The following is a 55,774-nucleotide window of genomic DNA, read 5'->3' as shown; positions in this document are numbered from 1 at the left end:
GCTACACCCGCTACCACGCCATCCTGGGTGCCTCCGAAGATTGCGTGGCGGTTCACCCATCGGATATGGCGGTCGCCTTGGCGGCGCTCGATGCCACCGTCGTCGTCCTTGGCGTGGAGGGGGAGCGGATCATCCCTCTGTCGGAATTCCACCGGCTTCCCGGCGACGAGCCGGAGCGGGACACGATTTTGGAGCACGGCGAACTTATCACCGCGGTCGACTTGCCGCCGTCGGCGATGGCCCGCCGTTCGGCCTACCGGAAGGTGCGGGACCGGGCCTCGTACGCGTTCGCATTGGTTTCCGTCGCTGCTGCGATCGAAATTGACGACGACGGCTCACTGGCTGGCGCGCCCGTGATCCGGGATGTGCGGATCGCCTTGGGAGGTGTGGCGCACAAACCCTGGCGTGCGGCCCGCGCCGAAGAACTGTTGCGCGGCGGACCCGCCACGGAGGAAAATTTCCGGCGGGCGGCCGAGGCCGAGTTGGAAGCGGCCGATCCCCTGGCCGGCAATGAATTCAAGGTGCCAATGGCCCGCAACACTATTGTCGCCGTCCTGCGCGGACTGACTGCTGCGTGGGCCGAGGGTAATAGAACGGAACCGGAGGCAGGACGATGACCGGGATGCTTGCCTCGAAGGCCATCGGCCAGCCGCTGGAGCGCATCGACGGCGCGGCCAAGGTCGAAGGAACCGCTCCCTATGCCTATGAACAGCCGGTGGAGGACGCCACCTACCTGCATCCGCTCCAGTCCACGATCGCCCTGGGCCGAATCACCGGGATCGACACCGGTGCGGCCGAAGCGCTCGAGGGCGTCATCGCCGTACTTACGCATGAAAACGCACCCCGCCTCGCCAATACGGACGATGCCGAGCTGGCCGTCCTGCAGGGACCCGGCGTTGGCTTCCGTGGCCAGTTCGTCGGCGCCGTGATTGCCGAGACCCCCGAGACTGCCCGGCACGCGGCCTCGCTGGTGACGGTCAGCTACGACGAAGAGCAGCATGACGCACAGTTGACCGCCGACCACCCTGGGCTGTATGCGCCGGACGAGGTCAACGCCGGCAAAAAGACCGATACCAGCGACGGCGACGTTGACACGGCGATGGCGGCGGCCGCCGTCACCGTGGATCAGACCTACACCACGCCGGCCGAACACAACAATCCGATGGAGCCGCACACGACGGTGGCGCTCTGGGCCGGCCAAAACCTCACGCTCTACGACTCGACGCAGGGCGTGCACCCGGTGCGGCAGACAATCGCACCAATCTTCGGCCTGGACCCGGAAAACGTCCGTGTCATCGCTCCGCATGTCGGCGGCGGGTTCGGCTCCAAAGGCTTGCCGCACGCGAATGTGGTCCTCGCCGCCCTGGCGGCCCAGCGCAGCGGCGGCCGGCCGGTGAAGTTCGCGCTGAGCCGGCAGCAGATGTTCTCGCTGGCAGGCTACCGGACGCCAACCATTGGACGTGTGCGGTTGGGAGCGGACGACGGCGGCAGACTCACCGCAGTTGCCATGGACGTCGTCGGACAAACTTCGAAGATCAAAGAATTCGCCGAGCAGACCGGCGTACCGGCACGGATGATGTACGCCGCGCCGAACCGGCGGACCACGCACCGGCTGGCCCCGATGGATGTAGCTGTGCCCTCCTGGATGCGGGGGCCGGGGGAGACACCGGGGATGTTCGGACCCGAAGTGGCGATGGACGAACTGGCCATTGCCTGCGGTATCGATCCGATCGAACTGCGCGCCCGCAACGAGCCGGAGACTGATCCGGAAACCGGCAACCCGTACTCGAGCCGGAAGCTGTTGCAGTGCCTCGCCGAAGGTGCAGACCGGTTCGGCTGGAACCATCGCCAGGAGCCGGGCAAGCGCATGGACGGCCACTGGCGCACCGGGATCGGCGTGGCCGCCTCAACGTATCCTTTCCTGCTCCAGCCTGTCTCGCAGGCGCGGATCAGTTTCAGCGCTGACGGAACCTATGCCGTCCATATCGGTGCGGCCGATCTCGGCACCGGAACGTGGACCACGCTCACGCAGATCTCCGCAGACGCGTTGGACGTTCCGGCGCATCGGATCCGGCTGGAAATCGGCGACACCGCGCTGCCAATGGCTTCGGTGGCCGGCGGCTCCTCCGGAACGGCGAGCTGGGGCGCGGCCATCATCGCGGCGGCGAACGAGTTCCGCGAGCGGTACGGGGAGAAGCCCGTTCCGGGGGCAGAGGTACAGTCGAAGACGCCGGAAAATCCGGACACCGAGCGGTACGCGATGCATTCCTTCGGTGCCCAGTTCGCCGAGGTCCAGGTGCATGCAGACACTGGCGAGATCCGTGTCTCCCGGATGCTGGGGGTATTTTCCGCCGGACGGATCATCAACGCCCGCACGGCCCGGTCACAGTTCATTGGCGGCATGACCATGGGCATCGGCATGGCGCTGCACGAGCAAAGTGTGCTGGATCCGCGGTTCGGCCATATTGTCAACCACGACTTCGCCGAATACCACATTCCCACCAACGCCGACATTGCCGACGTCGACGCCGTCTGGCTCAATGAGGTGGACCCGCACGCCGGGCCGCTGGGAGCCCGGGGGGTTGGCGAGATCGGTATCGTCGGTGCCGCCGCCGCCGTCGCCAATGCCTCCTACAACGCCACTGGTATCCGGATCCGCGACCTGCCGCTCACCCCAGACAAATTCCTCCTGTGAGGCTCAGTCCAGGTAGTCCTGCAGCACCTGCGAGCGTGAAGGGTGGCGCAGCTTGGCCATGGTCTTCGTCTCGATCTGGCGGATCCGCTCGCGGGTGACACCGTAGGTCTGGCCAATGTCATCCAGGGTCGCAGCCTTGCCGTTGGTGAGGCCGTAGCGCATGGACAGCACACCTGCTTCGCGTTCGTCGAGGGTGTCCAGCACCGCATGCAGCTGTTCGCGCAGCAGGGTGAAGTTGGCCGCATCGGCCGGCACGACGGCGTCGGAGTCCTCAATCAGGTCACCGAAGCTGGAGTCGCCGTCTTCGCCCAGGGGAGTGTTCAACGAGATCGGTTCGCGGCCGTACTTCTGGATCTGGACGACCTTTTCCGGGGTCAGATCCAGCTCGTGGGCCAGCTCTTCGGGCTCCGGCTCGCGGCCCAGGTCCTGCAGCATCTGCCGCTGTACGCGGGCCAGCTTGTTGATCGCCTCGACCATGTGCACCGGGATGCGGATGGTGCGGGCCTGGTCGGCCATGGCGCGGCTGATCGCCTGGCGGATCCACCAGGTGGCGTAGGTGGAGAACTTGAAGCCCTTGGCGTAATCGAATTTCTCGACGGCACGGATCAGGCCCAGATTGCCTTCCTGGATCAGGTCCAGGAACGGCATGCCGCGGCCGGTGAACCGCTTGGCCAGGGACACGACGAGGCGCAGGTTTGCCTCAAGCAGGTGGTTCTTCGCGATCTCACCGTCGTGCACAATGAACTTCAGCTCGCGCTTGAGCTTGGCGTCCATACCCTCGTCATTGGCCAACTTGTGCGCGGCGAATAGACCGGCCTCGATCCGCTGGGCCAGATCAACCTCTTCGGCGGCGTTGAGCAGGCCGACCTTGCCGATCTGCTTCAGGTAATCCTTGACCGGATCCGCAGAGGCACCTGCGGACAGCACCTGCTGAACGGGAGTGTCGTCGTCGTCCGCGTCTGAATAGACGAAGCCGCCGCCCTGGCGGGCTTCCTCCTTCTCCTCAGCCTTGGCATCCTCCGCTGGCGTGGCGTCGGTGTCCGGCTTGGCGTCAGCATCGGCGCCAGGGTTGGTATCGGCGTCCGGCTTCGCGCCAGCGTCAGCTTTGCTTACGACGGCGGTGGCGCCCTTGGTTTTCGGCGCAACTTTGGCCGTGGCCTTGGTTTTAGAAGCAGTCTTAGCGCTGCCGCCGGTTTTGGGCGCAACCTTCGTGCCGCCGTCGGAATCCTTCTTGGACTTGGGCGTCTTCGACGGCGCCGGTGCAGTAGTCTCTGTATTAGGCCCGTCTATGGGTTGGCTGTCGGGCTCAGCCAGGCGTTGATTCTTGGTCTTGGCTAGTGGCAAGAGGGACCTTCCTTCGACATGTCCAAGGGTGCGGGCCGGCAGGGAAATACCTGTTCGGGCCTTTCCTCTGGACGATGCTGTGAATGTGCTGGGCAAAAACCCCATTTATAGTGGAACTGCCGGTGACCCTTAAATGTTCCATAAATCGGGCGTAATGGCACTTCCGTTATACAAACGTGGGATTTGACACCCTTCCGGGGCCGCTCAGTCCTTGCCCCGCTTGACCTTAACGTTGGTGAACTCGACCTCCACAGGCTCCGTGAAACGCTTGCCATTGACCTCGTCGTGGCGGTGGATCGTCGGTGGCTCGACCCTGACCCGAAGCGTGTAGGTCCCATCGGCGGGCACGGTCCAGTTCCGGCCGTAGTGGTACATCATGGGATGCCACATCAGGGGCTGCTCGTGGGTTCCGAGATTGTTGCCGTCCGGATCGATGAGCGTGGCGAAGACCTTCGCGACCGGAACGAAACGGCCGTCGGCGGCATCACAGACCACCACCTCCACGTGGCAGTTCTCTTCTTCCGGCTCGTGCCAGTGCAGATTGCCGGCGTCGAGCCATTCATACATGCCTTCGGCTTCTTCGACCGCGTAGCCGATCAGGTACTCGCCGGCCTCCTGCTGGCCGCCGTCGTTCGCCACGGTTCCGGTCATGTATTTCAGCGCGCGGCCGTAGGCATCGCCTTGTTCCTTGGCGAGTTCCAACTGCTTCTTGGTGGCCTCGCTGGTATTGGGGTCCATCGGTGGGCGTTCAGTCATGGTGTTCCTCCTATTAGGTCAACTACGGGCGGGTCAACCCACGTCCAGTACAGTCTTGGTCCACCCCTCCTCGCGGCGGTCGAAATTCTCGTAGGCCCCGATGGCGTCCGGAATTTCCTCGTGCTGGGTGATGAACTTCGTGGGATCGAAAACCCCGGAGGCCACTAGATCCAGCAGCGGCGGTGTCACTGCGCGGTGGTTGCAGTTCCCGGCGCGGATGGTCAGGTTTTTGTTGGTTGCCAAGCCGATCGGATAGGACGTCAGATCGGGGGAGTAGACACCAATGATGCCGATCCGGCCGTACTTGGCCACCGACTGGATGCTCCATTGAGCCGCCTGGGACGGTGCATCGCCGGGAACCCACAAATCGCCCTTTGGATCGGCGCCCGGAGCCACCTGCTCCACCTCGGCGCGGAACTGTTCGGACTGGCCCGCTGCCTGCTCAGCCGCCGGACCTCTGCTTGGCTTATCGGCATCAACTCCGACGGCGTCAATCACCGCATCGACGCCCATGCCTTGCGTCGCTTCATGGATGGCCTCGACCGGATCTTCCTTGTTGAAATTGATGACCTCAGCGTTTTGCTCCAATGCCTGGACCAGCCGGGTTTCGACGTCGTCAATGGCCCAGACGCGGCCAGCACCTTGGCGGAACGCGGAGGCGATAGCCAGCTGGCCGACTACCCCGGCACCATAGACGGCCACGGTGTCGCCGGTTTTCACTCCGGCCAGCTCGGCTCCGAACCAGGATGTTGGAAAAATGTCGGAGAGAAGAATCGCCTGATCGTCTGAGACATTCTCCGGAAGGGGGATCAATGTATGCGCTGCCCACGGAATACGCGCATACTCGGCCTGCAACCCGTTCACGGGGCCGGTTGGCGCAGGGCCGCCAAAGAAACATGTGCCGGCCTGCGGCCCGTTGGGATTGGCGACGTCGCACTGGGCGGTGTGCCCTTCGCGGCAGTACCGGCAGAAACCGCAGGACATAGTGGAGCACACGATGACCCGGTCGCCGGCGCTGAAACCACGCACGGCCGCACCCACTTCGGTCACGACGCCGACAGCCTCGTGTCCGAGGATCGTGCCCTCCTTCATGCCTGCCATAGTGCCGCGGATGAAGTGCAGATCGGTACCGCAGATAGCGCTGCGGGTGATCTGAACGATGGCATCGTTGGGGTCCCGAATCGTCGGATCATCGACATTGTCGAGCCGGATGTCGCCTTCGTCGTGCCAAACTACTGCTCGCATAAGTAGATCCCTTCGCGCGGTTCCCGCGTTGGTGTTTCCGAAAATCAGCGGATAACCCACAGACGGGTGGTAGCGGATGATGACTAACTTAAACAGTAGCCTTACTATTTTTTGTTGGCCAGCGGAAAGCTCCGACTGGGGAAAAGCCCGAACGGGCACAGGCGATGGAGATGATCCGTTTGGCCGATGCCCGTCGGTGCGAAGGTTCCTCTACCGAGGCTGGTTTACCCTGCGTTGACGGATCGCCTGCCGGGGCCAGCGGCGTCATTGGAGGCGAGCAGCCGTACTTTGGAGTTCCGGCGGCCGAAGAGTGCGTGGTCGAGAGACAGACGGCCGGGACCGGTCAGCGCAATGGCCAGTGCTGCGGAACCGAGTATGAGCACCAATTCGAAGCCGCCGTTGCTGACGAAGATGCCTGCCGGCAGGTGGACGATGAAGAAGGCACCTGTCATGTCGAGGGTCAGCAGGGCTCCGAATGGGCGGGCGAGGAGGCCCAGGATCAGTGCGATGCCGCCGACGAGTTCAAGCGTTGCGATGATTGGGGCCGTGATGTCGGGGGCGGGGGCGCCCATCTCCGCGAAGGACGCCTGAGTGCCGGCTATGGTGAATTCGTTGAATTTCTGCCAGCCGTGGGCGGCGAAGATGAAGCCTGCCGCGACGCGGAGGATGGTCAGGGCGGTGGTGGTCAGTGGAGACGTTTTCATAATCTACCCATTTTCGTGAGATGGATGTCGAACGAACATTGATCTGGAAGGTATGTTCCGGCCCCGGTTCTGTTGCTTATTGGTTTGAGTCGGCAGTGTTGAGTGTCGTGTCGGTTCAGTCGTGCCGACAGGCGGCCTTAAGCCGGCACCGGCACGGTGAGTCGGGCTTGTTTGAGGAGTCTGGACAGCACCCGGCTCGCCTCGCGCAGCAGTTCATCCCCAGGCGCCGCTCCCGCGACCAGGACCGGAGGAGCATCGATGGACGGGACTTTTGGAGCAGTGTGAGCGTGCAGGCAGAGCAGCGCCGAGACAAGTTCGGAGAGGCTGTCGTCGGAGTCGGCAGCGCCTTGGAGTAGATCGCGATGAATTTTCTGCAGTGATGGTCCGGGCGTGCAGCCAAGTTCTTCAATGAATAACTGCCGGCATTGCTCGTAGGCATGCAGTGCTTCGGCGTGCCGTCCTGCGTTTTCCAGAGCCTCGAGCAGGGCAGACCAAGCGTTTTCGTCGAGTTTGTCGGCGTCGATGGCGCGGTGGGCGAGCCGGATCGCGTCCTCGCTCTGACCGATTTGGTTTGCGGCATTCGCAGCGGCGACCATGGCCCATCCCAGCCGGGTGGTGTGGGTCTGGCGTTCGGCTTCGGCCCATTCGGCGGTGTATTCGTCGGCCAGAAGCGGTTCGGCGGCCATCGCCAGGGCCTCCAGCAGCGATGGATACGCTTCCGCGGCGGGTGCGTGCTGGGCCTTGTCGATGGCGGCGTTGAAGCGGTCCAAGTCCAGATCGATCAGGTTGCGGTCGATAATGTAGCCGGCCGCGACCGTCCGCAGCGGCCCGTTTTTGCTTAGGCCGGGTTGGATTCGTCGGCGCAGAATACTGATGTAGCTTTCCAGGGTAGGCAGCGCCTCCGGCGGTGCCGCGTCGCCCCAGACCAGGTCGACGAGCCGGTGCTTGGAAACCGGCGTACCCCGGTTCAGGATCAGTATTTCCAGGATCTGCCGCGGCTTGCGACCTCCAAAATCACGGGCCCGCAGCACCGCATCCCCTCGGCGTATCTGCAACTCGCCGAGCACCTTCACATGTATAAAGCCTTCAGCGGTTTGAGCTTTGCTCGCACTCATGATGGCCCCCCTATTCCCCGTTAAGAACTACAAGATATATAGTCTCCAAATTGGAATGTGATTCCCAGCCCTACTTGTGGGGGTAGGCGGCTACCTAACTTTGGGTGTGTCCATCACCCGTTTGCTGCGCATGTCAAGAGGTAGCTCAGGATTGGCTCAAAATTGATCCGATCTTGGCTCAAGTACTTGCCAGAACAAGGACGGCAACATATAAGCGCAGACTCCGGTCACATGTCACATGCAAGACCAAGCGGCGACGGCGATCGACAGCAGTCGCGCTTGCGTTGACAGTCCGATCTGGTTCAAACCGATGAAACTGTTTCGGTCAGGCGTACTTAGTCCGGTTCTGTGTCGAGGTGTGCGGGGTCTGCGAGCATGGGGTCGCAGTCGATGGTGTCGTCTGCGATGGGGCCTACTCTGAATTGCATCATCATGGAGTGGTCCTCGTGCGGGAGGTTGTGGCAGTGGACCATGTAGCGGCCTTTGTGGGGGCCGAATTTCATGAGGAGTCTGACTGTTTCGCCTTCACCGACGTAGACGACGTCTTTAGGTCCGCGTTCGTAGGGGAAGGAGGCTCTTCCGTCGCGGCTGAGGATTTTGAAGTCGATGAGGTGGATGTGCATTGGGTGGAACCAGCCACCGGATTTGTTTTCGAACTCCCAGATTTCCGTTGCCCCGAGTTTCGGGTTGGCGCTGACCATTTTGAAGTTGCTGGCGATGACGTCTTCCCAGGTGACGCCGTTAATGGTCCAGGGTTCGACTTCCCCGCCGCGCTGGACCCGGAAGTGGCGGGTCTTGACCGCGTCCTTCGGGTCCAGTTCCATCACCTCGCTGTGGGCCAGAGTGGTGGGGATCCGGTTCCATTTCGGGTCGGCCTTCATCTTCTTCATACTCGGCGGGGCGACGACGTCGAAGGCCATCACCTTGTTCGTGTGGTCGTAGTCGCGGTTATTGTCGTTGGACAGGTTCCGCAGCTCGACCCGGGTGCCGGGCCGATACTTGCTGAAGTCGATCAGTACCTCATAGCGTTCGGCCATCGCGTGGCGGAAATTGTTGACGGTCTGGGTCCGTGGCATCAGTCCGCCGTCGGTGGCGACCATATGCATCGGGTCCCCGGTGCTGAGCGCGAAGCGGTAGGAACGCGAGATCGAGGCGTTGAGCACCCGGAACCGGTAGACCCGGGGCTGGACCTTCATCACCGGCCAGGGCCGGCCGTTGACGAGGATCACATCGCCCCACAGTCCGGAATGGGACCGGTCGTCGTAGGCGAGGGACCCGTCGGCGGCGAACATCGCGTCGCTGACCACCAGCGGAACATCGAACGCGCCCTGGGGCAGCAGCTTGCGCTCCAGCGGGTCGTGCATGACGTAGACGCCGGCGAGGCCGGAGTAGACGTTCTGGGCGGTGTAATGGACCTGATGGTCGTGGTACCAGAGCGTGCGGGCCGGCTGGAAGTTCGGGTAGTGGTATTCCTTGCAGAATCCCGGCGGGGTCACGTCGTTGGCGTACCCGTCATATTGGGGCAGTGACGCCGAACCATGCAAATGCGTCGCCGAGGAGAGCAGGTGGCCCCACTGCGGGTGGTACTTGGGCAGCTTGTTGCGCATGTTGACCGTCGCCCGTGTTCCCCGCTCCAACTCGATCGTCGGGCCCGGGAAGATCCCCTCGTAGCCCAGGATCCGGGTCGTCTTCCCGGGCACGATCCGCGCCGTGCTCTGACGCATCGAAATTTCGTAGTGGTTCACCCGCTGCCCGTCCTCCCACGTCACGGACTTGGGCCGCAGCTTTGGTGGCCGCACGAACGCGGTTCTATAGGGCCGGGGCATCTGAGACTCATCAAGCTCACTGGCCGACTTCGCCGAAACCGTCGAGATCGGCACAGTCACCAAACCCGCGCCCACAGCCCCTAAAGCGCCCAACTGTAAAACATTCCGCCTCGATACAGACATGACCGATTAGCTCCTAAGTACAGAGACCGGTAATTGAGGAAGGCTCTTCTTTTCAAGAATCGCTATGCAAGACATATTTCGCCGATGACCTTATAAAAACCTATGGTGCCTCTTGGATGTATATTCCTCACCGGCTGGAAGCTGGTCGTTGTAGATTGAAGGCCCAGGACAGTGCCCTCGGAGCGAATTGTGCCTGCGCTCCCCGGACCAGAAAAAAGGATGGCCATGAGCGTTGAAGACAAGGTTCATGTCGTAGTAGGCGCCAGTGGCGGAACGGGCAGGGCGTTGGTGCGTGAGTTGCGCCGGCGCGGCCGGCGCGTGCGGGCAGTTAACCGGTCAACTCCGGTGGACCCGCCGGTCGACGGCGTGGAATTCGTTTCTGCGGACGCAACCGATGCGGCAGCAATGCGTCAGGTGTGCCAGGGCGCGGGTGTTGTGTACAACGCCGTGAATCCGCCTCTCACGCGTTGGCGTGCGGACTTCCCCGCCGCTGTTGACGGAATCCTGGCAGGGGCGGAGTCAGCGGGGGCGCGGATGGTCTTCGTCGATGACACCTGGATGTATGGACGGGTTGATGGCCCGATGGCGGAAAATCTTCCCTCCCGCCCCGCCAGCAACAAAGGCGTGCTCCGGGCCTGGTTGGCGGAACGGGTGTTGGCCTCTCATTCCAGGGGCCAGGTGGCCACGGTCATCGGCCGTGCTCCAGAGCTGTACGGCCCGGCCGTCGAGTCGCTGCTGGGCCGCAATCTCTTCGGCGCCGCTGTGAGGGACAAGCCGGGATTGTGGGCCGGGGCGTTGAATATGCCGTTGACGCCCATGTATATCGAGGACTTCGCCTACGGTCTGGTCGAGCTCGGCGAACGGCAGGAGGCTCTTGGCAAGGCATGGCATATCCCGACGCCTGAACCGATATCCGCCGCCGGTTTTATTGACCTGATTTCTGTCGCAATTGAGAGACCCTTCCGCGTGCATAACCTTGGCCCGGGCCTGGTGCGGGCCGCGGGAGTGTTTTCGCCGGTGGCACGTGAGGGGGCCGAGATGTTGTATCAATTCCGGCAGCCACACGTCATCGACTCCACAAAATACCGCAATGCATTTGGTCCCGGGAAAGTGACCGACTATGAGACAGGTATCCGGGAGACCCTCCGGTGGTACCGAACCAGGAAACCAGCCAAGGGGCTGATCCCGTCTGGAAAGTAGATAGTCGTTGACGCTCTGGGCGGCTACGCGCGGCATACCCGGTTGCGGCCGAGCGATTTCGCGCGGTACAACGCGGTATCCGCGGAGGCAATCAGCGTGTCCAGGTCCGCATTGACGGGATCGATTGACGCTATTCCGTAGCTGGCAGTGGGCAGCCGGATATCCCCCGGTACGTTCATATCTGCCAGCCGCCGGCTGATGTGCGACGCGACGTTCTCAGCTCCGGAAGGAGCGGCACCGGGGAGCAGGATGATGAATTCATCTCCGCCATAACGCCCGACATAATCGGTGGACCGGACTGAACCGGTGCATGCAGCGGCGAACGCACGGATGGCGGAGTCGCCGCCGCTGTGCCCATACTCGTCATTTATTAACTTGAAATGGTCCAGGTCAACGAGGACGAGCGAACCAACACTTCCTACGCGCTTCATATGCCGAAGTTCTTCGGTGGCGAGATCGAGGAAACCGCTGCGGTTGAGGACCCCTGTCAGGCCGTCATGTGTTGCACTTGCCCTAAGTTCCCTGGTGAGTTGCTCGTTGCTCAGCGAGGCCATGCTGAAGGACACGGCCACCAGCAGCACCAGTGTTATCAGGGTCGTTATGTCGGAGCCGAAGTAGGTACTGAAAACGTCACCATCGGGACCTACGGCCAGGAAAGCTATGCACCGCGCGATGTAATACACGGCAAGCAGCCCCGATGCCGCGGCCAACGGCCGGTGGACACGGGAATAGCCAGGTTCCAGGCGCCACAGTTCAAGAGACGCGAGGCCGATCCCCAGACACATCAGCGCGAGGAAAACAGCGCCGCCGGCCCAATCATTGATGGCGGGATTTTCGACGACGGACGCCACGAGAGTAAGCAGGGGAGCCACAGCGAAGACCCAGACAGGCGGCCTTGCTGCTCTTAAGGACCGCGCGCCCGCCCAGACCCCGACCGCACCGAGCACAAGCAGAACGTTTCCCAGCGGATTGGCCCACCGCTGATGAAAAGTGCCGTCCAAAAGATACGCGGCGGATCCGGTCAGAAACAGTCCCAGCGCAATGCACCACCAGGCGCTGTAGGCAGAACGGGTGCTGCGGAAAGTCACAAAGTAGAAGAGTACGACCAGGGTCAGCGCAGTTATGCTGAATGCCACTCGCAGAGTGGTGGTATCGAGCGTCATTCCGGGCTCCGCCTGTCCGCAGAGTCAATGAGACCAAGTCACAACGTTTCGTTGCATGCCGGCGCGTGTTCATGCATCCGCGGACTCCCCAGCAAGCCCACGCGCTTCCGGTGATCGTAACACCCCGACCCGACCATAGAGATATAGGGCACGGTCATGGATTGTCATGATCGGGAGGCGGCACGAGCCACCGTGCCAGGCTCACTGCTGGAAGTGCGTTACCGGCTCCTTCCTCTGCCCCACGGAGGCAACGATCTCGGCCGCAACTTCGCGCACCTTGATGTTCCGGTGCGAGGAGGCATTGCGCAGAATGTCGAAGGCGCTCTCCTGCGAGCACCGGCTTTGGCCCATAATGATCCCGACAGCCAGATCGATCGTCGTCCGCGATGCCATCGCGGCCTTGAGGTTCGCCTCAGTGTCGTTATGCTGTGCCAGCCGCAATGCCAGCCGCAACGCGTTGGAAGCCTGGACGGCGAAGGACTCGGCAGTATCAATCAGGTCGTCAAACTTGCCGGCCTCATCCGAGTAGAGGTTCAGTGCAGCACTTGCCCCACCCTCCAGCTGGAAGGGGACGGCGAGAATCGAACGCATCCCGCGGCCGGCCACGTTGCGGGTGAATTCCCGCCAGCGCTCATCGCTGTTCAGGTCAGGAATGTAGTTGGTGACGTGCTCGCGCGCGGCATTCAGGCACGGCCCGTCCGCGTATTCGTATTGCAGCTCATCCATGGCTTGCGCGCGTTCACTGCTGCTGGCCACCGTGGCGGCCTTCTTATGCCGGAGAAGCGTAATGCCGCACAAAACCTCGTCGTCAGCTCCGGAGAGTTTTGTCGCAGTGTAATGGGCCAGTTCATCCAGAAATTTCTCGACATCATCCGTGCCAAGAATCATGTTCTGCAAATGCTCGAGCGTCGAGTCCTCAGCTGTGCCGGTACTCGTAGTGCTCATGGGTGCCCCAATTCAGTCCACATCCTTTAGATACGCAGTGGGCACCGGTCATGGGCACGATTCCAGTAGGCGGACGGCGTGCGGTCCCAGCACCAACCGCTTACACAAGCGATAGATTGGGCCGCGTCTTGACCGTTGCTCCAATATTACAGAACCGGGGGCGGCGCGCCAACGAGGCCTTTGCGCCGGAGGTCAAGCTTCGAAATGGGCCCTGGGTTCGGGAGTCTTCCCGACTCCGGCCACCAACTGTCCGGCTACTTCACGCAGTTTAACGTTGCGGTTCGAGGACGCCTTTTTGAGGAATTCGATGGCCTCATCCTGACTGCACCGGTTTTGCCCCATTACGATGCCGACTGCCATGTCGATAACGGTCCGGGAATCCATGGCAGCTTTGAGATCCGCGGACCTTTCACTGTGCAGGGCAATCCGGATGGCCAGGCGCAGGGAGCGGGCTGCCTCATCGGCGAAGGCCGTGACTCTCGTGACGTCGTCGCCGTCGAACTTTCCGGGTGCATCAGAGTAGAGGTTGATCGCGGCCTTGGCTTCTCCTTCGAGATTGAAGGGCACGGCCAGTACCGAACGCATTCCGTGTTGCACGACGACGTCGGCGTAGCCGGGCCAGCGGGGCTCCTCAGCCAGGTCCGATATCAGTACCGGCTTCTGTTCCCGCGAAGCAGTCAAGCACGGGCCGTCGTCGTAGTTGTATTGGATTTCATCCATCCTGCGGGCGCTTTTGCTGCTGCTCGCGACGGTGCCTGCCTTCTTGTCCCGCAGCAGAGTGATTCCGCACAGGACTTCGCTGCCGTCGCTGAGTTCCTGCACCGCATGGCGGCATAGTTCATCCAGGAATTCTTCGACATCGGCCGAACTTAGAACCGCGTCCTGAAGGAAATTGTTGGTGTTTTGCTCGATAAGCTCGCTACCCATGGCAGCCCCCGTAATGTGTTATGCCGGAACCGCCATTCTACAGCCGGACTCAGGATAGCGACGCGGCGCCGTCTATTAGACCGAAGCGCCGGCGCTGGTCTGCCGGGACGAGGGCAAAGTATTCGGGCCTGGTGGACATGAAGGCCCGGACCACCGGGCAGTAGGGGAGGACGGCGAGGCGGCGGTGATGCATGTCGTCGAGGATCCCGCCCAGAAACGACGCGGCGAAATCACGGTTCTGGTAGGCAGCGGTCAGTTCCGTGAGAATGAAACACATCCGGCCGTCGGACATTTCGTATTGCAGGAAGCCGGCACGTACTCCATGGTCGTAGATGTCGAACCGTGACTCTGCGAAATTATGCTGCACCGTTGGGAGCGCGTCGCCGGTCATGCGGCCACCATCCGGGATAGGCCGCCGCCGGCTTCAATGGGGATGGAAGTCTTGCCGATGTCCCGACGGTCCAACACGTGCAATCGGTCTTCCAAAGAAATGACTCCTCAAGGCGGGCAGGAACGTATGGCCGACTGCTCAACCGTCCAAAACATTACCGGTTGCCTTGGCCAACAACAAGGGCAGGATATTCGCGCCGGAATACACCCTCCACCGACGCCTGATGGACGTAAAATTACATACAGGGGATTGGATTCTGTGAACTGAGGCAGCCGTGACAGCGCAACTTCCGCTGGCGGACGAGTTGGCCGCCGTCGCTGCACGTGCGTCGGGGTTTCTGCTCGACGAAGATACCGTCGCGGCCGCCCTGTGCCTGATTACCTCCACGGCGGCGGAATCCGTCCCCGGCGCGTCGGGCTCGGGCGTAACGCTGATTGACCCATCCGGCCGCCAATCAACTTCCGCAGCCTCGGACCCCGTCGTCGAACAGGTGGATCAGTTGCAGTATGACCTCGGGGAGGGGCCCTGCTTGACGGCATGGGCGACGACGTCGGTAATCCGGATGGACGACGCCGCGTCGGAGAGCAGATGGCCGCGATGGACGACGGCGGTGCAGACGCTGCCGCTGCGGTCGAGTGTGAGCGTCCCACTCAGCGTTGGGACGACTGCCCTCGGCGCCATGAAGATCTATTCGCCTGAGCCGGCGGCCTTCGATGAACGGAGCGAGCGCCTGCTCCAGTTGTTGGCGGCGCAGGCAGCCATTCTCGTGGCAAACGTGCAGGCCCGCCGGAGCGCGCAGCGGATTTCAGACAATCTTCGGGAGAACCTGCACAGCCGGGACATCATATCGACGGCGGCGGGTATCCTCCTCGAGCGCGACGGGCTGACCATCGAGGAGGCCGTGTCAGTGCTGATGGCCTCGGCGCGCAGGGAAGATACGGCGCTCGTGGAGGTTGCGGAGAACCTGGTGAAGTCGACGATCAATGCGGGGGAGTGACCATGGCCGCCGGCATGGACGAGAACGAGCAGCGCCGGCTCTTCAAGGAAGCAGTGGAGCGTGCCGGTCTGCAAATGGAAGAGCTGTGGATGCGCTACTTCAGCCTGGGCGGAGGCGCCGGTCAGTTCGAGGTGGAGGCCTACATCCATGGTGCGAATGCCCTGCCGGCGCTGCAGCGGGATCTATTGTCCCAGGCTTTGAACGAGTACCTTCGGGAGTCGTCCTCATCCGCCCGGGCGCCCTATAGCAGGCCGGTGAGCGAGCCGCTGCCGGACCATGGCCCGTTGGCGGCGCTGGTCCACCTGCTTAGCGGCATGCAGATCTCTCCGCCGGAGCGACTGCCCGCTGTTGCCGCGGCGGCGGGAAAGGACATGGGCGTCGATCTCACCATCTACCTTGCCGACGACGGCCAGCGTCACCTGGTGCCGCTGCTGGACGGTGCAGATGGCGGCGCGGGGAATGAGACTCCGAGCCGCGGGAACGGTGCCCGGCACGGCTCTGCAGACGGCGCGGGGCTGGAGGTGGACGGCTCCATGCCCGGCCGCGCTTTCCAGGAGCTCAAGGTCGTCGCGTCCCACGAGGATGGCAGGCTCTGGGTCCCGCTGGTCAACGGTTCGGAGCGGCTCGGCGTCGTCGAAGTGGCACTGGGCGACAATCAGGACACCGCAGGGCTGCACGACCCGGGGATGCGTGAACAAGTCCTATGGTTGTCCGGGTTAATCGCCCGGCTCGCGGCGGCATCCAACAGGTCCGGAGATGCCCTGCGTACGTTGGCCCATCAGACGCCGACGAGCACCGATGCCCAACTAATCCACCATCTGCTTCCCGCCCACAGTGCCGCCACGGACTGCCTGGTGGTCGCGGGGGCGCTGGACCCGGTGCCCGATGCCCGCGGCGGCATCTTTGACTACTCACTCTCGGAAACAACGGCGCACCTGGCTATTTTCGGCATGTACGACGACGGCAGCGGTTCGGCAGGTGCCGGCAGCCCGGCGATGCTCGCAGCCGTGGCCGTGTCCGCCTACCGCGCGGCACGCCGCAACGGCGACGACCTCGTCGACCAGGGCGCGGGAATCGACGAAGCGCTGGCCATCCGCTTCGGCCCAGGAAACCATGTCAGTGGCATCCTGGCCGAGGTTGATCTGACCAACGGCCGGCTGCTCTACCTGACCGCGGGCCATCCGCCGCCCGTCGTGGTGCCACAGGCGGGAGTCTCCCAAGTGCTGATGGGCGGACGCCGGTTGCCGTTCGGCCGGCCGGATTCAGTGGTTAAATCGCATGCGCCGGTTCCACCGCCCACCGGCCCCGACCTCGATTCCGTTCCGGCCACCGGCTTCAGCAGGGCGCCGGGCGAGCACCGGCTCCGCCCCTGGGACTGGCTGGCACTCTTCAGCGACGGTGTTACTGGTGCACGGGGCCCTGCGGGAACGGAATACGGATTGACGAGGTTCGTCAACGGACTGCGCGAACAGATGTCCCTCGGCAGCCATCCATCAGAGGCTGCCCGCGTAGTGCTCGCGGAAGTGGCACATCATCGTGGGGATACGACGGCCGGTGATGCCGTCGTCGTACTGGCCCGCTGGGCAGAAGCGGGACCTCCGGTCACACATTAGCGGCGCCTGTTACTTCGCGCCGGTTAACTGCGCCTGTTACTCCGCGCCGGCGACCGTACCCGCCGAAACGCCAGCCCTGCCTGTTTGTCGGAATCCCGTTCCCCGCTTTCCTGGCTCTCGCTCACCCGCTCGTGCCGTTCCTGCTCCCGGCGCCCGTACGTCGCCTGCATAATCGCCTGGTCGCTTTCGAAGCTGGAACCGAGAGCACCGGCGAACGTTCCCATTGAGCTGGCCAACCATGCGAGTTCGATGTAATCCAACAAAGTGATCGAGTGGCCCAGGGTGTCCTCGAAGTACGCGCCCGGGATAACGGTCAATGAGCCCAGGAACGTCACCACAAGCAGCAGTCCATACATACAGAGCACACCGACTATCAGGGTGAGGACGGTCGCCGCGTTGTAGACCCTCGCGTCCTTGTCGCGTCCGATATGCCTGCTTTCCTGCCACAGCCCGTTATAAACAATCAACCAGGTGATCATGGCCGCGACTGCGATCACACTGATCAGCAGCAGCCGCCCGGGGACCAGCGAGTCGGCCATAGTCCAAATGCTGGCATAGAAGATACCGAACGCCGCCGCGGCGGCGGCGGCGGCGATCGCACTGGACAGGCTGGGCAGCAACAGCCAGGGACGGTTAATCCGGACCATGCCGAACAGCAGGCGCATCGCGCCCCGGAATCCCTCCAGCGCCAGATAGGAGTCGGTTCCGCCCTCCTCGCTGTTGGTTGTCTCCTGCCTGATGGGCGATTGCATTCTGTCCGAAAGGCGCAAGGGGCGGTGCTTTTTGACCGCTTCCCGCTCCGGCTGCAGATCGTCGTCAAGCATCACCCGCACCACCCGCACAATGCCGTTCTTAACGTGGTGGCGGAGCCTGACGGGACCGAGCGCCGGCAGTGAAATAAGGGCGGAGTCGTAATCGATATTGACGTCGGAGAGCACTAGCTGTCCCTCCAGCCGACGGGTTAGTTCAGTCAGGCAGATGAGAAAATCGTAGCCTTCATCTTCCTTCAGCTTTTGACTGTTCCGCCAGATGACGATTTTGCCGTTTTCATCCAAAGGCATGGGCTGGCACTTGACCCGGACTTCCCAATTCACCTTGTCCGTGACGCCGCTGGCCAGAACGTCAGGCAATTCGTCCTTGAGCCGGTTGGCGATCTCGTTAGGCAGATCAGGATCGGTGACAATGCCGACAACCTTGGTCTCCATTCAGTCTTCGCCCGGGCTAGTCTTCGCCCGGAGTCCAGGACAGAGTAATCTCCACGCCGTCCTCGATCTCGCGGATCAATAGGTGCAGATCCTCGCCGTAGAGCTCCTCGTGTCCGCGGCCGGTGGTGTCCTCGGCCGCCTGGTCAACCAGGTCAGCCATAGCGCGTGCCATGGCCCTGCCCCAGTCTCCAGGATGTTTGCTGGAGGCCGTTTCCGATGCCTTGTACCTGCCCTCATTGATAGCCATAATTAAACAGTAGCCTTATGGATTTTTTCCGGCCAGTCCAGGAGCGGACCATGATCACTTATTCCCAAATTGAAGCCCTCATGGAGAACAAAGGCAGCATCGTCGACTCCACCGGCCACAAAATCGGCTACCTCGATGACGTCTACCTCGACGATAAAACCGGTATGCCGAAGTGGATCACCGTGGGCAGCGGCTCGTTTGGCACGCACGCCTCTTTTGTTCCGTTGCGCGGCGCGGAGATCATTGAGGACCAGGTCTGCGTTCAGTACTCGAAGGACGTCATCAAGCACACTCCGCGCTTCACGGTCCACGGCCATTTGCTCCCCGCCCAGGAGGATGAGCTGTATCGGCACTACGGCATTGAACCTGGTTCGCTCCGACCGGTCAAAGAGGGATCCGGAGGAGAGCCGGACGGGCCGGAGCAGCACAGATTCATCGAGGCCGACGACTAGCCGGATCCTGCACCGAGGGCTTAACGCAGCACTACACCGCGCCGCCCAAAGCACTGCCGGTTCCGGTGTCTTCGACGTTCCCGCGCCAGCCGCCCTATCCGGTCCCCTTCCAGCTGAACAGTGACCTTGGTGCTGTTTGCCTCCAGCGATTGCGTTGCAATCATTGCAATCACCCGGCGCAAGGTTTCCTCAACCGCCGTCGGCCAGAATTGTTGGTATATCGATTCGGGGGAACCGGCCGCGGAACGGCATCCAGAACCAAAGGTCTGCTGGTTGTACGTTCCCGGTTGAGACCAGCAGCGGGCGGCAGCTGGGGTGTGCGCCTGCCCGAATCAAAGGAATAAGTCTCGATGACTATTTCACCTCATGAGCACCTGTACGACAGCCAGGTCGACTTCAGCTCAAATCAAGCCCAGGAAGACAACCCCGTCACCGAATACTGGGAAGAACCGGATGTTTCCATCGAACTTGATGTGTTCCGCCGGGACCTGCGGTTCGACGACGGCCAAGAGCACGAGATCATGTGCTTCAATGACGACGCCGGTGATCGTGCGTTTCCCGGTCCGCTCATCCGGGTCCAGGAGGGCCAGATCTTCCATGGGACCACCCATCCCAGCAAGGGACCGCACACCACCCACTGGCATGGGCTCGAACCGGATCCGCGCAACGACGGCGTGGGACATACGTCGTTTGAAATCGAGGGCGAGTATACGTATCAGTGGCAACCGGAAGTCGGCTGGCCTGGGGACCCGAACCTTGGTGGAGCAGGAACCTACTTTTATCACTGTCACGTGAACACCACCCTGCACGTGCAGTTGGGCATGTTCGGACCGTTGATTGTCGATCCGGTGGTGCATCCCGTCTTCCCGATTAACGACGGCGTCACCCGGCGGATCTTTATCGATGGACCGGAGTACGACATCGATACGGAGACGCTCATCGCACCGTACTCGGTGGATCCACGTTGGCACGACTACAACCATGCAGAGGGGCTGTCCGGCGAGGACGTGGGCCTCAACAATTTCCAGCCGGAGTACTTCTACCTGCTCGGTGGGGAGCTTGCCCACCGTCCGGGGGGCGAGCATGTTTGGAGTCTGCAGAACATGCGCGCGAATGTGGCTGGGGCCGACCGCGCACCAACCTTGCTCCGGCTGCTCAACGCAAATTACTCGCCGACCACCATGCGGTTTACCGACAGTAGCGGGGCCCCGGTGAAGATGGCAGAACTGCTTTCCCATGACGGCCGGCCGTTCCGCGAGACATCGCGTCAGGGTCCCTGCCGGGCCTGTCATTTCACCGATTACCCATTGATGACCCACATCGTCGCGTCGGGGGCGGCCGAGCGTTATGACATGCTGCTGTATCCGCCGGAGGCCGGAACTTACTACCTGACCATGCAATTTGAAGACTGGATCGACGGCAGCGTTATCGGCGAGCGGATTGTGGAGATCATCGCGACGTAACGGTCTGGGTTGGCCATGATCTTGACGAATCTCGTAAACTGAAAAGCGAGGTCAAGCAACGGCCAACGGAAGTTCTGTGAAGACGGGAACCGTGAACCGTGGCTCGGCCCGGTTCGTGGTCCCGGGATGAGGTGCGACCATGACCACCATTGATTTCGAAACCAAGACCAGCAGCCCCGACCGAAGCGCTCCCCAGCCTTCCAGCCCGGCCGCTGCTTTCACTCCGGCCGACCGGACAATGAACCACAAGCTGGCCGCGGTACCAACCTGCAACAAGTGCAAGACCGACGAGTATCTTTACATCGAGGAATACACGCCGCCGGTAATCAACGACGACGGCGAGCTCGCCCGGCTCGGAGACACGAGTTACTTCTGCACCCGTTGCCTCCAGTACGGCGCCCACGCAGTTCCACCTCTGTGGACACCCGACAGCCGTTCCTGAGATTGCGCGAGCCCAGCTGACGCTCCTTTTCATATTCCGCCTACCAGGGCACCCGCTTGTAGGAGCGGTGGCCGCCACTCCGCTGTGGCACAAATGTGCACAGGCCGGTAATATGGCGCTATGGCGACTGTAGGCGTACGTGACCTAAGAAATCGGACAGCGGATCTGGTTGCAAGGGCTCATGCTGGAGAGGAAATCATCATCACCAACCATGGCGCACCGGCAGCCCGGCTTGAACCGGTCGTGCCGGGGCTGAAACCATTCATGACAAAGTCGGATCTGCTTTCGCTCCCGCTGGCGGACCCAGGTCTCAAGGACGATCTCGCTGTCCTGGCTGGCGATACCACCGAGGACCTTGGTCCCATTCGATGAAAGCGTTGCTTGATACCAGCGTGTTCATCGCATTGGAATCCGGTCGCAGAATCGAAGAATCTAAGCTCCCCGAGGAGATGTACTTCAGCGTCATTACCCTCGGGGAACTGCATGCCGGCGTCCTGGCAGCGAGCGACACAGAAATCCACGCGCGCCGCCTGGCGACCGTTGAGTTCATGGCAAGATTCGAAGTTCTGCCGGTGAATGCGGATGCCGCCAGACATTGGGCCCGCCTCCGCTTCAGGCTGTATGAGTCCGGCCGAAAAGTTAACGTCAATGATCTCTGGATCGCCGCTGTAGCTTTGGCTCATGGCATGCCCGTGGCCACGCAGGACAAGGACTATGAAGTACTCGAAGGACTGGATGGTCCGTTGGTGGTTCAACTCTAACCATGCCCGGGAAGCCTGGAGGGCAAAAAGCTGCCAGGAGTCAATGCCGAATGGCTTCTTCGATCAGCTCCCGGAACTCCTTCTCCGTGGACGGCTGAATCTTCTCTCCATCCAGGAAGAAGGTGGGCGTTCCGGTGACGCCGAGGCCCACGCCGTCGCTCTTATCCAGGGTGACTCGCGCGGCCGTCGCCGGGTCCTCAATGGCCTTGTCGTAGGCCTTCATATCCAGCCCGAGATCCTTGGCATAACCCCGGAACGTTTTTGCCTGCGACTCCTGACTGTGTGACCAGTCGTTCTGGGTCTCAAACATGCGGTGGTACATGGCTTTGAACTCGCCCTGCTGCGCTGCTGCTTCGACCGCCAGCGCCGCGTTCATCGAATTCGGGTGGCCCGGCATCGGGAAGTACCGGCTGACGAAGGTTACCTTGTCGCCGTAGTCTGCCTGCAACTCTTCGACCAGCGGGTAAGCGGCGGCGCAGGCTTCGCATTCAAAGTCGAGGAACTCGACCAGCACCGCCTTCTCATCCTCGGCCGTTGACAGCCGGTGACTGCCGTCCCGGACGACCTGCGCGTTGGCTGCGAGGTCATGTTTTTCAGTGCCGCTGGTGTTGGATACGTACGCGAACCCCACCAGCGCGAAAGCCGCAATGATAGCGATGGCGAGGGCAAACTTGTTCTGCACGCTCAACTTTTGTGTTCTCCTCGAGGCATGGGTGCTGTGGCGGGACATTGGCAGGGCGCCGTCGACCGACCACAGTTCATTCTCGCCCGTGCCGTGTGTGCTGCCAAAAGATGTGGCACATCGCACCCGGCCACAGGCATACTCTTTGCATCCGAGTGGCGCAGGTCAACCGGCGACCGGCTGATCGAGAGTCGGCCTCTTATTCAACAACCAGGGTGCCCATCATCGCTGGGTGAAGAGTACAGATGTAGGGGTACTCGCCCGGCTCCTCCGGGGCCGTGAAGGTGACGGTTTCACCGCCGTCGAACTTGACGTCAAATACTCCCTCTTCCTCGGAAGTCACCGTGTGAGGAGCCGCATCCTTATTGACTATGGTGATGGTCGCGCCGGGGCTGACAGACTCGGGACCATCAAACTTGAAGCCCTCAACGGTAATGACCACTTCCTCAGGGGAGTCCATGCCCTCGCTCATTGGCTCCTCAGATGGCGACGGCGACTCGGCCGCCATGGATTCGCTGGGTGATGACTGTGGTTCGGCCGCCATGCTTGAGGAAGATGTCTCCGGTGCGGTGACCTCCCCGGCGGTATCTTCGCCTGAGGAGCCGCATCCAGCGACTCCTACCAGGGCCGCAGTGATTATGACTGCCAGGGTGCTTTTTCTGATGTTCATGATTGTCCATTCATCGGGTATTGAAGGAAGGGTTTAGTTTGGGGGAGTGCTCATGGATTAAAGGGGAACCGCCGCCTCCGCCAGTGGCGGAGGCGGCGGTTCTGTCTAGCCCTGTGGATCACAAGGGGTCAGTGATCCTGCTCGGGGTTGGACCTTAGCGTCCGGCGACCATGCGGCGGCGAAGGGCGTAGGCTCCACCGGCTGCGGCCAGCAGGCCACCACCAAGAGCGATCATGCCCATCTCGTTTCCGCCGTTGCCACCGTTGGTCTCAGCTGCAGCGGTAACGCCGGTGTCAGCGCCACCTGCGGGCATCATCTCCAAGGAACCACACAGTGCCGGTGCCGTTGCTGCCAGCGGCAGTTCCGGAACCAGGTTGGACTTGGCGGTGGCGGCTTCCTCGCTCAGACCGGCAGGATCAATGCCGTGAACGACGATGACGCCGGTGCCTTCAGCCAGAGCGTCCTGGGTGGCATCGTTCAACTCAAAGGTTTCCGAGTAGGTAAACGATGAACCGGAAGGAGCAACGCTGATGTCGGTGGCTGCTGCCGGGCTCTTATCGGCATCGCCGAGGGACAGTGTCGTGCCGATTTCACCGTAGGAAGGCACACCTTCGACCGTATCTACGATTCCGTCGCCGTTGGCATCATCCTCGGCGATGGTCGGGCAGGTGCCCTGTGCAGCGATGTGGATGTGCTGCACGTGCGGGAACGGACCCTTGCCAAACGTCTCTGCCAGTCCGGAGGCCTCAATGTTGACCGTAGCGGTGGCGCCTTCGACGTTGACCCAGGCGCTGCCGCTGGCGCCGGTCTCGTTGATGTCCTGGAAGGTGGTCGAGTACGATCCCGCGGCATGGTCTGCCATTGCGGGCCCACCGGCCATGGCGGTCAGGCCCAGCGCGACGGCGGGGGCCAGCAGAAGTACTTTTTTCTTCAACATAGTCTTCTCCTTATGAGGTTCGTGGAGTCCACCTTTGGACCCGCATACAAGTCATTCGGTGTGGTCGTCGTCACGGATGGGTCTGAGGGGAGGGCTGGTATCTGAACTGGGCGGACCATCAAGTCCCGGACATGGGTGTGGCACCCGTCCCGGGCCGGGATGGGTGCCACACAGTTCCTTGAGGGGGCCGGTTAGAGCAGTCCGCCCAGCAAGCCCTCGTTGTCGGAGCTACCGTCCGTGGTGCTGTCGGCCGAGGTATCGGCGTCGACATTGCTGCCGGCGTCTGAATCGGCGTCGACATTGCTGTCCACATCAGGGTTGGCAGTCACGTCAGCGTCGTTTCCGCTGGCGATGCCGTTCAGGTTATCGGAGACGTCGGCGTCGATTCCGCTGAGCACGTTGTTGTTGCTCGCGACGTCACCGGTGTCGACCACATCGTTGAGAATGCTGCCTACCGAGAGGTTGCCGCTGTCCTCGACGCGGTTGTCGGAAACCTCGGTGGTGGCGCCTTCGAGGTTGGTATCGGTGGTATCGGCGCTGGCCATGCCTGCGCCTCCGACGAGCATCAGACCGCTGACGGCGGTGACGGCGAGGGACTTGGTAAACGTGTTCTGCATAATGTTGCCTCCATAATTTCCTGTTGGGGGTAGAGGACATTAGTGCTTCGGGACCGGCCCCGTTACCGGATTGGTATGGAATTGAGATTCTTTCGTGACCACCAGAATGCTTCGCAAAGCAAGTCAGGCGGGCAGCTCCAGCTCCCAGTCCTTAATATCCGCTACGGGCGCGAACAGCGCTCCGTCCAGCTCGTCAAAGTCCAGGTTGTTCCGGACGCGGTGTGGCCAGTTGCGATTAGCCAGCGCCGCCTTGCCCAGCGCGACGATATCAGCAGCGCCGTCGTCGACAAGGGAAGCAGCCGTTTCCGGATCATCCAGACTGCCGTTGGCGATGATGGTTACCTTTGAGTACTGCTTGGCGAGTGCGGCCAGGGAGTCTTCGCCGTCGTCGAATGCCGGAGCGGTGGCCCGCGGCTCGGTGGTGTGGATGAAGTCAATCCCAGCGTTTCCCAGGCTGGTGAAGATTTCCTTCGCCTCTTCCGAGCCGCCACTCCACCGGTGGTCATTGTCGCTGACCTTGGCCTGGGAAATGCGGATTCCCACCGTCATTTCCGGCCCAACCGCCTCACGAACGGCACGGCAGATCTCAGACGCGAACCGCACCCTGTTGGCAGGGGATCCGCCGTACTCGTCGGTCCTCTTATTGAAGTAATCGGTCAGGAACTGGTCCAGCAGGTATCCGTTCGCTCCGTGGATTTCGACGCCGTCGAAGCCTGCCTCTTTGGCGTGCAGCGCAGCCGTCACGAAGCCTTTGCGGACTTCATCCATCTGCTCGGTGGTGATCTCTGAAGGTGTGGGAAAGGGGCCCTCGCCACGATAGAACGCCAATTGCCCGCCCTTGGGCGCGACCGCGGACGGACCTATCGAGGATTCAACGAACCGGTTGCCCTGGCTCTGAGCCCCGGCATGCATCAGTTGCGCAAACATGCGTGCACCGGACGAGTGGACGGCGTCGACGACTTTGCTCCAGGAATCTGCTTGTTCCTTGGTGGCGATACCAGGCTGAAACAGGTAACCCTGACTGTAAGAGGTATCCGGGTAGATCCCCTCGGTGATGAGCAGTCCGAATCCTCCACGCGCATAAGCCTCGTAGTAGGAGGCCATCCTGTTGGTAGCATGACCATCCTCGGTAGCACTTACGCGAGTCATGGGAGCCAGCGCAATCCGATTGGACAGCTCGGTGGAACCGAGCCGGACGGACGACCAGAGTGAATCGAAATTGGGCAAGGAAAACTCCTTCGAGTAATAATTCGGGATGATTCATGGGCGTCAACGGTCGCTGTTGAGTGCCCATTCCCGGGTTTGCATGTCCCTGCAAAGTCGGTGAGGCGGTAGGAGAGCGCAACCCGGGCCACCCAGTGGTCAGCGCTCCAGGAGCGCGTTGATTTCGGCGGCGACGTCGTTAGGGTGGTCCTCCGGGGTGAAATGTTTCCCACCCCGTATGCGCGTTAATTCAGTCCCAAGATCAGCCGCCAGACGTTCGCCGTACTCTACCTTCTGGAAGCTGTCCGCTTCGCCCCAAATCACGCGTGCGGGCAGTCCCAGAGACGGCAACCGGTCCGCGATCCTGACGGTGTCCCGCACATCGAGGGCGGCGACCTGGCGCATCATGCTTCGCGCAGCGCCGTGGGCGACATAGGGGGCCCAATGCTCGCTGAGGGATTCGCGGGCCCGCTGCCTGCTGTCATGGCCCCGATGGATAAGTTGGACGAATGTCGGGTACAGCAGCACCTCGGGAAGGTGCCGCAGGACCGGGGCCAAGCGCTGCATCATCTTCACGCTCGGAATGGGCCAGGAGTCGTAGCAGACTGCATTGGTGAACATCAGGCCGGCAAAACGTTCCGGTGCCCGGGCAGCGGCTATTTGTGCCACTCCACCGCCGAGATCATGGCCCACCAGCACCGGTGGCTCCACAAGCTCGAGTGAATCCAGCCAACCCTGGAGGTAGTCCGCCTGCGCCGACAGGCTGATGTTCTCCTGTTGATGGACCGGGATGCTGGAGCCGTAGCCATGCATTTCCCAGGCGATGGAACGGCCGCGGATCAACGGCATGACGTGGCGCCACAACCGGGGCGAGGTGGGTATTCCGTGGATCAGGACAACCGGCCGGCCAGAGCCGTGATCAAGCCATCGGTTGGTGACCCCACCGACAGTCTTCTGCTGCATGTCCATAACGGCTCCTGATCCGTATCGCAGTGCTCATTGGACTGATTTTAGTTGTTGACGGCCCAGACGGCGGATTTTTCGAAGTCGACTCCGACCAGGTCGCCGATCGAAAGGTCCGGGGCACCCACCACCTCGGCAGATATGCGCACAGCAGGCTTGGCGGTGTTCCCATTATCGATGGTCAGGGTAACCAGGGTGTGGGCTCCCATTGACTTGATGGAGGTTATCGATCCATCAACCACGCCGGTGCCTGCGGGGACCAGATTGACGGTTTCCTGCCGGATTACCAGGAAGGCGGCGCCGTCGTCGACCGCGTCTTGGACCTTAATCCCGCCGAGCGCTGACCTGTGGATTCCGCCGGTGACTTCACCGGGGATTTCGTTGAGTCCTCCCAGGATCCTGCTGACCGCAAGGGAATCCGGCCGGTAATGGAGTTGGGGGACGGGACCGTGCTGCAGGATGCTCCCTGTGTCCAGGACCGCGATGGAGTCCGCGAGCACGGATGCCTCCCGCCGGTCGTGGGTGACCATCACAATGGTGGGTTCGAGTTGTTCACGGATGAGCGAAACCAGGTTGTACATATCCTCGCGCAGTCTTGAGTCAAGCGAGCTGAAAGGTTCATCCAGAAGCAGCAGTCGCGGCTGCCTGGCCAGCGCCCGGGCCAATGACACCCGCTGTTCCTGGCCACCGGACAACTGCCAAGTGTGGCGGTGCGCAAAATCCTCGAGCTGGACCAGTTCGAGGTACTCAAGTGCCTGACGGCGGGCGCGCCTTCTGGAAAAGCCAGCCATCCGGGCCGAAAATGCGACGTTGTCTACGACGTTCAGGTGCGGAAACAACAATGGATTCTGGAACACCAGTGCAATGCCACGACGGTCAGGAGGCGTGCCCGCCAGATCCTCCCCATCGACGAGTACCTGTCCGGTGGCGGGATCCTCCAAGCCTGCCGCCACCCTCAGGAGCGTCGATTTGCCGCTGCCCGAAGCACCCAGCAGGGCGGCACTCCTCGAGGCTTCGACCGTCAGGGAGATGTCTTTCAGCACCTCCTCTCTCCCATCCGAATAGCTGTGACTGATGGATTTCAGCTCAAGCCGTGAACTCATCGCATCCTCCCATGCCGCTGGGTGAGCAGCAGTGCGGTCAGCAGGGCAAGGGGCGGCAGCACCACGGTCAAGGAGAGGACGGCCGTGAGTTGTTCATTGCCGGTGGCCGATGCCGCAGATGCCAGGGTCATCGGAAGCGTCCTGAGCTGGCCCCCTCCGACGATCAGTGTGACGATGTAATCGCCCCAGCCGACGAGAAACGCCAGGAACGCCGCCCGGGATGTCGCGGCTGTGAGCAACGGAAGGCGGACGTGGCGGATCGATTGTGCTTTGGAAGCGCCCAACGACCGGGCGGCTTCCTCAAACCTGTCGTCGTATCCGGCCAGAGCGCTGCGGAACATGAACACTGTGTAGGGCAGTGCGGTCACCACGAGCAATAGCAGCACGCCTCCGGCCGCGGGCATGTGGGCCCGCAACAGCACCACATTCATGCCCATCACCAGGGCAAATGGCGGTATCGCCAAGGGGGTCAACAGGATACCTTCAACGACACGGCCGTACCGCCGGGGAAGACGCCGGATGGATACAGCTGCGAGAAAACCCAACGGTGTGGCGAGGATGGCCACCCCGGCACCGAGAAGGGCCGATGCGAACAGGGCCGGAAACAATCCGGAGGAGGCGGCCGCTGACCACCCTTCCCAACCGTACGTTTGCGGCAGGACGGCCGGAGCGCGCCACCGGCCGGCTACCGCCCACAGAGCGAGGGGGACCATCGGCAAGGCAAACCACAGGATCAGCAGCAATCCCATCAGCGTCCGTCCGGCGGCGCCGCCGGGCATGCTGGTCCGCATGGAGGAGGAAGGTCGTTGAAGCACCGGGATCATCGCAGTCCACGCATCCGCCGAAGCAGGACCAGCCCACCAATGATGGCCACGGCGCCGGCCAAAACCGACAACAGGGCGGTGGCCATCGCCTGGGGCCTGGAGTCCAGGTCGATGGATCCGAACAGACGCACGGCCCGGACCGGCAACGCTTCGGGGTCGATACGCCCGAGAAGCCAGGGAACCTCATAGGAGCCAAGGGTGTAAACGAAAACGATCAGCCCTGAAACGGCCAGGGCCGGCAGCGCCAACGGCAGCACCACATGCGTGATCCGCTGCAACGGTGCCGCGCCCAGAGTTGCAGCGGCGTCGCATAATCCGCCCACGGAACGGGCCAGACTGCCGACGATCACCAGGGCAACGAACGCTGATTCTTTCCACGCATATTCAAAGATGACAGCGCTCCAGAAGGGGCCGCCGACAAAGGTGGGGAAGCCGCCGTCGGGCATTCCCAGGATGCGGGCCAGGAAACCTGCGTCTGAAAGCAGCAGTCCGACGGCCCCGGCACCGATCAGATGTGGGATGGGGATAGTGGCAGCGCTGACCGCGACAACCAGACGTCCGGTCCGCGGCATGGCCAGAATGTAGGCGGCCGCGGCGAAGCCCACAATGCAGGCAAGCAGGGTGGAAGTGGCGGCGATATACAGCGATACCGCGGCGGAGCGTGCCAGCTCGGCTGCGTTGCTGGTCCATGGCTCAAGCGTGAATCTGGCAGGTCCGGCGAAAGGCATCAGTCCCACGCTTTGCAGCAGGGCGGCACCCAGACTTCCGGCGATAACGACGACGACGGGCACAACCGCCGGTGCGGCGAGTAAGAGATTGCGCCGGGTCGCGCTTGTTGCGCTCATCGTCCGGAGGCCACGTCCTGGCGCCAGGCCTGGTCAAGGGGCGTGACCCATTCGGCTGCGAGTTCACCGTGGGCATTTCGGGACAGCACCTCATACGGGGGAACGACGTCCGATGAGGGCAGGTCTTTGAACAGTTGCCGCTGATCTGGCGAAAGCCGGTCCATATCCAGAACCGGGAATTGTCCCCACACCTCGGGGTTGGCCTTGGCGGCCTGCTGCTTAGGGGACAGGGCGAGGTTGGCCACAACCATGGCACCCGCCGCGTCGGAAGCGTTGGCAGGGATGGCCAGGAAGCTCGCGTTGCCAACAGTTCCTTCCTGCAGCGGGAGGATCTCCGTTGATTCCGGCAGCGCCCCCGATTCGACGAGGTCGGTCAATCTGGCCGGTCCATAGGTCATGGTCATATCGACCTCCCCGTTGGCGAAAAGCCGGTTCAGCGCCTGCTCGTCACGGGGATAGGTCCGGCCTTCACGCCACAGCGACGGCTCAAGCCCCTCGAGTCTCTGGATTGCCGCCGGCGCCAAGCGGTCAAAGGCCTCCTGCGAGAATGTCTGTGGGACCTCGCCGGCACCGCCTGCGGTACTGAGCAGAACCTCGCGCAGGAACACGCTGCCCGTGAAGTCCGGAGGGGCCGGATACGTGAACCTGCCCGGATTCTTTTCGGCCCACTCCAGAATCCCTTCCAGAGTGGTGGGAGGATCGGCGATGGCGTCCGAGTCATACACATAGGTGAACTGGGCCTTATGCCAGGGCGCTTCGCATCCGTCCACGGGGACGCCAAAATCATGGGTAAGCAGGGGATCGTCCGGGGCGGTGTATTTCATGTGGGGCAGCAGATCCGTCCAGCCGCACCGCCAGGCGCCGGCCTGTTTCCCGGTGCCAAAGTTGGCTCCGTTGACCCAGACCAGATCCACGGAGCCATCGTTTCGGCCGGCCTGAATTTCGGTCAGGACACGGTTGACGGCGTCCGCCGTGTCGGCCACCGGAACCCGGCGCAGTTCCACACCCTGTTCGGCCGCGGCGGGCGCGAGGACCTCGTCAACATATTTGTTGCCCTGTTGGTCCCCGCCATACATCCATAAATCAACTGTTTGGCCGTCGGCTTTCGCCACGACCTGCTCGAATCCTGTGAATTCCTCGGTGGTCGCCACTGTCGGGGCGGCACAGGATGACAGCAGCAACATAGCGGCTCCGGTGACGCCGGCGAGGGCAGGGCCGTGGCCACGCCGGAAAACGGGAAGCGTCATAGGAATCCTTCACACTGTTGATCTGCAGGTTCCAGTATCGTCGATATCGTCAATGGCTCCCCAACAGGAACCTGAATCGACCGACGGCGGGAATCTATGCAGGGAAAGCGCGTCACCTCCCGCATCCTTATCCTCACGCCGGTACGGAAATTACTCATTCTGGTGTTATTCGTAGCCGGGCTCACCGTGGCTGTGTTGTTGGTGCCTGTTCCTGACGTCGAGGAGCTGCGCCGGATGACCGACCGTGCCGGCTGGTGGGCACCGGCGGGTTTCATCATCGGCTATGCGGCATTGACTTTGGCTCCGGTACCGAAGAATGTTCTATCCATTGCCGCCGGGGTGCTGTTCGGCTTCACCGGAGCACTGATCCTCGTTTACACCGGTGCGATGATCGGCGCGGCGGCTGCCTTTTGGCTGGGACGGCTCCTGGGCAGGGACGCGGTGGAGAAGTTGACCGGAACCCGGGTGGACAAGGTCGACCAGGTGCTCCGCCGTCGTGGTTTCGCCGCTGTCATCGGTGTCCGGCTGGTGCCGGTTCTGCCCTTCACCGCCTTAAACTACTCCGCCGGCCTGACCTCGCTGGGATGGCGTCCGTACTTCCTGGGGACCGGCCTGGGGATACTGCCCGGAACCATCAGCTTTGTCGCACTTGGCGCCTATGGACTGGATTTCGGCTGGCAGACAAACGTGGCCGCCGGCGTGCTGGGAGTGCTTACTCTTGCCGGTGTCATTTTCGCTGTCCGCCGCCGCAGCAGGGAGCAGGCGGACGATGTTTGATGCCCGGCTCCGCCCGCTGCTCTCGCCCGCCCTGGACACCGTTGCCGGTTGGCTTGACCGCCCGTGGATTACTCCGGACCGGCTGACAGGACTGAATCTGCTCCTGGGCTTGGTCAGTGCGGCTCTTGCCGCCTCACAACAATGGCTTCCCGCGCTGGTGGCATGGTTGCTGTGCCGGGCGGCCGACGGCGTCGATGGGCCCTTGGCCCGCCGCCGGACCCAAGAGGGCCCAGCTAATGGGCAAAATCCGGACTCAGGCCGGGGCGGTTTCTGGGACATTTCAGCCGATTTCGTCGTCTACGGCGCCACCGTGGCTGGGGTGGGGATCGGAGCGACGACGGCGTTCGACGCACCCTGGCTGCCGTTTCTGGCCGTGATGTTCGCCTACTACATCAATGGCAGTGTATTTCTCGCGTTTTCCTCCATCGCAGAGAAGACGGGCAGGCAGAAAGACGACGGGCGCTCGCTGTCATTTCTGGGAGGACTCGCAGAGGGAGCCGAAACCGTCCTCGTGCACAGCCTGTGGCTGATCTTCCCCGCGGCGTCGTGGCAGATCGCCGCCGTCTGGGCGTTCGTTGTCCTCGTCAGCGCAACTCACCGCATCGTGTCCGGCTACCGGCTGTTGAGCTGAGTGCTTCTGTCCGCCCTCGTTCGCCGTCGTATTAAATTGCAGTGACGCCGTAAGCGCCGCGGGCAAAAGGGCTTAGGCTTGCAGCAAAGACGCAAACTGCCGCGTGAACCGGAGGGTCAATGTCGATCTCCACCTGGATAAAGGATCTCGAGTTGGAGACCCGCCCCATCACGGCCGAAGTCCGCGCCGCCCTGGACCGGCGATGGGCGGAACTGCCGGAGCACGTGAAGACTGCGAATCAGCTGCTGGGCCGTTGCGCGGTCGGTTGTGAGGGCACGCATGGCGTGTTTCCCAAGTGCAACCTGACCTGCTCACCGTGCTACCACGCGGCTGATGCGAACAAGGTGCGGATCGACGGCGCGCATACCGTTGAACAGGTGACACGCCAGATGGAGTTCCTGCGTGAAACCCGTGGTCCTCGGGCTCATGCCCAGCTAATTGGCGGCGAGGTCAGCCTGCTCGCGCCAGAGGACCACGCCGCGGCTTTGCTGGCCATGCGGGCCAATGGCCGCGAGCCGATGTCCATGACGCATGGGGATTTCGACTACCAGTACCTGCTTGACGTCGTCCTCGACGCCGAGGGCAAGCCGCGGTTCCAGAGAGTTTCCTTTGCCGCTCATTTCGATTCGTTGATGCGGGGCCGGCGCGGCGCCGTCCGGCCGCATACCGAGGCCGAACTCAACCCGTTCCGGGAAAAGTTTGCCCGGATGTTCATCGATTTGAAGCGCGAACACGGCGTCCGTTCCTATCTGGCCCACAACATGACGGTCACACCTTCAAATGTCGCGCAGGTCGGCTCAGTCACTCGGGATGTCCTGGAAATGCCGTTCGACATGCTCTCCTTTCAACCGGCGGCTTTTATCGGAGACGAACGGCGGTGGAAGGAAGATTTCGACGACGTCACCATCGACGCCGTCTGGAACCGCATCGAGGAAGGGGCCGGGCAAAAACTGCCGTGGCAGGCTACCCAGTTCGGCGACCCAAGATGCAACCGCTCCACGGCAGGAATAAGGGTCGACGGCGTCTTCGTCCCCATATTGGATCCAAACGAACCAAAGGACCTCGCCGTGCGGGACCGGGTCCTGGACCGTTTCGCTGGAATGGTTCTCGGCGGCGTTTCAATGCCCATCCTGTTGGTGAAGATCCTTCGGATGCTGGTACGGCACCCCGGCGTCGTTCCTCCTCTGATGGGACTGGCCCAGCGGATCATCCACCGTTGCGGCGGTCTGAAGGCTCTAATGCGCGCCGCCGTGCGAAAGAAAATCGCCGTCAAAACGTTCGTGGTTCACAACTTCATGGACGCAGCCGATGTCCAGCCGGCGTGGGATCTGATGGAACAGGGGATTGACAGCGATGATCCGAAAGTCAGGGAAACCCAGGAACGGTTGGGCGCCTGCATGTACACCATGAGCCACCCGGAGACGGGACGACTGATTCCCGCCTGTGTCCAGCACTCCGTGCTCGATCCAGGGGAGAACGCCGGCCTCCGGAAGATGCTTCCGCTGACCGTCAAGGGCTCATGATTACCCGGATGGAACTATGGCCTTAGGCACGCAGGTGTTCGAGGATGGCGTCGGCGACCTCATTGGGTGAATCTTCTGTCGGAATATGCTTGCCCTCCACCTCTACAAGGTCGCTGGCGGGAATTTCGCTAACGTAACGCCGGGCGAATTCGATTTTCTGGAACTCGTCGTTGCGTCCCCATACCAACCGGGTCGGAACCGCTGCTTCTTTCAAGGCGGGAACGAGGTCGAGCGTGTAGACGCTATCTGCGGCCGCTGCCATCGCCATCCAGGACCGCGACCGGGCCGGGCTCTGCCAGGGCGAGAGGTAATCGTCCAGCTCTTCATCGGTCAATTCCCGGGCGACGGCCTTCCGCGTGGCTTCACGGCGTCCCTGTTGCAGCTGCTCGGCGGTGACCTCCTCCCGTACCGCGGGATCCCGGAACCGTTCGACAGCCGGAACAGGCCAGGAATCGAACATGACTGCGTTCATCAAAACCATCCGGCTGACCCGGCCGCTGTTGGCCACAAGATGCTGGGCTATGCCACCGCCAATGTCGTGGGCAGCTACGGCGAAGTTGTCGAGGCCAAGGGAATCGGCGGCGTCAATGACAGTCTGCGCCAGCGCCGGGACGCTGGCCTGGTCGACGTCGAGCTCGCCTTCGCTGCGGCCGAAACCCGGCAGATCCAAAGCGATGCAACGAACCTGTTCCCCCAGCGCTGGCAGGATGGGTTGCCAGACGCGGCTCCAGAATGTGCCGTGCAGAAGCAGCAGAGGGTCGCCTTGGGGATCCCCACTGCTGAGGTACGAGAGAGTGGTCCCGTTGACCTCGACCTGCTCTCGACGGACGTGGGTATTGTCGACTGTCATTGGCCCTCCTTTAGGAGAGTTCCGGAGCAGCGGGAACGTCGAGTTCCGTGCCGGCGTAGTGGTTGAAGTAGTTGGTGTACAGGTTCACGGCAATGTGTGCGAACGCTTCAGACCGTTCCTCTTCAGACCACCCGGCGTCGAGCATTCCCTGCCAGGTTTCTTCCGACACTGAACCGGTGTTCGAAGCGGTTTCCCGTGCCAGCGCCGTGATGGCGGCGAGTCGGTCATCGAAGTCGATGTTGCCGGCGCGGATGGCCTTGGTTTCTTCCTCGCTGAATCCTGCTGCCTTGCCGGACATGGTGTGGGCTGACTGGCAGTAGTCGCAGCCGTCCTCGTTTCCAACGGCAAGGGCGATGGCTTCCTGCGTACGGGCGTCGAAGGTGCCGTGCTTGGCAATAGCGCCGGCGATTCCGTCATAGGCGGCGATGACCACGGGGGAGTGGGCCATCCCGGCGTGGATGTTCAGCAGCTTGCCGATTTTCCTTTCCATCTTCTCTGCCAGTTCGCGGGACTCCTGCGGAGCGCCGTCGATGGTCTGTGCGGGGATGCGGGGCATGGTTTTCTTCCTTTTGTTGAATTTGTGGTTCCGTCCGGTGTAAGTCCCAGACGGGTCCTGATAATTCCTGCGGGTCCGTGGCCGGTCAGGAAGTTTTGCGTGCTGCTGCCTTGAGGGCATTCGGCTCCAGGATGACAATTCGGCCGCGGGCCTGACGGATAATGTCCTTGGCAGCGAGTTCGGACATGGCTTTGCTGGTCGCCTCGCGGGTGGCACCCAGCAGGCCGGCGAGTTGGTTGTGTGTCAGCTTGATGACCGGTGCGCGGCTGAGTCCGTGGTGTGCCGTTGTGTCGACCAGTTTGAGCAGCGTGTTGGCCACCCGCGCCTCCAGCGGGCGGAGGGCCAGATCGGTGAGCCGTTCCTCCAGCAGGCTGACTTGTTCGCCCAGCAGGCGTGAGATCCGGATGGCGATTCTTGGATCGGAAAGCAGGAAGCGTTCCACGTCTGCCGCGCTCAACCGGCAGATTGTCGAATCATCGATCGCTTCGGCGTAATTGTCATACATCCTTTGGCCCACCAGCAGCATTTCACCGAAGACAGCACCTGGTTCAAGGATTGCCATTGTCAGGGCGCGGCCGTCTTCGGCCAACCGGAAGATGCGTATTCGGCCAGCCTTAAGGATGAACAGGGCGGTGGCCGGGTCGCTCTGGCTGAAAACGAGTTCACCCCGGCGGTACTGTCGCGCCGGCACCATCATTTCCATCGCCTGGATTTCGTCCTGCGTCAGGTCGGCAAACAAGTCCACTGCATTCAGGCAGCTGAACCGGTCCGGATGTTCGGACATGCGCGTGTCGGCCTCTCGTCTCTGCGGCGCCCAGGGACGCGCTTCTGCGCCTCCCTGGATTATGGCGCCGCCCAGATCACAGGCTTCAGTCATGATTTGCTCTGGAATACGCGGACGGCCACCACCGCCAGAATAACGCCATAGATGAGATGTCCCATCAACGACATCAGTGCCATTGCATTAATGGTGAACAGCGGCATCCCCATCATCATCGGCATGATCAGCAGTGGGCCGAGTATCCACCAGAGGAGACCGTATCCCAGTCCAACGAGTGCTCCTTTCCCATAGCTATTGAGCAATGCGGCGAAGGGGACGGCTAAAGCGAGTCCAATCAGGATGGAAATCATCAGATGGACGCCGAACCCCACCCAAGGGGAGGATGAGCCGACCATGGAGGCAATGGTGGCGAGCATGCCCATCATCGCCATGAGCGCTCCGAAGACGAGGCCACCGGCCAGGCCTCCAAGCACTCCGGCGGTGGCGCGCCGTCCGATGCCCGTCGGTACTGCTCCATGGTGTGCGTGAGCTGATGCTGCAGTCATGATGAACCAACCTTTCTTGAGGAGCTTGTGCTTCACCCTAAGACGGTTGGATTGGCGATTCTGTGATCTGGAATACACAACAAAAGATCCTTCACCCTCTAGTGTGGTGATCAGGCTGCCAGGCCCACGGATCGAAAGTGTCCATCGTTGAAGGGATAGCATGCCGTGACATTTACACCTGAGCTGGAACGTGACCTGCGGCCTCTGTCCGAGTCTGAGGCGGAGGTTTATATTGCCTCGACATGCTTCAAGACCGGCCCTCCGGGACCCGTAGGCGTGGAAATTGAACGAATCATCCATGATGCAGCCGATCCACGACGGCCGGTTCCCGTTGCGGAGGTCCGTGCGGCTGCAGCGCCTGCCGGTGATGTGCTCCCGAACGGTGCTGCTATCACTTTTGAACCCGGCGGCCAGCTGGAAATCAGTTCAGCCTGTGGTTCCGACCTTCCGTCTCTGATTGAAGCCATGCGCGCCGATGTGAAAACCATCGACGGGCATTTTTACGACGCGGGTCTGACCTTCAGCCCGCTCGCGCTGGACGCGTTCCGTCCGCCGGTGCGGACGCTGTACGAATCCCGGTACGCGGCCATGGAACAGCATTTTGACCGGTCCGGTTCCGCCGGCCGGACCATGATGTGCTCGACGGCGTCGCTGCAGGTCTGTCTCGACGCCGGTTTTGCCGGCGCAGGTTCGCAAAGTGCCGCGCAACGGTGGGCGAGGTTGCACTATCTCGCTCCCGTACTGACCGCCATGTTTGCAAACTCACCCTTTCGGAACGGCGCTCCCAGCGGGTGGCGCAGCGCCAGGCAGGGGGTCTGGCTGGCCACGGACTCATCCCGGACTGCCCCCGTTCCCGTAACGGAGGACCCGCCGGCGGCGTGGGCGCGTTACGCAATGGATGCCCTTGTCCTCTGCATTCCCTCATCCGATGGCTCCTGGAGCGCGCCGAACGGATTAACCATGAGGGGATGGCTGCGCGGGGAGGGACCGCGACCGGCGACTATGCAGGATGTCGAGTACCATCTCACCACGCTCTTCCCCTTCATCCGTCCCCGCGGTTTCCTCGAGCTCAGGGTGATCGACACCCAGGCAGGCGGCGACTGGGAGACTGCGGCGGCGGTTACGGCCGCACTGGTCGAGGATGAGAAGGCAGCCGATCTTGCCGCCGCGGCCTGCGCCCCCGTTGCGGACCTGCCCCAGCCGATGGCGACGGCGGCCCGCGACGCGATGAGCGACCCGATCATTGCGGAAGCCGCTTTGGCATGCGCGGATGCGGCACTGGATGCTCTGGACAGTTTAGGCGCCGATCCGGCCACCCGGTCGAGGGTCGCGGCTTTCATCGAGCGTTATACCCAGCGGGGCCGCTGCCCGGCCGATGACCGGATTGAGCTGTGGCGGCGTACCGGAAGTTTCTTTGACCAATCCCCAAGTAAGGAAGAAGCGCGATGACCGAGAATCATTTTGCTGGAGGCGATACGGCCTCTTCGAACGCGGTGAAGGCCTCTATCGCAGAGGGACTGGAACGCGCGCGAAGCCGCGTCAATACCTTGACGGACATTGATGAAGGAGAGCTCGTAAAGCAACATTCACCTCTGATGTCTCCACTGGTGTGGGATCTGGCCCACGTCGGCAGCCAGGAGGAGCTCTGGTTGGTGCGCGACGTCGGCGGGCGGGAGCCACTGCGGCCGGACATCGACCGGCTCTACGACGCCTTCGAAAACCCGCGCAGCGCCCGGCCGTCACTACCGCTGCTTCCTCCAACCGAATCCCGCCAGTACATCGCGGAAGTGCGCAGCAAAGCGTTGGACATCCTCGACGGCGCCACGCTGGAAGGTTCGCCGCTGGTGGAGGGCGGCTTCGTGTTCGGAATGATGATCCAGCACGAGCAGCAACACGCCGAAACGATGCTCGCCACGCATCAGCTCAGGTCGGGGGAGCCGGTTCTTCATCCGGTTCGGGCCGCGGAGGCCGTGCCCACTGCTGATATGGAACGGTTGCCCCAGGAGGTCCATGTCCCGGCAGGATCTTTCACCATGGGAACCTCGATCGAGCCCTGGGCGCTGGACAATGAGCGTCCCGCCCACGAGGTGGAACTGCCCGCTTACTGGATCGATACTCTGCCGGTGACCAACGCGGCCTTTGAACGGTTCATCGACGACGGCGGTTACGACGACTCCCGCTGGTGGACGGCGGAAGGGTGGGCACACCGCAATGAAGCAGGCCTGATGGCGCCGAAGTACTGGCAAAGCGACGGCGGACGCTGGATCCGCACCCGGTTCGGCGTCGTCGAGCCGGTCCCCGCCGCCGAGCCGGTCCAGCACGTGAGCTGGTATGAAGCGGACGCCTATGCCCGGTGGGCCGGCCGGCGCCTGCCCACGGAGGCCGAATGGGAAAAGGCGGCACGCTACGACCCCGCCACCGGCCGCTCCCGGCGGTATCCCTGGGGCGACGAGGATCCGACGCCGATGCACGCGAATCTGGGCGGGGACGCCCTGCGTCCCTCGGCTGTCGGCTCGCATCCCGAAGGGGCTTCGCCCCTGGGCGTTCACCAACTGATGGGGGATGTGTGGGAGTGGGTCGCCAGCGACTTCACGCCGTATCCCGGATTCAGCGTGTTCCCGTATGCGGAATACAGCCAAGTGTTCTTCGGCGGCGGCTACAAAGTACTGCGGGGCGGGTCCTGGGCGGTGGACAGGGCGGCGTGCCGTGGGACGTTCCGCAACTGGGACCACCCCATCCGGCGCCAGATCTTCACCGGTTTCCGAACCGCCCGCGACGCGACGACGACGGTGGACTAGAACGTGTGCCGCCATCTCGCTTTTCTGGGCCCTTCGACGTCCTTGGCCGAGCTGCTGCTTGCTCCCGAACACGGTTTACTCAAACAATCCTGGGCGCCGCGGCGGCAACGCTACGGAACGGTTAACGCAGACGGTTTCGGCGCCGGGTGGTACGCCGCCGGAGATCCGGTGCCCGCCCGGTACCGGCGCGCTGTCCCAATGTGGGCAGACCCTTCATTCGCCGACGTCGCACGGGTAACCTCCAGCGCGGCCGTGCTCGCCGCCGTTCGCTCCGCGACACCGGGGACCACTTCCGACGAGTCGGCTGCCGCACCGTACGCCGAGGGCAAGTGGCTCTTCAGCCATAACGGCAGGATCGAGGGCTGGCCACACTCGATGCAATCGCTGGTGGCCACATTGCCGGCGGACCGGCTGCTCGGCCTCGAATCCCGCGTGGATTCGGCGCTGCTATGGGGGCTGATTTCGGCCAAGCTGGCCGCTGGGGAGGCTGCCGCCAATGCACTGGCGACTGTAGTGACTGAGGTGTCCGCGCTGACCACCGGACGGCTCAACTTCCTGCTCACGGACGGCGGCAGCATTACTGCCACCGCAGCGGGCGACACACTCTTCTGGCGTTCTGGCCCATCCGGAACGGTCGTCGCCAGCGAACCCATAGACGACGGTGACTGGCACGAGGTGCCCGACCAGTCGTTGCTCACAGCCACCGCTGACCACGTGGATGTCCGCCCGATCTCCGTCGAACGGAAAGAACGAGTACTGATATGACCGTCTCAGAAGCCCGCCCCGGCATCATCCACCATCTGCCTCCCGACCACCACGGACGCAACCTCCGCGCCGATGTGCGCGCGGGCCTCACCGGATCACCGAAAACGCTTCCGCCCAAATGGTTCTACGACCAAAACGGCAGTGAATTGTTTGAACGGATCACCGAACTGCCCGAGTATTATCCGACCCGGGCTGAGCGCGAAGTTCTGGAAAACAACGCAGATGAAATTGCCGCTGCCGGTCCGGCGGCGACGCTCATCGAACTGGGTTCCGGATCTTCCCGCAAGACTCCGCTGCTGCTCAATGCACTCAAGAAGGCGGGACCGCTGCGCCGCTATGTGGCAGTTGACGTCAGCGACAGCGCCCTGCTGGAAGCCGGCGATGAACTCGCACGCTCATTTCCCGACATCGAAGTGCAAGCCGTGGCCGCCGACTTCGAAACACAATTGCATCTGCTTCCGCACCAGGGATCAACGATGGTGGCGTTTCTCGGTGGAACGATCGGCAATTTGGAACCGGAGGCACGCGCTTGGTTCCTGCACCACATCCGGGAACTGCTTCGTCCCACCGGCGGTTCGCTGCTGTTGGGAACCGGTCTGATCACATCGTCAGACGTACTCATTCCTGCTTATGATGACGCCGCCGGTGTCACAGCCGACTTCAACCGGAACGTCCTGCGCGTCCTGAACGCGGAGCTCGGAGCCAATTTCGACGTTGAAGCCTTCGAGCACGTGGCGGTATGGAATCCCGAGCAGGAGTGGATTGAAATGAGACTCCGCGCCAGCAGACCCATGCAGGTGCACCTGCCCGCCATCAACCTCGACGTCCGGTTCGAGGAAGGCGAAGAACTGCGTACGGAAATCTCAGCGAAGTTCCGCACCAGCGGTATCACAGCTGAGCTGGAAGCGGCCCAGCTGAAGACCGTAGGGCAATGGACCGACGAACAAAACCGATACGCGTTGACCCTGGCAGAAGTACACTGATGCTCCAATAATAAGCTGGCCGTGTACTCGTCGGGCTGCTGGTCATCGCGGGCTACGCCATCACGAGGCTCTTTACCGGCATCGTGCCCGCGCTGCTCTCCCAGCGACACCAGGCTGATACCGGCACCGACCCGCATAAGTGTGACCCCGCCAACCGCAGCCTCAGGAGCAGGTGTTGGGTGGCTGTCGTTCATGGTCCATCTGAGGTTAACCGCGTTGTCAGCTCTGGGTGTTTTTATGAGTGGGAACAAGCCACCACTTCAAGGAGAGACACCGTGCCCGATTCCTTCACCGCGTCCCGTCGTAATTTCCTTGCCGGGTCCGCCGGAGCCGTCGCAATAGCGGCCATGTATGGCTTTTCCGCCGCCCCTGCCTGGGCGGTCCCGCGGTTCCCGCAGAACCCGTTCACTCTGGGTGTTGCCTCGGGTGACCCTACTTCCGACGGCGTGGTGCTTTGGACCCGTTTGGCACCCGACCCCCAGGCACCTGACGGAATGGGTGGGATGCCGCCGCGCAAAGTTCAGGTGAGCTGGCAGGTTGCCGCCGACCCGGAATTCCGCACGGTGGTGAAGGCTGGCAGTCAAAGCGCCGTTCCCGAACTGGCCCACTCTGTGCACGTTGAGGTCGCAGGGTTGCGCTCTTCGGCGGATTACTGGTTCCGGTTCCGCGTTGGTAACGAGGAGAGTCTCGTCGGCCATACCCGGACGGCGCCCGCCGCTGGGTCGGACCCGGGCATGGTTGCCTTCGGCCTGGCCTCCTGCCAGGCCTGGGCCGGTGGTCGTTACGCGGCGTATCGGACGATGGCACAGGAGGATCTTGATTTGGTGGTGCATGTGGGGGACTACACCTATGAGGGCAGAAATCACGAGTCGCTGGCCGACTTCCGCAATAACCATGCGTTGTACAAATCCTCAGTCGATCTGCAGGCCGCCCATGCGCGGTTCCCCTTTGTGGTGACCTTCGACGACCACGAGATCGAGAACAACTGGGCCGCCGGTATCTCCCAGGCCGACAATGAGGCTTCCAATGACCCTGAGCGCTTCCTGCAGCTACGGGCCAACGCTTTCCAGGCCTACTACGAGCACCTTCCGCTGCGCCGCCCGCAGCGTCCTACCGGCCCGGACATGATTCTTCACCGCCGGCTGGACTACGGCAAACTGGCGACCTTCCATGTGCTTGACACGCGCCAGTACCGGTCCGACCAGTTGACCGGAAACTTCCCCGGCGGCCCACAGCACCCTGACGTGTACGACCCCTCGCGGACACTGATGGGAGACGAGCAGGAGCAGTGGCTCTTCAAAGGATTGGACTCCTCCTCCGCCCGGTGGAACGTCATTGCGCAGCAGACGATGATGGCCCAATACGACTACGACACCACCGAAACTCTTTCGGTCAACCACGACCAGTGGGACGGCTACGTGGTCTCACGCAACCGGCTAACCAACTTCATCGACCAGAAAAAGCCAGCCAATCCGGTGGTGCTCTCGGGAGACTGGCATAGCGCCTTCGTCAACGATGTGCTGTTGGACTACGCCGACCCGACCTCCCCGGCAGTGACCACGGAATTCGTGGGAACCTCGATCAGCTCAGGCTGCGGCTGGGCACAAGATATCACGAACGGGCTGCCGGCCAATCCCCATACCCACTACATAAACCCCGACCAGCGCGGCTGGACCCGGTGCACCGTGACTGCCAAAGAGTTCCGTAGCGACTACCTCGTGACGGACTCGGCCGCCGACACCGCCTCGCCCGCGACCATCGACGCCTCATACGTGGTCGAAAGCGGCCGGGTTGGTGCCCTGCGAGCCTAACCCGACGATGGTGGAGCAACCCCGAACAATCGGATGATGCCTGTTTCACGTCCATACGATGAGAGCCGTGCGTATTAGCAGGTTCTTTGTCGGCGTTCCTCGCCAAACGCCGGGGACAGCCGTCGCTGCTCGACACCTTCCGGAGTAAGAGTCGTATTCACCCGTAGTCGGCGGCCGAACAACTACCAAGTATTCGCCTGCCTACCGTCACTTACCCTCAGATTCTAAGCGTCGATGAGACGAAGGGCTCTAGGGGAAGTCCGACGCTCATCGACGCCTACACCAGCTCCACGTTTTCATGCCAGATACGAACATAGGTGGAACCAGTGGGAAGGCCCCCTGCCCGTCATTGGAGAATGACCTAAACGAGGGAGCCAGCACTCCAAGATTAGGCCTCAGAATGCGAGCAGGCAATAGTTTTTGGAGGCATGCCGGGTGCACTTCGCCGGTTCCCGCTGATCTGGCCGCTCGTCAGTGGGTGTGCTCCGGGGTTTGATTTTGGGCGGCCCGGGCAATCGATGGAGCGGTCTGTGACGAAGAACATAGTAGCGGTGGGTCTGTGTGCAATCCGCGCCCCGGAGCGTGGCGAACGAGAAGAAAAAATTCACCCGAAGGGTCCGCCGCGGGAAGGCACCATCATGAACACCAGCGAAAAAGCTCTCAGCATTGCGTTCTTGGCCACACTGGCCAGCGGCGCGACTCTTGGTTCCGCCTCGATTGCAGCCGCTTCAACTCCGGCGGTCAATGCCCCGGCGATGACCCAGGCGGCCGAAGTCACCATCACTATCGATGATTTCTCGTACGCAGCATCCGGACCGGTCACCCCGGGTGCAACGGTTACAGTCGTCAATAACGACGACGTCCCGCACACCGCCACCGACGCCAATGGCGCATTCGATACAGGGATCATTGAAGCAGGAGCGACGGGGACGTTCACAGCGCCGCAGGAGCCAGGAGAATACACCCTGATCTGCACCATCCATCCGAACATGTCCGGTTCGCTGATGGTCGAAGCCGCCGGCGGCTCGATGGGCGGCGGTTCAATGGATGATGAGTCCATGGGCGCTGGTTCCACGGACGACGGTGCCGCGGGATCGATGGATGATGGCGCCGGGATGGAGCAACAGGTCAGCCCGATGCCCGAAGGTGGCGTGGACACCGGTGTGACGCAGCCGGGCAACGCCGCCAACCTCGGCGTCCTTGCCCTCGGCGGTGGCCTGATGCTGGTTGCCGCGGCCGGTGGAACCTATGTGGTACGCCGGAAGGCAGCAGAGCGCTCGTAAGGAGAGAGCCCTCTCTCCGCATCAGCGAATAAAAACGGCCCCCGGGCTTGCTACGGAATCGAATTGGTTCCACGGCAGCCGGGGGTAGTTTTTTTATGCCGGCGGGATGCTGTCGATGGGTCGAACTGTACATCCAGAGGCCAGCCCCGTTGTCCGCTTGTCAATGCCGGCTCTTGTCGCGCTGTCTGCGTTGTATCAGGGTGAAGCCGATGATGGCCAGGATCCCTCCGATACCGCCCGGGGCGGCCATTTGGTAGTTGGCAGCCAACTGCTGTTATCCATTTGCTTATGCTCGCTTCTGTCCAGGTCTTAGTGGTTAATGGAGTCACTGGTAGAAGGCGTGTGGACCGGAGCCACCGTCGAGTGGGACGAGGCGTCCCGCTCCAGCCCACGGTGGGCACATGTGCAGGAGGTTTATCTGCTGCTGTCGGGGTTGAGCCGCTGGATGCGGCTGGCACGTGGGCCTCTTTTTCCCGGTTTGATGTCGAACTGCACCTTCTGGCCCGCATAGAGAAGGCGGTAACCGTGACCGGTGACCGCAGAATAATGCGCGAACACATCTTCACCGCCATGATCGGGGGTGATCAGGCCGTAACCTTTCGACGGGCTGAACCACTTCACAGTTCCGGTCACCATCGCTTTGTCCGCTTCCCGGACCAGCGGGCGCTCCTGCTCTGCGACGTCGTCGGAACAAGCCAGATGGTACGCGGTGATTGGGAGATGGCCGGTTCACGCCGCAGGACCCTGCCGCCCCGGAACTGGGGTGGCAAGGCCCTGCGGCGGTCATTGATACAGGCCGGACCTAGTTTTGGCTGCGGGTGCGGCGAATAACGTAGGCTCCGCCGGCTGCGGCCAGCAGGCCACCGCCGAGGGCGATCATGCCCATCTCGTTGGAACCGTTGCCACCGTTGGTGGAGGCAACAGGGGTAACGCCGGTGTCAGCGCCACCTGCGGGCATCATCTCCAAGGCACCACACAGGGCCGGAGCCGTGGCTGCCAGCGGCAGTTCCGGAACCAGGTTCGAGGGAGCATTGGCGGCTTCTTCGCTCAGGCCGGCAGGGTCAATGCCGTGAATGACGATGACGCCGGTTCCATCAGCGAGGGAGTCTTGGGTGGCATCGTTCAACTCGAAGGTTTCCGAGTAGGTGAATGATCCACCGGACGGGGCAACGCTGATGTCCGTGGCGGCGGCCGGGCTCTTGTCAGCATCGCCGAGGGAGAGGGTGGTGCCGATTTCACCGTAGGAGGGCTGGCCTTCGACGGTGTCGATGATTCCGTCACCGTTGGCATCGGCCTCCATAGTCGGGCAGACACCCTGGGCAGCGATGTGGATGTGCTGTACGTGCGGGAACGGACCCTTACCGAACATTTCAGCCAGTCCGGAAGCCTCAATGTTGACCGTGGCCGTGGAGCCTTCGACATTGACCCAGGCACTGCCGGCCGCGCCGGTCTCATTAATGTCCTGGAACGTGGTCGAGTACGAACCCGAGGCGTGGTCAGCCATCGCCGGAGCGCCGGCCATCGCGGTCAAACCGAGTGCAACGGCGGGGGCCAGCAGGAATACTTTCTTCTTCATCTCGATCTCCTCATCAGGGATGGGGGCCCAAATTTTGGACGCCATACACTCAATTCGGTGTGATCGCCGTCACGGATGGGTTTCAGTGAATCTTCTCCACAGGCTCTTACGCAGCATCATTGTCTGACAGCGGTTCTCGGCGCCTTCCGGGACCCTGGCACCCTTGACCCATGGACCGCGGCGGTGATCGCCTCCCTGCTGACGACCTGGGTGACCTTCGCCCCCTGTTTCCTGTTTATCTTCCTGGGTGCCCCGCATGTCGAACGGCTGCGTGGGAACAAACCACTGTCAGCGGCGCTGACCGGCATCACCGCCGCCGCGATGGTCATGATCTTCAAGCTGCGCTGGAGCATCCTGCGCACCCTCGGCGTCTGCGCCGCCGCCAGGCCTGCTCCTCGGAATCCTGAACTGACTGAACGAGCTCTCGTGTACGAAGAACCGCACGTGCGGATTGAAATGGCCTCAGTGTAGCGCGGTATCCGCTTCGGTGGCGCGGTACCTGAGGAAGCGTACCGTCAGCCCGCCGCGAGTGGGAGAGCAGCAGTACAGTCCAGCTGAAACGTCGACGCTCGGGTCGAAGTGCGCGACGCGCAGCAGCCGGAAGGGTTCGCCGTCCACCTTGGCACGGACGGTGACGGCGTCACCCGCGCGGCTGGTGCGGACCGTCACTTCCCGCCCCGTCCACTCGGGCACCGGGGCCACGGACCAGTCGGAGTTGCCGTGGGTGACGACGGCACCCACCTGCGGCAGCCCGTCGGAGACTTCCACTCCTGCCTTGATCCACTCCGTATTGGACACTCGCAGGAATGCTCCGGCTTGGTCGAACTGCTCGGCGTAGTCAAGGCGGAAGCTCACCTCGATCGCACTTGGTGCCGGCGGGGGCGCGAGCAAGGCGTGCTCGGTGTCGTGGACGAAGCCGTAAGAAGTGTTCCGCCACGCGTCGCTGCCCTCCACGGCGGTGACGTGCAGCTCGTCGTCGACAACGACTGCGGAGGCGGGCGGGGTGGTCCAGGCACCGTCGCGTAGCAGATCGGTGAGGCTCACGCCGTGATTCCCTTCGATGGCAAATGTCGATTCATATTGTTCATGATGTGTGCGGGACGGCCGCCCCCGCAAGCACAGCAGGTCTGACCTCCGTTGCCTCATTTCGCTACCGCGCCGGCAGGACCTCGCTGAGGTCGAACGCGACCGGTTGCTCCAACTGGGTATAGGTGCAGGATTCCGGTTCGCGGTCCGGGCGCCAGCGCACGAACTGGGTGGTGTGCCGGAACCGGGTGCCCTCCATATAGTCGTAGCGCACCTCCACCACGAGCTCGGGCCGCAGCGGCACGAAGCTCAGGTCCTTCCCGGCGTTCCACCGGCTGGTTTCGGACTTCCGAGGCGACCGCGCCCCGGACTCGTTTTCCTGCAGCGAGGTGTCGTCGGTCCACGACCACGGGTGCTCGTTCATGTCCGTCACCAGCGGCTGGAGTTCCTTGAACAGCTCCCGTCGGCGGCTCATTGAGAATGCGCCGATCACGCCCACCGAGGACAGGCTCCCTTCGGCGTCGTACAGGCCAAGCAGCAGCGAACCAATGGCATCATTTCCGCTCTTGTGCACCCGGTAGCCAGCCACCACGCAGTCGGCGGTGCGCTCATGCTTGATCTTGAACATCACCCGCTTGTCCTGCCGGTACTGCAGCTCGCGCGGCTTGGCGATGACGCCGTCGAGCCCGGCTCCCTCATAGCGGGTGAACCAGTCCTGGGCCACGTCGACGTCGTCGGTCGCGGGGGTGATGTAGATGGGCGGGCGCGCGTTGGCCAGCAGTTCTTCCAGCAATTCACGACGGCGGGTCATCGGTTCGTCCGTCAGATCCGTGTCGTCGGTGGCCAGCAGATCGAAGGCAACGAAGCAGGCAGGCGTGCTCTTGCTCAGCAGCTTCACTCGACTGTCGGCCGGATGGATCCGCTGCTGCAGCGCCTCGAAATCCAGGCCCTGGCCCGCGGAATCGACGACGACGATCTCGCCGTCGAGCACGCAGCGTTCGGGAAGATTGGCCTTCAGCGCCTCGACGACCTCGGGGAAGTAGCGCGTCATCGGTTTGCCGTTGCGGCTGCCGATCTCCACCTCGTCGCCGTCGCGGAACACGATGGCACGGAAGCCGTCCCACTTCGGTTCGTAGAGCTGATCCGGCGGGATCTTCTTGACCGGTTTGGCGAGCATCGGCTTGACGGGAGGCATCACAGGTAGCTGCACAACGTCAGCCTAACCCGGGCATGGGCGGAATCACAGGACGGCCCGGTGCTTGTCCAGCCCACTGGGAGCCCATGAAGGTTGGGCACAGACAGACTGGGCCCACTTTTGGATGCCGGGTATTGGGCTGAAGGCCAGCGTTGTCACGGACAAGAACCACGATGCACCCACCTTGGGAACAACGATTACAGTTAAGCAAAGGTTTTCTGTAAGGCGATCCACGCTCTTGCCCCGAAACTTGCAGGCGCCTAGCTTGGAAGTGCTGGCTCCCCTCGCTCCCTGGAACAGTCCACGGAGCCCGGGGAGTCTTCCCAATTAACCCCGCAAAAAGGACCTCGCCTCGACCCTGCCGCTTACGTGGCCAGGTAGCGGCGCTCGGGACGGCCGACCTCGCCATAGCGCAGGCGGACCTCGACTTTGCCGGTGTCGGCCAGATGTTCGAGGTAGCGGCGGGCGCTGACTCTGGCGATTCCGAGCCGCTCGGCTGCTTCGGCCGCGGAGAGGTCTGTGTTCGCATCGCGCAGCACGCGTTCCACCAGCTTCAGGGTTTCGGCGCTGAAGCCTTTGGGGAGCGGTTTGTCCTCGCGGCTGACCCCGAAGACACGGTCCACGTCTGCCTGGTCGGTTTCGCTCTTCGATGAGTCGAGATGCCGGTAGGCGCGCTGATAGTGCTCGAGCCGTTCCCGCAGGTCTTCCTGGGAGAACGGTTTCATCAGATAGTGCACGATTCCCCCGCGCAATGCCCGGCGGACCGTGTCGGCTTCCATCGCAGCGCTGATCACGAGCACATCCAGTTCAGGAACGGTCTCGCGCAGTTGCTGCAGGAGGTCAAGACCGTTGATGTCGGGCAGGTGCACGTCCAGCAGGACCAGATCCGGTTGCAGACGTTGCGCTTCGCTGAGTGCCTGGGCACCGGTATGGGCAATTCCGACGACGGTGAAGCCCTTGGTGCGTTGGACGAACCCGGCGTGGATTTTCGCGACCATGAAGTCGTCGTCGATGATGAGCACTTCGATCATGTTCGCGACCTCCGTTTCGGCAGGCGCGCAGTGAAGACGGCGCCGTCGTCGTTGTGCACGCTGATGTCACCGCCGCGCCGCTGGCAGACCAGGCGGGTGAGCGCGAGTCCGAACCCGCGCCCGCCTTCGCTTGAGGGGGATTTGGTGGTGTAGCCCTGTCGGAAAACGTCCTCCATTTTGTCCTGATCGATTCCCGGCCCGGAGTCGCGTACGGTCACCTGCACTTCGTCTGCTTCCTCCTGCAAATGAATCGAAACCGTAGCATCCGGAATGCTTCGAAGGGCGTCGAGTGCATTGTCCACGAGATTGCCTACGACGGTGGTCAGGTCCCGCGACAGCTCCTCGTTCATCCGGCCCAGCTGCGAGTCCGGGGAGAGGTCCAGCTTGACGCCGCGTTCGGCGGCCAGGCTTGCCTTGGCGATGAGCAGCGCGGCCAGGGACGGATCGCTGACGCGGGTGGTGACGTCGTCGTAAAGCTGGGTGCGGCTGCGGCTGACGCCTTCGACGAATTGCACCACTTCATCATATTCTTCGAGCTGAATCAGCCCCGATATGGTGTGCAGCTGATTGGCGAACTCGTGGGTCTGCGCGCGCAGGGTGTCGGTGGTGGTGCGCGTGGCGCCGAGTTCCTTTTCCAGCGAGGAGAGCTCGGTGCGGTCGCGCAGGGTGGTGACCGAGCCGATCACGCGGCCGTGGGAGCGGATCGGCCTCCGGTTGAAGGCCACCATCCGCTCGCCGACGAGGACCAACCGGTCCGGTCCGGAATGGGTTTCCGTGAGTGCTTCCTTCAGCTGCGCGTCGACGCCGAGAGCGTCAAGGTCGCGTCCGACGCAATCGGTCGGCAGTTCCAGGAGTTGGCGTGCGCTGTCGTTGATGAGCGTGATGCGCTCCTGCGGATCGAGGGCGATGACGCCTTCCTTGAGCCCGTGCAGCATCGCCTCGCGGTGCTCGACCAGACTGGTGATCTCCCTCGGCTCCATCCCAAGCGTCTGGCGTTTCACCCGGCGTGACAGCAGCAGGGATCCGGCGATGCCCAGCGCGCTGGCCACGCCCAGATAGGTGAGGAGGTTCGGCGTGGCCTGGACCAGACGTTCGCCAACGGAAGGATAGTCCCGGCCGACGACGGCGATCCCCACGAACTCGCCGTCGTCGTTAAGTACCGGCACATGGGCGACGACGGCGGTGCTGCCGCCGGCAGAGATGAGCCCGGTCCAGGCGCGCCCCTCCATCACCCGGCTCTCGCCCAGCGGCAGCGGTTCACCCACCAAGGCAGGGTCGGAGGACGTCACCACGGTGCCCTCCTCCGTGGCCAGCGCCACCGAAGACGAACCGGATATTGTCCTGACTGCCTCGGCCACTGACGGCAGCGCCGCTCCAGCTCCGGGTTGGGCCTGGGGGAGCAGCTGGCGCACGGTGGGATTGGACGCAAGCGTCTCGGCCGCGGACAACGCGCGGCGGCCCTCGGTGCGTTGAACGGCCTGGGAGGATTCAGCCACGGAGATCGCGGCGACGGCGACGAGGACCACCAGTATGATCAGAAGCTGGAGTGCGAGGTACTGTCCCGCCAAAGACATCCGACGCCGTCGTCGCCATGGCATTTTCTGTCCTCCTGTGTGCCGCTTCAGCACAGCGCGACCTCCAGATTTTTGCCGGCCGATGATGCAGTTCCGTCCTGGATAATGTTCGCAGGTGCCGTGAACTATACCACCGGAACTGAGCCCGTTTTCCGCGGAATTCCAAGCAAAAACGGCCCTGATTCCGTGACCACAATGAACTTAACGTTCTTTGAGACCACAAGAGTGACCGGCGTCACGGGCGGCCCTACGATCGGATTAGTCCACCAACCGATTGAGAGAAGAACTCCCATGAAACGAAGCAACAAACTACGCCTGACAGCCCTGGCAGCCGGGATCGCCATCGCCGCAACCGGCTGTGGCGTCACCGGAGGCAGTTCGGGATCTGAAGGAAAGGCCGCCGGCCCGATTACCGACATGCGCATCATGGTGCCGAACACGGCAGGCGGCGGTTACGACACCACCGCCCGTGTCGCCGCCAAGGTGATGGAGGATACCGACGTCGCTTCCGGCATCGAAGTATTCAACCTCGCCGGCGCCGGCGGAACCGTTGGCCTGTCCCGCACCGTGAACGAGAAGGGCAACGGCGACCTGTCCATGCTGATGGGACTCGGCGTCGTCGGTGCCAGTTACACCAACGACACGACCGCCAGCCTGAAGGACACCACCCCGCTGGCCCGCCTGATCCAGGAGCCGGGCGCCATCATGGTTCCCAAGAACTCGCCGTACAAGACCATTGACGATCTGGTCGCCGCCTGGAAGAAGAACCCGGCGAAGATGGCCGTCGGCGGCGGCTCCTCCCCGGGAGGCCCCGACCACCTGCTGCCGATGCAGCTGGCCGAGACCGTCGGCATCGACCCCAACAAGGTGAACTACGTTTCCTACGACGGCGGCGGAGACATGCTGCCCGACATCCTTGGCAACCGGCTCGGCTTCGCGGCCTCCGGCGCGGGCGAGTTCCTGGACCAGATCAAGACCGGCGAAATCCGGGTCCTGGCCACCAGCGGCGAGGAGCGCCTCCCCGGCGTGGACGCCCCCACCCTGAAAGAGGAAGGCATCGACCTCGTCTTCACCAACTGGCGCGGACTGGTTGCCCCTCCGGGAATCACCGATGAGCGCAAGGCCGAGCTGATCGCAGCGCTGGAGAAGATGCACGCCACGGATGAATGGCAAGAGGCGCTGAAGCAGAACCAGTGGGAAGACGCCTTCATGACCGGCGACAAGTTCGCTGACTTCATCACCGAACAGGATCAGCGGGTCGAGGACGTGCTGACCAAACTGGGCTTGGCATGAACCAGCTGAAAGCACGGTTGCAGGGCCGCTCCGAGCTGGGCATTGCGCTCCTGCTCGGAGTGGTCGGCGCTGTGGTTCTCTGGGACACAGCGCAGCTGAACGCTCCCTACTCGCAGGCGGACCCGGTAGGTCCCAAGGCCGTTCCCTATATGGTCGCGGCCCTGCTGCTGGCCACCGCCGTCGTACTGACCTGGAATGTCCTGAGGGGAGGGCACGGCGAAGCCGAAGGCGGCGAGGATGTCGACCTGTCACACCCGACCGACTGGGCCACGGTCATACCGCTGATCGTGGTCTTCACCGCCAACATCCTGCTCATCAACTGGGCAGGCTGGGTGATCTCCGGGATGCTCCTGTTCTGGGGCAGCGCATGGGCTCTCGGCAGCCGGCACTACGTGCGTGATCCGCTGATCTCGCTGGGCATGTCGGTCGCCACTTTCTACGGTTTTTACGCAGGCCTGGGAATCCTCCTGCCGGCCGGCCTCCTGGAAGGAGTGCTCTAAATGGACGCACTGTCCTTACTGATGGACGGGTTCGCAACCGCTGCGACCCCCATCAATCTGATGTATGCCGTGCTCGGCGTGCTGCTGGGTACCGCCGTCGGCGTGCTCCCCGGCGTCGGCCCCGCCATGACCGTGGCACTGCTGCTGCCGGTCACCTACGCTTTGGAACCGACAAGCGCCTTCATCATGTTCGCCGGTATCTACTACGGCGGCATGTATGGCGGTTCGACGACGTCGATCCTGCTGAACACCCCGGGCGAATCCTCCACGGTGGTTACCGCCATCGAAGGCCACAAAATGGCCAAGGCCGGCCGCGCCGCACAGGCCCTGGCCACCGCCGCGATTGGCTCGTTCGTTGCCGGCACCATCGGCACGATGCTGCTGGTGCTGATCGCCCCGCTGGTCGTCCAGTTCGCCGTCAGCCTGGGAGCAGCCAGCTACCTGGCCATCATGCTGCTGGCGCTGCTGGCCGTTACCGCCGTGCTCGGAGCATCCCGGGTCCGCGGCTTCGCCTCGCTGGGACTGGGGCTCGCCATCGGTCTGGTCGGCCTCGACCCGGTCACCGGACAGGAACGGCTCATCTTCGGACAGGCGCTGCTGGTCGATGGACTGGACATCGTCGTCGTCGCAGTGGCCATCTTTGCCATCGGTGAAGCGCTCTGGATTGCTGCCCACCTGCGCCGGAACGTCTCGCAGACCATACCGGTCGGACGTCCCTGGATGGGCAAACAGGATTGGAAACGGTCCTGGAAACCATGGCTCCGCGGCACCGCGTACGGCTTCCCGTTCGGCGCCTTGCCCGCCGGCGGCGCCGAGATCCCGACCTTCCTGTCCTACGTGACGGAGAAGCGGCTCTCGAAGCACCCCGAAGAGTTCGGCCACGGCGCCATCGAAGGTGTCGCCGGCCCCGAGGCCGCGAACAACGCCTCGGCCGCGGGAACCCTGACGCCAATGCTGGCGCTGGGCCTGCCAACGAATGCGACGGCGGCTGTCATGCTGGCAGCCTTCGTCCAGTACGGCATCCAGCCAGGACCGCTGCTGTTCGACACCGAACCGCAACTGGTGTGGGCACTGATCGCCAGCCTGTTCATCGGCAACACCCTGCTGCTGCTGATCAACCTGCCGCTCGCGCCATTCTGGGCAAAGCTGCTCCAGCTTCCCCGTCCGTATCTGTACGCAGGCATCCTCTTCTTCGCCACGCTGGGCGCCTACTCGGTCAACCTGCAGGCGTTCGATCTGGTGATCCTGATGGTCCTCGGGCTGCTCGGCTTCGCGATGCGCCGCTACGGTTTGCCCGTCCTGCCCTTGGTGCTCGGTGTCATCCTCGGCCCTCGCGCTGAGGAGCAGTTGCGCACGGCTCTGCAGTTCACCGCCGGCAACCCCGTTGGCCTGATCAACGAAACGGTCGCCGTCGTCGTCTACATCATCATCGCCCTGGTCCTCGCCTGGCCCCTGCTGGTTTCGCTGCGGAAGCGGTTCGGATCAGGAAAGGGAGATTCAGATAAGGGAAATGGGGGACTGGGTGCCGGAGCGCCTGAGCCCGCGGAAGGACCGTCGGATCACGACGACGACGAGAAGGTCGCCGCCGCAGCCGACAGCAACCGCGAGGCCGCGCCCACAACGGACAGCACCCCACCCGCGGACAGCAAGCAGCACCTCGCCGCCACGGGGAACCGCAGTCACCACGAAAGTCAGGAGCACCGATGAGCGTCGTTACCGGGTACATCCCCACCGCCGAAGGCGAGGCGGCCCTTGACCGGGCCATTGAAGAGGCCCAGCGGCTGAACACCGTGCTGGTGGTCATCAACTCCTCTCGTGGTGACGCGTATGTCGACAACCGCTTTATCCAACCAGATGATGCGGCGTCGCTGAAGGAGAAACTGCAAGAGGCGAAGGTCGAACACATCCTGCAGCAGCCGGTCCGCGGCCACGCTGCGGCCGATGAGGTCGTCGACGCCGCTGAGAAACACCGGGCAGACCTGATCGTCATCGGGCTTCGCCGGCGCACACCTGTCGGGAAACTGATCATGGGCAGCACGGCACAGCAGATCCTGCTGGAAGCGCAGTGTCCCGTCCTGGCCGTGAAGGCAGCCTATTCCTGACCGGTTCGCGCCGAGCGTTTAAGTAAAGGTAGGGCGGTTCCGCACTCGTGTGGGACCGCCCTGCCTTTGTTCTTAGTCGTACTTGTCTGCGTCACCTAAGGATGCTGCGGCCGCAAATGTCGAACTCCCACTCAACGCCCTGCGACGCTCGTTTTCCACCGGGATGCTTCCAAGGTTTTTGAAAGGTTCCGGGCAGACACTCAGCGTACTTACATCAGAAGCAGGTGCGTCATGACTCCCATCCATCACAATGGCATTATTGATTTGGACGCAGTGCCGTCCGCGTCCCGCCGTCGCACCGGTGGAACGGGTCGGAGCCGCGCACGCGCTTCCCGGCTGATGGCGGGGGCGACGGCTCTGCTTGTGACGGTATCTTTAGGGTTGCCGGTAGTTGCTGCCAATGCCGAGACGGCTCCGGTCGGTCAGGGATTTACTGTGACCGCCTCGGACTTGGCGTTCATCCTGAAACAGATCAAGATCGCCGAGGCGCACGTTGCCAACACGACGTCGGACACTGGTCCATGCGGGGCCTTGGTCGGCACCGGACCCAACCAGATCGCGACTCCGCTCATTTCCCACGGACTGCGGACGGTGGACGGGTCGTGCAATAACCTGCAAGCAGGACAGGAATCATTTGGTGCGGCGGATCAGGTTTTCCCGCGGCTCTCTTCCCCCTCGTACACCGCGGCTGAGTCCGGCTCGCTTGGCGGGCCCCCGGCACCGAGCAGCTATGCACAGAAATCCGGGAACGTGTTCGATTCCCAGCCCAGGACAATCAGCAACCTGATCGTGGACCAGACCTCCACCAACCCCTCCGCCGTGGCAGCTGCGGGGTTGCCGGTCAGGAGCCAATCCAGCGAGGGCACAGTGCCATGCACCACGGACCCTGATCCGCTGGCCCTTCCGCCGGTGAGCGGTGTTCCCAGCGGCTGCACACCTTCCTTCCAGACCTTGTTCATTCCAAACGTCACCACTGATGTTGGTCTTTCACCGCCATACAATTCACTTTTCACGCTGTTTGGCCAATTTTTCGATCATGGGGTGGACCAGACGGTCAAGGGTGGTGGCACCGTGTTCGTGCCGTTGAAGTCAGACGACCCGCTGGTCGCCGGACCGGACCACAAGTTCGGCACCGCCGACGACCTTGACCGCAACCTGCGTTTCATGGTGCTGACCCGGGGTAAGAATCAGCCGGGCCCCGATGGTGAACTGGGCACCCCGGACGATATCCAGGATGCCCTCAACACGGATTCGCCATGGGTGGACCAAAGCCAGACCTACACCTCCCATGCATCCCACCAGGTCTTTGTGCGTGAGTATGTGAACAACTCCGAGGGCCGGCCCGTCTCCACGGGCAAACTCCTTGGCGGCCCGGCAGGCCCCACCGCCGGCGGGATGGCGACCTGGGCGAGGGTTAAGTCGCAGGCAGCATCGCGGCTGGGTCTGCGCCTGACGGACAGGGACGCGCT

At 62.7% G+C, this 55,774-nt stretch carries 57 protein-coding genes (2 of these 57 running past the window's edge); 25 read left to right on the top strand and 32 right to left on the bottom strand.

Going from position 1 to position 55,774, the window contains the following annotated elements; translation table 11 throughout:
- Window positions 1–617, top strand: the 3' portion of a protein-coding gene (locus ACX80B_RS01915; RefSeq protein WP_459292462.1) for an FAD binding domain-containing protein. The gene continues 427 nt to the left of window position 1, outside the view; 617 of the gene's 1,044 nt are visible here — the last part of the coding sequence; its start codon lies off the left edge, out of view; its stop codon occupies window positions 615–617.
- Entirely contained in the window at window positions 614–2,695 is a 2,082-nt protein-coding gene (locus ACX80B_RS01910; RefSeq protein ID WP_459292460.1) for a xanthine dehydrogenase family protein molybdopterin-binding subunit, read from the top strand. Before ACX80B_RS01915 ends, ACX80B_RS01910 begins: the two co-directional genes overlap by 4 nt.
- Window positions 2,696–2,698: 3 nt before the next feature.
- On the opposite strand, the gene ACX80B_RS01905 is transcribed toward ACX80B_RS01910, so the two are convergent.
- The 6 genes from ACX80B_RS01905 to ACX80B_RS01880 form a co-directional block, all read right to left on the bottom strand.
- Window positions 2,699–4,144 carry an RNA polymerase sigma factor gene (locus ACX80B_RS01905; RefSeq protein WP_459292458.1) on the bottom strand — a complete coding sequence of 482 codons (1,446 nt, stop codon included), beginning with the start codon at window positions 4,142–4,144 and terminating at the stop codon, window positions 2,699–2,701.
- A 99-nt stretch (window positions 4,145–4,243) separates the two neighbouring features.
- Window positions 4,244–4,795 (bottom strand): iron transporter, encoded by a 552-nt coding sequence (locus tag ACX80B_RS01900; protein ID WP_459292456.1) that lies wholly within the window; start codon window positions 4,793–4,795, stop codon window positions 4,244–4,246.
- A 33-nt stretch (window positions 4,796–4,828) separates the two neighbouring features.
- On the bottom strand, window positions 4,829–6,040 hold the full coding sequence (locus tag ACX80B_RS01895; protein WP_459292454.1) for an alcohol dehydrogenase catalytic domain-containing protein: 1,212 nt from the start codon (window positions 6,038–6,040) through the stop codon (window positions 4,829–4,831).
- Between the two features lie 224 nt (window positions 6,041–6,264).
- Window positions 6,265–6,744 carry a DoxX family protein gene (locus ACX80B_RS01890; RefSeq protein WP_459292452.1) on the bottom strand — a complete coding sequence of 160 codons (480 nt, stop codon included), beginning with the start codon at window positions 6,742–6,744 and terminating at the stop codon, window positions 6,265–6,267.
- Window positions 6,745–6,881: 137 nt separating this feature from the next.
- Window positions 6,882–7,859, bottom strand: a complete 978-nt coding sequence (locus tag ACX80B_RS01885) for an AfsR/SARP family transcriptional regulator (RefSeq protein WP_459292450.1) — start codon at window positions 7,857–7,859, stop codon at window positions 6,882–6,884.
- Window positions 7,860–8,194: 335 nt separating this feature from the next.
- Window positions 8,195–9,808, bottom strand: coding sequence for a multicopper oxidase family protein (locus ACX80B_RS01880; protein WP_459292448.1), 1,614 nt, complete (start codon window positions 9,806–9,808; stop codon window positions 8,195–8,197).
- Between the two features lie 225 nt (window positions 9,809–10,033).
- On the opposite strand from ACX80B_RS01880, the gene ACX80B_RS01875 reads away from it, so the two are divergent.
- Window positions 10,034–11,008: an NAD-dependent epimerase/dehydratase family protein gene (locus ACX80B_RS01875; RefSeq protein ID WP_459292446.1), complete on the top strand. Its 975-nt coding sequence runs from the start codon at window positions 10,034–10,036 to the stop codon at window positions 11,006–11,008.
- 23 nt (window positions 11,009–11,031) lie between these two features.
- Here the strand turns inward: ACX80B_RS01875 and ACX80B_RS01870 are convergent, their stop codons facing one another.
- From ACX80B_RS01870 to ACX80B_RS01855, 4 genes are all read right to left on the bottom strand, one after another.
- Complete coding sequence (locus tag ACX80B_RS01870; protein WP_459292444.1) at window positions 11,032–12,171, bottom strand: diguanylate cyclase; 1,140 nt, start codon at window positions 12,169–12,171, stop codon at window positions 11,032–11,034.
- Between the two features lie 201 nt (window positions 12,172–12,372).
- Window positions 12,373–13,116: a GAF and ANTAR domain-containing protein gene (locus ACX80B_RS01865; RefSeq protein ID WP_459292442.1), complete on the bottom strand. Its 744-nt coding sequence runs from the start codon at window positions 13,114–13,116 to the stop codon at window positions 12,373–12,375.
- Between the two features lie 192 nt (window positions 13,117–13,308).
- Complete coding sequence (locus ACX80B_RS01860) at window positions 13,309–14,043, bottom strand: GAF and ANTAR domain-containing protein (RefSeq protein ID WP_459292440.1); 735 nt, start codon at window positions 14,041–14,043, stop codon at window positions 13,309–13,311.
- Window positions 14,044–14,092: 49 nt separating this feature from the next.
- Window positions 14,093–14,434 (bottom strand): GNAT family N-acetyltransferase, encoded by a 342-nt coding sequence (locus tag ACX80B_RS01855; RefSeq protein WP_459292438.1) that lies wholly within the window; start codon window positions 14,432–14,434, stop codon window positions 14,093–14,095.
- A 274-nt stretch (window positions 14,435–14,708) separates the two neighbouring features.
- On the opposite strand from ACX80B_RS01855, the gene ACX80B_RS01850 reads away from it, so the two are divergent.
- Together ACX80B_RS01850 and ACX80B_RS01845 are read left to right on the top strand one after the other, a co-directional pair.
- Window positions 14,709–15,431 carry a GAF and ANTAR domain-containing protein gene (locus tag ACX80B_RS01850; protein WP_459292436.1) on the top strand — a complete coding sequence of 241 codons (723 nt, stop codon included), beginning with the start codon at window positions 14,709–14,711 and terminating at the stop codon, window positions 15,429–15,431.
- Window positions 15,432–15,433: 2 nt separating this feature from the next.
- Complete coding sequence (locus ACX80B_RS01845) at window positions 15,434–17,044, top strand: PP2C family protein-serine/threonine phosphatase (protein ID WP_459292434.1); 1,611 nt, start codon at window positions 15,434–15,436, stop codon at window positions 17,042–17,044.
- Between the two features lie 23 nt (window positions 17,045–17,067).
- Here ACX80B_RS01845 and ACX80B_RS01840 read toward each other — a convergent pair whose 3' ends face one another.
- Together ACX80B_RS01840 and ACX80B_RS01835 are read right to left on the bottom strand one after the other, a co-directional pair.
- Window positions 17,068–18,249: a hypothetical protein gene (locus tag ACX80B_RS01840; protein ID WP_459292432.1), complete on the bottom strand. Its 1,182-nt coding sequence runs from the start codon at window positions 18,247–18,249 to the stop codon at window positions 17,068–17,070.
- 16 nt (window positions 18,250–18,265) lie between these two features.
- On the bottom strand, window positions 18,266–18,496 hold the full coding sequence (locus ACX80B_RS01835; RefSeq protein WP_459292430.1) for a hypothetical protein: 231 nt from the start codon (window positions 18,494–18,496) through the stop codon (window positions 18,266–18,268).
- A gap of 50 nt (window positions 18,497–18,546) precedes the next feature.
- On the opposite strand from ACX80B_RS01835, the gene ACX80B_RS01830 reads away from it, so the two are divergent.
- The 5 genes from ACX80B_RS01830 to ACX80B_RS01810 all read left to right on the top strand — a co-directional run bounded on the left by ACX80B_RS01830 (window position 18,547) and on the right by ACX80B_RS01810 (window position 21,614).
- The gene (locus tag ACX80B_RS01830; RefSeq protein WP_459292428.1) at window positions 18,547–18,948 is read left to right on the top strand and encodes a PRC-barrel domain-containing protein; all 402 of its coding nucleotides are present in this window, start codon (window positions 18,547–18,549) and stop codon (window positions 18,946–18,948) included.
- 350 nt (window positions 18,949–19,298) lie between these two features.
- The gene (locus ACX80B_RS01825) at window positions 19,299–20,411 is read left to right on the top strand and encodes a multicopper oxidase domain-containing protein (RefSeq protein ID WP_459292426.1); all 1,113 of its coding nucleotides are present in this window, start codon (window positions 19,299–19,301) and stop codon (window positions 20,409–20,411) included.
- A 139-nt stretch (window positions 20,412–20,550) separates the two neighbouring features.
- Entirely contained in the window at window positions 20,551–20,853 is a 303-nt protein-coding gene (locus tag ACX80B_RS01820; RefSeq protein WP_459292424.1) for a hypothetical protein, read from the top strand.
- Window positions 20,854–20,973: 120 nt separating this feature from the next.
- A complete protein-coding gene (locus ACX80B_RS01815) occupies window positions 20,974–21,225 on the top strand; it encodes a type II toxin-antitoxin system Phd/YefM family antitoxin (RefSeq protein WP_459292422.1) in 252 nt (83 codons plus the stop codon).
- Window positions 21,222–21,614 (top strand): PIN domain-containing protein, encoded by a 393-nt coding sequence (locus ACX80B_RS01810; protein ID WP_459292421.1) that lies wholly within the window; start codon window positions 21,222–21,224, stop codon window positions 21,612–21,614. Before ACX80B_RS01815 ends, ACX80B_RS01810 begins: the two co-directional genes overlap by 4 nt.
- Before the next feature lie 40 nt (window positions 21,615–21,654).
- Here ACX80B_RS01810 and ACX80B_RS01805 read toward each other — a convergent pair whose 3' ends face one another.
- From ACX80B_RS01805 to ACX80B_RS01760, 10 genes are all read right to left on the bottom strand, one after another.
- Window positions 21,655–22,296 carry a DsbA family protein gene (locus tag ACX80B_RS01805; RefSeq protein ID WP_459292855.1) on the bottom strand — a complete coding sequence of 214 codons (642 nt, stop codon included), beginning with the start codon at window positions 22,294–22,296 and terminating at the stop codon, window positions 21,655–21,657.
- A 199-nt stretch (window positions 22,297–22,495) separates the two neighbouring features.
- Entirely contained in the window at window positions 22,496–22,966 is a 471-nt protein-coding gene (locus tag ACX80B_RS01800; RefSeq protein ID WP_459292419.1) for a cupredoxin domain-containing protein, read from the bottom strand.
- A 154-nt stretch (window positions 22,967–23,120) separates the two neighbouring features.
- Window positions 23,121–23,903: a hypothetical protein gene (locus ACX80B_RS01795; protein ID WP_459292417.1), complete on the bottom strand. Its 783-nt coding sequence runs from the start codon at window positions 23,901–23,903 to the stop codon at window positions 23,121–23,123.
- Window positions 23,904–24,094: 191 nt separating this feature from the next.
- Complete coding sequence (locus ACX80B_RS01790; protein ID WP_459292415.1) at window positions 24,095–24,520, bottom strand: hypothetical protein; 426 nt, start codon at window positions 24,518–24,520, stop codon at window positions 24,095–24,097.
- A 123-nt stretch (window positions 24,521–24,643) separates the two neighbouring features.
- Entirely contained in the window at window positions 24,644–25,747 is a 1,104-nt protein-coding gene (locus ACX80B_RS01785; RefSeq protein WP_459292413.1) for an oxidoreductase, read from the bottom strand.
- Between the two features lie 135 nt (window positions 25,748–25,882).
- Complete coding sequence (locus ACX80B_RS01780) at window positions 25,883–26,686, bottom strand: alpha/beta fold hydrolase (protein ID WP_459292411.1); 804 nt, start codon at window positions 26,684–26,686, stop codon at window positions 25,883–25,885.
- A gap of 47 nt (window positions 26,687–26,733) precedes the next feature.
- Window positions 26,734–27,789: an ABC transporter ATP-binding protein gene (locus ACX80B_RS01775; protein ID WP_459292409.1), complete on the bottom strand. Its 1,056-nt coding sequence runs from the start codon at window positions 27,787–27,789 to the stop codon at window positions 26,734–26,736.
- Complete coding sequence (locus ACX80B_RS01770; RefSeq protein ID WP_459292407.1) at window positions 27,786–28,580, bottom strand: ABC transporter permease; 795 nt, start codon at window positions 28,578–28,580, stop codon at window positions 27,786–27,788. The genes ACX80B_RS01775 and ACX80B_RS01770 overlap by 4 nt, the downstream gene beginning before the upstream one ends.
- Window positions 28,581–28,609: 29 nt before the next feature.
- The gene (locus ACX80B_RS01765; RefSeq protein ID WP_459292405.1) at window positions 28,610–29,458 is read right to left on the bottom strand and encodes an ABC transporter permease; all 849 of its coding nucleotides are present in this window, start codon (window positions 29,456–29,458) and stop codon (window positions 28,610–28,612) included.
- Window positions 29,455–30,705, bottom strand: a complete 1,251-nt coding sequence (locus tag ACX80B_RS01760) for an ABC transporter substrate-binding protein (protein WP_459292403.1) — start codon at window positions 30,703–30,705, stop codon at window positions 29,455–29,457. Before ACX80B_RS01760 ends, ACX80B_RS01765 begins: the two co-directional genes overlap by 4 nt.
- A 96-nt stretch (window positions 30,706–30,801) precedes the next feature.
- On the opposite strand from ACX80B_RS01760, the gene ACX80B_RS01755 reads away from it, so the two are divergent.
- The 3 genes from ACX80B_RS01755 to ACX80B_RS01745 all read left to right on the top strand — a co-directional run bounded on the left by ACX80B_RS01755 (window position 30,802) and on the right by ACX80B_RS01745 (window position 33,636).
- Complete coding sequence (locus ACX80B_RS01755) at window positions 30,802–31,482, top strand: TVP38/TMEM64 family protein (RefSeq protein WP_459292401.1); 681 nt, start codon at window positions 30,802–30,804, stop codon at window positions 31,480–31,482.
- A complete protein-coding gene (locus tag ACX80B_RS01750) occupies window positions 31,475–32,113 on the top strand; it encodes a CDP-alcohol phosphatidyltransferase family protein (RefSeq protein WP_459292399.1) in 639 nt (212 codons plus the stop codon). Before ACX80B_RS01755 ends, ACX80B_RS01750 begins: the two co-directional genes overlap by 8 nt.
- Window positions 32,114–32,232: 119 nt before the next feature.
- Window positions 32,233–33,636 carry a hypothetical protein gene (locus ACX80B_RS01745; RefSeq protein ID WP_459292397.1) on the top strand — a complete coding sequence of 468 codons (1,404 nt, stop codon included), beginning with the start codon at window positions 32,233–32,235 and terminating at the stop codon, window positions 33,634–33,636.
- A gap of 22 nt (window positions 33,637–33,658) precedes the next feature.
- On the opposite strand, the gene ACX80B_RS01740 is transcribed toward ACX80B_RS01745, so the two are convergent.
- The 4 genes from ACX80B_RS01740 to ACX80B_RS01725 form a co-directional block, all read right to left on the bottom strand.
- Window positions 33,659–34,486, bottom strand: a complete 828-nt coding sequence (locus ACX80B_RS01740; protein ID WP_459292395.1) for an alpha/beta fold hydrolase — start codon at window positions 34,484–34,486, stop codon at window positions 33,659–33,661.
- 10 nt (window positions 34,487–34,496) lie between these two features.
- Window positions 34,497–35,042, bottom strand: coding sequence for a carboxymuconolactone decarboxylase family protein (locus tag ACX80B_RS01735; RefSeq protein ID WP_459292393.1), 546 nt, complete (start codon window positions 35,040–35,042; stop codon window positions 34,497–34,499).
- An 85-nt stretch (window positions 35,043–35,127) separates the two neighbouring features.
- A complete protein-coding gene (locus ACX80B_RS01730) occupies window positions 35,128–35,826 on the bottom strand; it encodes a Crp/Fnr family transcriptional regulator (protein WP_459292391.1) in 699 nt (232 codons plus the stop codon).
- 89 nt (window positions 35,827–35,915) lie between these two features.
- Complete coding sequence (locus ACX80B_RS01725; protein ID WP_459292389.1) at window positions 35,916–36,368, bottom strand: hypothetical protein; 453 nt, start codon at window positions 36,366–36,368, stop codon at window positions 35,916–35,918.
- Between the two features lie 165 nt (window positions 36,369–36,533).
- Here ACX80B_RS01725 and ACX80B_RS01720 point away from each other — a divergent pair, with 165 nt between their 5' ends.
- From ACX80B_RS01720 to ACX80B_RS01695, 6 genes are all read left to right on the top strand, one after another.
- Window positions 36,534–37,817, top strand: coding sequence for a glutamate-cysteine ligase family protein (locus ACX80B_RS01720; protein WP_459292387.1), 1,284 nt, complete (start codon window positions 36,534–36,536; stop codon window positions 37,815–37,817).
- Window positions 37,814–39,166, top strand: a complete 1,353-nt coding sequence (egtB, locus tag ACX80B_RS01715; protein ID WP_459292385.1) for an ergothioneine biosynthesis protein EgtB — start codon at window positions 37,814–37,816, stop codon at window positions 39,164–39,166. The genes ACX80B_RS01720 and egtB overlap by 4 nt, the downstream gene beginning before the upstream one ends.
- Before the next feature lie 3 nt (window positions 39,167–39,169).
- Entirely contained in the window at window positions 39,170–39,931 is a 762-nt protein-coding gene (gene egtC / locus ACX80B_RS01710; RefSeq protein ID WP_459292383.1) for an ergothioneine biosynthesis protein EgtC, read from the top strand.
- Entirely contained in the window at window positions 39,928–40,914 is a 987-nt protein-coding gene (gene egtD / locus ACX80B_RS01705; RefSeq protein WP_459292381.1) for an L-histidine N(alpha)-methyltransferase, read from the top strand. The genes egtC and egtD overlap by 4 nt, the downstream gene beginning before the upstream one ends.
- Before the next feature lie 275 nt (window positions 40,915–41,189).
- A complete protein-coding gene (locus ACX80B_RS01700) occupies window positions 41,190–42,725 on the top strand; it encodes an alkaline phosphatase D family protein (RefSeq protein WP_459292379.1) in 1,536 nt (511 codons plus the stop codon).
- A gap of 530 nt (window positions 42,726–43,255) precedes the next feature.
- Window positions 43,256–44,008 carry a cupredoxin domain-containing protein gene (locus ACX80B_RS01695; protein WP_459292377.1) on the top strand — a complete coding sequence of 251 codons (753 nt, stop codon included), beginning with the start codon at window positions 43,256–43,258 and terminating at the stop codon, window positions 44,006–44,008.
- Window positions 44,009–44,422: 414 nt separating this feature from the next.
- On the opposite strand, the gene ACX80B_RS01690 is transcribed toward ACX80B_RS01695, so the two are convergent.
- Together ACX80B_RS01690 and ACX80B_RS01685 are read right to left on the bottom strand one after the other, a co-directional pair.
- Window positions 44,423–44,644: a cold-shock protein gene (locus ACX80B_RS01690; RefSeq protein ID WP_459292375.1), complete on the bottom strand. Its 222-nt coding sequence runs from the start codon at window positions 44,642–44,644 to the stop codon at window positions 44,423–44,425.
- A gap of 166 nt (window positions 44,645–44,810) precedes the next feature.
- Entirely contained in the window at window positions 44,811–45,584 is a 774-nt protein-coding gene (locus ACX80B_RS01685) for a hypothetical protein (protein WP_459292373.1), read from the bottom strand.
- A 183-nt stretch (window positions 45,585–45,767) separates the two neighbouring features.
- Here ACX80B_RS01685 and ACX80B_RS01680 point away from each other — a divergent pair, with 183 nt between their 5' ends.
- Window positions 45,768–46,055, top strand: a complete 288-nt coding sequence (locus ACX80B_RS01680) for a chromate transporter (RefSeq protein WP_459292371.1) — start codon at window positions 45,768–45,770, stop codon at window positions 46,053–46,055.
- Here the strand turns inward: ACX80B_RS01680 and ACX80B_RS01675 are convergent.
- The 4 genes from ACX80B_RS01675 to ACX80B_RS01660 form a co-directional block, all read right to left on the bottom strand.
- Window positions 46,047–46,628 (bottom strand): DUF1349 domain-containing protein, encoded by a 582-nt coding sequence (locus ACX80B_RS01675; RefSeq protein WP_459292369.1) that lies wholly within the window; start codon window positions 46,626–46,628, stop codon window positions 46,047–46,049. The two genes, ACX80B_RS01680 and ACX80B_RS01675, sit on opposite strands and share 9 nt — an antisense overlap.
- Window positions 46,629–46,734: 106 nt before the next feature.
- The gene (locus ACX80B_RS01670; protein WP_459292367.1) at window positions 46,735–47,820 is read right to left on the bottom strand and encodes an ATP-dependent DNA ligase; all 1,086 of its coding nucleotides are present in this window, start codon (window positions 47,818–47,820) and stop codon (window positions 46,735–46,737) included.
- A gap of 350 nt (window positions 47,821–48,170) precedes the next feature.
- Window positions 48,171–48,836 carry a response regulator gene (locus tag ACX80B_RS01665; RefSeq protein WP_459292365.1) on the bottom strand — a complete coding sequence of 222 codons (666 nt, stop codon included), beginning with the start codon at window positions 48,834–48,836 and terminating at the stop codon, window positions 48,171–48,173.
- Window positions 48,833–50,410 (bottom strand): sensor histidine kinase, encoded by a 1,578-nt coding sequence (locus tag ACX80B_RS01660; RefSeq protein WP_459292853.1) that lies wholly within the window; start codon window positions 50,408–50,410, stop codon window positions 48,833–48,835. The genes ACX80B_RS01665 and ACX80B_RS01660 overlap by 4 nt, the downstream gene beginning before the upstream one ends.
- A gap of 291 nt (window positions 50,411–50,701) precedes the next feature.
- On the opposite strand from ACX80B_RS01660, the gene ACX80B_RS01655 reads away from it, so the two are divergent.
- From ACX80B_RS01655 to ACX80B_RS01635, 5 genes are all read left to right on the top strand, one after another.
- Window positions 50,702–51,703: a Bug family tripartite tricarboxylate transporter substrate binding protein gene (locus tag ACX80B_RS01655; RefSeq protein ID WP_459292363.1), complete on the top strand. Its 1,002-nt coding sequence runs from the start codon at window positions 50,702–50,704 to the stop codon at window positions 51,701–51,703.
- Window positions 51,700–52,203, top strand: a complete 504-nt coding sequence (locus ACX80B_RS01650; RefSeq protein ID WP_459292361.1) for a tripartite tricarboxylate transporter TctB family protein — start codon at window positions 51,700–51,702, stop codon at window positions 52,201–52,203. Before ACX80B_RS01655 ends, ACX80B_RS01650 begins: the two co-directional genes overlap by 4 nt.
- Entirely contained in the window at window positions 52,204–53,910 is a 1,707-nt protein-coding gene (locus ACX80B_RS01645) for a tripartite tricarboxylate transporter permease (protein ID WP_459292359.1), read from the top strand. It begins immediately after the preceding gene.
- Entirely contained in the window at window positions 53,907–54,305 is a 399-nt protein-coding gene (locus ACX80B_RS01640; RefSeq protein WP_459292357.1) for a universal stress protein, read from the top strand. Before ACX80B_RS01645 ends, ACX80B_RS01640 begins: the two co-directional genes overlap by 4 nt.
- Window positions 54,306–54,536: 231 nt before the next feature.
- Window positions 54,537–55,774, top strand: partial view of a peroxidase family protein gene (locus tag ACX80B_RS01635; RefSeq protein ID WP_459292355.1) — the start only. It continues 3,967 nt past the right edge of the window; the window shows 1,238 of its 5,205 coding nt (coding positions 1–1,238); it begins with the start codon at window positions 54,537–54,539; its stop codon lies off the right edge, out of view.

The organism is Arthrobacter monumenti (assembly GCF_054511255.1).
Note: the sequence above shows the minus strand (reverse complement) of the source record. Positions and strands in the feature narration are given on the sequence as shown.

Excerpts from the sequence above, each read along its gene's own strand:
- egtB (WP_459292385.1), top strand. The coding sequence starts at position 37,814 with ATGACCGAGAATCATTTTGCTGGAGGCGATACGGCCTCTTCGAACGCG.
- ACX80B_RS01740 (WP_459292395.1), bottom strand. The coding sequence starts at position 34,486 with ATGACAGTCGACAATACCCACGTCCGTCGAGAGCAGGTCGAGGTCAAC.
- ACX80B_RS01840 (WP_459292432.1), bottom strand. The coding sequence starts at position 18,249 with ATGGAGACCAAGGTTGTCGGCATTGTCACCGATCCTGATCTGCCTAAC.
- ACX80B_RS01905 (WP_459292458.1), bottom strand. The coding sequence starts at position 4,144 with ATGGGGTTTTTGCCCAGCACATTCACAGCATCGTCCAGAGGAAAGGCC.
- ACX80B_RS01645 (WP_459292359.1), top strand. The coding sequence starts at position 52,204 with ATGGACGCACTGTCCTTACTGATGGACGGGTTCGCAACCGCTGCGACC.
- ACX80B_RS01655 (WP_459292363.1), top strand. The coding sequence starts at position 50,702 with ATGAAACGAAGCAACAAACTACGCCTGACAGCCCTGGCAGCCGGGATC.
- ACX80B_RS01665 (WP_459292365.1), bottom strand. The coding sequence starts at position 48,836 with ATGATCGAAGTGCTCATCATCGACGACGACTTCATGGTCGCGAAAATC.
- ACX80B_RS01745 (WP_459292397.1), top strand. The coding sequence starts at position 32,233 with ATGTCGATCTCCACCTGGATAAAGGATCTCGAGTTGGAGACCCGCCCC.
- ACX80B_RS01890 (WP_459292452.1), bottom strand. The coding sequence starts at position 6,744 with ATGAAAACGTCTCCACTGACCACCACCGCCCTGACCATCCTCCGCGTC.
- ACX80B_RS01770 (WP_459292407.1), bottom strand. The coding sequence starts at position 28,580 with ATGCGGACCAGCATGCCCGGCGGCGCCGCCGGACGGACGCTGATGGGA.
- ACX80B_RS01860 (WP_459292440.1), bottom strand. The coding sequence starts at position 14,043 with ATGGGTAGCGAGCTTATCGAGCAAAACACCAACAATTTCCTTCAGGAC.
- ACX80B_RS01725 (WP_459292389.1), bottom strand. The coding sequence starts at position 36,368 with ATGACTGCAGCATCAGCTCACGCACACCATGGAGCAGTACCGACGGGC.
- ACX80B_RS01775 (WP_459292409.1), bottom strand. The coding sequence starts at position 27,789 with ATGAGTTCACGGCTTGAGCTGAAATCCATCAGTCACAGCTATTCGGAT.
- ACX80B_RS01800 (WP_459292419.1), bottom strand. The coding sequence starts at position 22,966 with ATGAACATCAGAAAAAGCACCCTGGCAGTCATAATCACTGCGGCCCTG.
- ACX80B_RS01750 (WP_459292399.1), top strand. The coding sequence starts at position 31,475 with ATGTTTGATGCCCGGCTCCGCCCGCTGCTCTCGCCCGCCCTGGACACC.
- egtD (WP_459292381.1), top strand. The coding sequence starts at position 39,928 with ATGACCGTCTCAGAAGCCCGCCCCGGCATCATCCACCATCTGCCTCCC.
- ACX80B_RS01790 (WP_459292415.1), bottom strand. The coding sequence starts at position 24,520 with ATGCAGAACACGTTTACCAAGTCCCTCGCCGTCACCGCCGTCAGCGGT.
- ACX80B_RS01810 (WP_459292421.1), top strand. The coding sequence starts at position 21,222 with ATGAAAGCGTTGCTTGATACCAGCGTGTTCATCGCATTGGAATCCGGT.
- ACX80B_RS01900 (WP_459292456.1), bottom strand. The coding sequence starts at position 4,795 with ATGACTGAACGCCCACCGATGGACCCCAATACCAGCGAGGCCACCAAG.
- ACX80B_RS01875 (WP_459292446.1), top strand. The coding sequence starts at position 10,034 with ATGAGCGTTGAAGACAAGGTTCATGTCGTAGTAGGCGCCAGTGGCGGA.
- ACX80B_RS01765 (WP_459292405.1), bottom strand. The coding sequence starts at position 29,458 with ATGAGCGCAACAAGCGCGACCCGGCGCAATCTCTTACTCGCCGCACCG.
- ACX80B_RS01640 (WP_459292357.1), top strand. The coding sequence starts at position 53,907 with ATGAGCGTCGTTACCGGGTACATCCCCACCGCCGAAGGCGAGGCGGCC.
- ACX80B_RS01865 (WP_459292442.1), bottom strand. The coding sequence starts at position 13,116 with ATGAGCACTACGAGTACCGGCACAGCTGAGGACTCGACGCTCGAGCAT.
- ACX80B_RS01885 (WP_459292450.1), bottom strand. The coding sequence starts at position 7,859 with ATGAGTGCGAGCAAAGCTCAAACCGCTGAAGGCTTTATACATGTGAAG.
- ACX80B_RS01855 (WP_459292438.1), bottom strand. The coding sequence starts at position 14,434 with ATGACCGGCGACGCGCTCCCAACGGTGCAGCATAATTTCGCAGAGTCA.
- ACX80B_RS01685 (WP_459292373.1), bottom strand. The coding sequence starts at position 45,584 with ATGAAGAAGAAAGTATTCCTGCTGGCCCCCGCCGTTGCACTCGGTTTG.
- ACX80B_RS01910 (WP_459292460.1), top strand. The coding sequence starts at position 614 with ATGACCGGGATGCTTGCCTCGAAGGCCATCGGCCAGCCGCTGGAGCGC.
- ACX80B_RS01795 (WP_459292417.1), bottom strand. The coding sequence starts at position 23,903 with ATGTTGAAGAAAAAAGTACTTCTGCTGGCCCCCGCCGTCGCGCTGGGC.
- ACX80B_RS01825 (WP_459292426.1), top strand. The coding sequence starts at position 19,299 with ATGACTATTTCACCTCATGAGCACCTGTACGACAGCCAGGTCGACTTC.
- ACX80B_RS01835 (WP_459292430.1), bottom strand. The coding sequence starts at position 18,496 with ATGGCTATCAATGAGGGCAGGTACAAGGCATCGGAAACGGCCTCCAGC.
- ACX80B_RS01760 (WP_459292403.1), bottom strand. The coding sequence starts at position 30,705 with ATGACGCTTCCCGTTTTCCGGCGTGGCCACGGCCCTGCCCTCGCCGGC.
- ACX80B_RS01895 (WP_459292454.1), bottom strand. The coding sequence starts at position 6,040 with ATGCGAGCAGTAGTTTGGCACGACGAAGGCGACATCCGGCTCGACAAT.
- ACX80B_RS01735 (WP_459292393.1), bottom strand. The coding sequence starts at position 35,042 with ATGCCCCGCATCCCCGCACAGACCATCGACGGCGCTCCGCAGGAGTCC.
- ACX80B_RS01780 (WP_459292411.1), bottom strand. The coding sequence starts at position 26,686 with ATGCAGCAGAAGACTGTCGGTGGGGTCACCAACCGATGGCTTGATCAC.
- ACX80B_RS01820 (WP_459292424.1), top strand. The coding sequence starts at position 20,551 with ATGACCACCATTGATTTCGAAACCAAGACCAGCAGCCCCGACCGAAGC.
- ACX80B_RS01755 (WP_459292401.1), top strand. The coding sequence starts at position 30,802 with ATGCAGGGAAAGCGCGTCACCTCCCGCATCCTTATCCTCACGCCGGTA.
- ACX80B_RS01830 (WP_459292428.1), top strand. The coding sequence starts at position 18,547 with ATGATCACTTATTCCCAAATTGAAGCCCTCATGGAGAACAAAGGCAGC.
- ACX80B_RS01845 (WP_459292434.1), top strand. The coding sequence starts at position 15,434 with ATGGCCGCCGGCATGGACGAGAACGAGCAGCGCCGGCTCTTCAAGGAA.
- ACX80B_RS01690 (WP_459292375.1), bottom strand. The coding sequence starts at position 44,644 with ATGGTGACCGGAACTGTGAAGTGGTTCAGCCCGTCGAAAGGTTACGGC.
- ACX80B_RS01870 (WP_459292444.1), bottom strand. The coding sequence starts at position 12,171 with ATGACGCTCGATACCACCACTCTGCGAGTGGCATTCAGCATAACTGCG.
- ACX80B_RS01730 (WP_459292391.1), bottom strand. The coding sequence starts at position 35,826 with ATGTCCGAACATCCGGACCGGTTCAGCTGCCTGAATGCAGTGGACTTG.
- ACX80B_RS01660 (WP_459292853.1), bottom strand. The coding sequence starts at position 50,410 with ATGTCTTTGGCGGGACAGTACCTCGCACTCCAGCTTCTGATCATACTG.
- ACX80B_RS01815 (WP_459292422.1), top strand. The coding sequence starts at position 20,974 with ATGGCGACTGTAGGCGTACGTGACCTAAGAAATCGGACAGCGGATCTG.
- ACX80B_RS01650 (WP_459292361.1), top strand. The coding sequence starts at position 51,700 with ATGAACCAGCTGAAAGCACGGTTGCAGGGCCGCTCCGAGCTGGGCATT.
- ACX80B_RS01880 (WP_459292448.1), bottom strand. The coding sequence starts at position 9,808 with ATGTCTGTATCGAGGCGGAATGTTTTACAGTTGGGCGCTTTAGGGGCT.